The 57,671-nt window shown below is 70.1% G+C and carries 49 protein-coding genes, 1 pseudogene and 1 riboswitch (1 of these 51 cut by a window edge); of the genes and pseudogenes, 27 read left to right on the forward strand and 23 right to left on the reverse strand.

The window, feature by feature from the left end; genetic code table 11:
- The first annotated feature begins 442 nt into the window (after positions 1-442).
- Positions 443-527, forward strand: a riboswitch (ZMP/ZTP riboswitch).
- 12 nt (positions 528-539) lie between these two features.
- The 6 genes from ACZ6TV_RS00405 to ACZ6TV_RS00430 all read left to right on the forward strand — a co-directional run bounded on the left by ACZ6TV_RS00405 (position 540) and on the right by ACZ6TV_RS00430 (position 6,969).
- The gene (locus ACZ6TV_RS00405) at positions 540-1,406 is read left to right on the forward strand and encodes a bifunctional 5,10-methylenetetrahydrofolate dehydrogenase/5,10-methenyltetrahydrofolate cyclohydrolase (protein WP_465293742.1); all 867 of its coding nucleotides are present in this window, start codon (positions 540-542) and stop codon (positions 1,404-1,406) included.
- 152 nt (positions 1,407-1,558) lie between these two features.
- The gene (gene rsmG / locus ACZ6TV_RS00410) at positions 1,559-2,239 is read left to right on the forward strand and encodes a 16S rRNA (guanine(527)-N(7))-methyltransferase RsmG (protein WP_465293744.1); all 681 of its coding nucleotides are present in this window, start codon (positions 1,559-1,561) and stop codon (positions 2,237-2,239) included.
- Between the two features lie 352 nt (positions 2,240-2,591).
- Positions 2,592-3,896 carry a ParA family protein gene (locus ACZ6TV_RS00415; protein WP_465294864.1) on the forward strand — a complete coding sequence of 435 codons (1,305 nt, stop codon included), beginning with the start codon at positions 2,592-2,594 and terminating at the stop codon, positions 3,894-3,896.
- Complete coding sequence (locus ACZ6TV_RS00420; RefSeq protein WP_465293746.1) at positions 3,893-4,945, forward strand: ParB/RepB/Spo0J family partition protein; 1,053 nt, start codon at positions 3,893-3,895, stop codon at positions 4,943-4,945. The genes ACZ6TV_RS00415 and ACZ6TV_RS00420 overlap by 4 nt, the downstream gene beginning before the upstream one ends.
- 489 nt (positions 4,946-5,434) lie before the next feature.
- Positions 5,435-6,154 (forward strand): hypothetical protein, encoded by a 720-nt coding sequence (locus ACZ6TV_RS00425; protein ID WP_465294866.1) that lies wholly within the window; start codon positions 5,435-5,437, stop codon positions 6,152-6,154.
- Positions 6,155-6,291: 137 nt separating this feature from the next.
- Positions 6,292-6,969, forward strand: a complete 678-nt coding sequence (locus ACZ6TV_RS00430) for a GNAT family N-acetyltransferase (RefSeq protein ID WP_465293748.1) — start codon at positions 6,292-6,294, stop codon at positions 6,967-6,969.
- A 49-nt stretch (positions 6,970-7,018) separates the two neighbouring features.
- On the opposite strand, the gene ACZ6TV_RS00435 is transcribed toward ACZ6TV_RS00430, so the two are convergent.
- The 7 genes from ACZ6TV_RS00435 to murJ all read right to left on the reverse strand — a co-directional run bounded on the left by ACZ6TV_RS00435 (position 7,019) and on the right by murJ (position 14,972).
- Positions 7,019-8,173 (reverse strand): N-acetylmuramoyl-L-alanine amidase, encoded by a 1,155-nt coding sequence (locus tag ACZ6TV_RS00435; RefSeq protein WP_465293750.1) that lies wholly within the window; start codon positions 8,171-8,173, stop codon positions 7,019-7,021.
- Positions 8,174-8,309: 136 nt separating this feature from the next.
- Positions 8,310-8,645 carry a thioredoxin gene (gene trxA, locus ACZ6TV_RS00440; RefSeq protein WP_354776975.1) on the reverse strand — a complete coding sequence of 112 codons (336 nt, stop codon included), beginning with the start codon at positions 8,643-8,645 and terminating at the stop codon, positions 8,310-8,312.
- Positions 8,646-8,677: 32 nt separating this feature from the next.
- Positions 8,678-9,604, reverse strand: coding sequence for a thioredoxin-disulfide reductase (gene trxB, locus ACZ6TV_RS00445; RefSeq protein WP_465293753.1), 927 nt, complete (start codon positions 9,602-9,604; stop codon positions 8,678-8,680).
- Between the two features lie 98 nt (positions 9,605-9,702).
- Positions 9,703-10,614: a hypothetical protein gene (locus tag ACZ6TV_RS00450; RefSeq protein ID WP_465293755.1), complete on the reverse strand. Its 912-nt coding sequence runs from the start codon at positions 10,612-10,614 to the stop codon at positions 9,703-9,705.
- On the reverse strand, positions 10,611-11,252 hold the full coding sequence (gene sigM, locus ACZ6TV_RS00455) for an RNA polymerase sigma factor SigM (RefSeq protein ID WP_465293757.1): 642 nt from the start codon (positions 11,250-11,252) through the stop codon (positions 10,611-10,613). The genes ACZ6TV_RS00450 and sigM overlap by 4 nt, the downstream gene beginning before the upstream one ends.
- A 28-nt stretch (positions 11,253-11,280) precedes the next feature.
- Positions 11,281-12,819: a protein kinase family protein gene (locus ACZ6TV_RS00460; protein WP_465293759.1), complete on the reverse strand. Its 1,539-nt coding sequence runs from the start codon at positions 12,817-12,819 to the stop codon at positions 11,281-11,283.
- A gap of 338 nt (positions 12,820-13,157) precedes the next feature.
- On the reverse strand, positions 13,158-14,972 hold the full coding sequence (murJ, locus tag ACZ6TV_RS00465; protein ID WP_465293761.1) for a murein biosynthesis integral membrane protein MurJ: 1,815 nt from the start codon (positions 14,970-14,972) through the stop codon (positions 13,158-13,160).
- 181 nt (positions 14,973-15,153) lie between these two features.
- Between murJ and ACZ6TV_RS00470 the strand changes: the two genes are divergently transcribed.
- Positions 15,154-16,641 (forward strand): CCA tRNA nucleotidyltransferase, encoded by a 1,488-nt coding sequence (locus tag ACZ6TV_RS00470; RefSeq protein ID WP_465293763.1) that lies wholly within the window; start codon positions 15,154-15,156, stop codon positions 16,639-16,641.
- On the opposite strand, the gene ACZ6TV_RS00475 is transcribed toward ACZ6TV_RS00470, so the two are convergent.
- Positions 16,628-17,866, reverse strand: a complete 1,239-nt coding sequence (locus tag ACZ6TV_RS00475) for a peptidylprolyl isomerase (RefSeq protein WP_465293765.1) — start codon at positions 17,864-17,866, stop codon at positions 16,628-16,630. The genes ACZ6TV_RS00470 and ACZ6TV_RS00475 overlap by 14 nt on opposite strands.
- Before the next feature lie 131 nt (positions 17,867-17,997).
- On the reverse strand, positions 17,998-18,933 hold the full coding sequence (locus ACZ6TV_RS00480) for a glycosyltransferase (protein ID WP_465293767.1): 936 nt from the start codon (positions 18,931-18,933) through the stop codon (positions 17,998-18,000).
- 461 nt (positions 18,934-19,394) lie between these two features.
- Here ACZ6TV_RS00480 and ACZ6TV_RS00485 point away from each other — a divergent pair, with 461 nt between their 5' ends.
- Positions 19,395-20,249: a hypothetical protein gene (locus tag ACZ6TV_RS00485; protein WP_465293769.1), complete on the forward strand. Its 855-nt coding sequence runs from the start codon at positions 19,395-19,397 to the stop codon at positions 20,247-20,249.
- Between the two features lie 4 nt (positions 20,250-20,253).
- On the opposite strand, the gene ACZ6TV_RS00490 is transcribed toward ACZ6TV_RS00485, so the two are convergent.
- The 3 genes from ACZ6TV_RS00490 to ACZ6TV_RS00500 all read right to left on the reverse strand — a co-directional run bounded on the left by ACZ6TV_RS00490 (position 20,254) and on the right by ACZ6TV_RS00500 (position 23,725).
- On the reverse strand, positions 20,254-21,621 hold the full coding sequence (locus ACZ6TV_RS00490; protein ID WP_465293771.1) for an MFS transporter: 1,368 nt from the start codon (positions 21,619-21,621) through the stop codon (positions 20,254-20,256).
- A gap of 67 nt (positions 21,622-21,688) precedes the next feature.
- Complete coding sequence (locus tag ACZ6TV_RS00495; protein ID WP_465293773.1) at positions 21,689-23,206, reverse strand: flotillin family protein; 1,518 nt, start codon at positions 23,204-23,206, stop codon at positions 21,689-21,691.
- A 12-nt stretch (positions 23,207-23,218) separates the two neighbouring features.
- Positions 23,219-23,725 (reverse strand): NfeD family protein, encoded by a 507-nt coding sequence (locus tag ACZ6TV_RS00500; protein WP_465293775.1) that lies wholly within the window; start codon positions 23,723-23,725, stop codon positions 23,219-23,221.
- A 131-nt stretch (positions 23,726-23,856) separates the two neighbouring features.
- Here ACZ6TV_RS00500 and ACZ6TV_RS00505 point away from each other — a divergent pair, with 131 nt between their 5' ends.
- Positions 23,857-24,291, forward strand: a complete 435-nt coding sequence (locus ACZ6TV_RS00505; RefSeq protein WP_465293777.1) for a methylated-DNA--[protein]-cysteine S-methyltransferase — start codon at positions 23,857-23,859, stop codon at positions 24,289-24,291.
- A 59-nt stretch (positions 24,292-24,350) separates the two neighbouring features.
- Here the strand turns inward: ACZ6TV_RS00505 and ACZ6TV_RS00510 are convergent, their stop codons facing one another.
- Positions 24,351-25,430, reverse strand: a complete 1,080-nt coding sequence (locus tag ACZ6TV_RS00510) for an inositol-3-phosphate synthase (protein ID WP_465293779.1) — start codon at positions 25,428-25,430, stop codon at positions 24,351-24,353.
- Between the two features lie 22 nt (positions 25,431-25,452).
- Positions 25,453-26,052 (reverse strand): PadR family transcriptional regulator, encoded by a 600-nt coding sequence (locus ACZ6TV_RS00515; RefSeq protein ID WP_465293781.1) that lies wholly within the window; start codon positions 26,050-26,052, stop codon positions 25,453-25,455.
- A 184-nt stretch (positions 26,053-26,236) separates the two neighbouring features.
- Here ACZ6TV_RS00515 and ACZ6TV_RS00520 point away from each other — a divergent pair, with 184 nt between their 5' ends.
- The 4 genes from ACZ6TV_RS00520 (at position 26,237) to ACZ6TV_RS00535 (ending at position 32,422) form a co-directional block, all read left to right on the forward strand.
- Positions 26,237-26,671 carry a DUF5318 domain-containing protein gene (locus ACZ6TV_RS00520; RefSeq protein WP_465294868.1) on the forward strand — a complete coding sequence of 145 codons (435 nt, stop codon included), beginning with the start codon at positions 26,237-26,239 and terminating at the stop codon, positions 26,669-26,671.
- A gap of 434 nt (positions 26,672-27,105) precedes the next feature.
- Positions 27,106-29,688: a transglycosylase domain-containing protein gene (locus tag ACZ6TV_RS00525; RefSeq protein WP_465293783.1), complete on the forward strand. Its 2,583-nt coding sequence runs from the start codon at positions 27,106-27,108 to the stop codon at positions 29,686-29,688.
- Positions 29,689-29,769: 81 nt separating this feature from the next.
- A complete protein-coding gene (locus tag ACZ6TV_RS00530; RefSeq protein WP_465293785.1) occupies positions 29,770-30,963 on the forward strand; it encodes a glycosyltransferase 87 family protein in 1,194 nt (397 codons plus the stop codon).
- A gap of 4 nt (positions 30,964-30,967) precedes the next feature.
- Positions 30,968-32,422, forward strand: coding sequence for a glycosyltransferase family 87 protein (locus ACZ6TV_RS00535; protein WP_465293787.1), 1,455 nt, complete (start codon positions 30,968-30,970; stop codon positions 32,420-32,422).
- A 73-nt stretch (positions 32,423-32,495) separates the two neighbouring features.
- On the opposite strand, the gene ACZ6TV_RS00540 is transcribed toward ACZ6TV_RS00535, so the two are convergent.
- Together ACZ6TV_RS00540 and ACZ6TV_RS00545 are read right to left on the reverse strand one after the other, a co-directional pair.
- On the reverse strand, positions 32,496-34,832 hold the full coding sequence (locus ACZ6TV_RS00540; protein WP_465293789.1) for a hypothetical protein: 2,337 nt from the start codon (positions 34,830-34,832) through the stop codon (positions 32,496-32,498).
- On the reverse strand, positions 34,829-35,602 hold the full coding sequence (locus ACZ6TV_RS00545; RefSeq protein ID WP_465293791.1) for a deoxyribonuclease IV: 774 nt from the start codon (positions 35,600-35,602) through the stop codon (positions 34,829-34,831). The genes ACZ6TV_RS00540 and ACZ6TV_RS00545 overlap by 4 nt, the downstream gene beginning before the upstream one ends.
- Positions 35,603-35,825: 223 nt before the next feature.
- Here ACZ6TV_RS00545 and ACZ6TV_RS00550 point away from each other — a divergent pair, with 223 nt between their 5' ends.
- The 5 genes from ACZ6TV_RS00550 to rplI all read left to right on the forward strand — a co-directional run bounded on the left by ACZ6TV_RS00550 (position 35,826) and on the right by rplI (position 38,485).
- On the forward strand, positions 35,826-36,611 hold the full coding sequence (locus ACZ6TV_RS00550) for a hypothetical protein (RefSeq protein ID WP_465293793.1): 786 nt from the start codon (positions 35,826-35,828) through the stop codon (positions 36,609-36,611).
- 222 nt (positions 36,612-36,833) lie between these two features.
- Positions 36,834-37,124, forward strand: a complete 291-nt coding sequence (gene rpsF / locus ACZ6TV_RS00555; protein ID WP_033359943.1) for a 30S ribosomal protein S6 — start codon at positions 36,834-36,836, stop codon at positions 37,122-37,124.
- A gap of 111 nt (positions 37,125-37,235) precedes the next feature.
- Positions 37,236-37,763 carry a single-stranded DNA-binding protein gene (locus tag ACZ6TV_RS00560; RefSeq protein WP_465293796.1) on the forward strand — a complete coding sequence of 176 codons (528 nt, stop codon included), beginning with the start codon at positions 37,236-37,238 and terminating at the stop codon, positions 37,761-37,763.
- A 20-nt stretch (positions 37,764-37,783) separates the two neighbouring features.
- Positions 37,784-38,023: a 30S ribosomal protein S18 gene (gene rpsR / locus ACZ6TV_RS00565; RefSeq protein ID WP_033359945.1), complete on the forward strand. Its 240-nt coding sequence runs from the start codon at positions 37,784-37,786 to the stop codon at positions 38,021-38,023.
- Positions 38,024-38,035: 12 nt separating this feature from the next.
- Positions 38,036-38,485, forward strand: a complete 450-nt coding sequence (gene rplI, locus ACZ6TV_RS00570) for a 50S ribosomal protein L9 (RefSeq protein ID WP_465293799.1) — start codon at positions 38,036-38,038, stop codon at positions 38,483-38,485.
- Positions 38,486-38,539: 54 nt separating this feature from the next.
- Here rplI and ACZ6TV_RS00575 read toward each other — a convergent pair whose 3' ends face one another.
- Both ACZ6TV_RS00575 and ACZ6TV_RS00580 read right to left on the reverse strand, forming a co-directional pair.
- Positions 38,540-40,045, reverse strand: a complete 1,506-nt coding sequence (locus tag ACZ6TV_RS00575; RefSeq protein ID WP_465293801.1) for a vWA domain-containing protein — start codon at positions 40,043-40,045, stop codon at positions 38,540-38,542.
- A 188-nt stretch (positions 40,046-40,233) separates the two neighbouring features.
- A complete protein-coding gene (locus ACZ6TV_RS00580) occupies positions 40,234-40,641 on the reverse strand; it encodes a hypothetical protein (protein WP_465293803.1) in 408 nt (135 codons plus the stop codon).
- A gap of 368 nt (positions 40,642-41,009) precedes the next feature.
- Here ACZ6TV_RS00580 and ACZ6TV_RS00585 point away from each other — a divergent pair, with 368 nt between their 5' ends.
- Entirely contained in the window at positions 41,010-44,798 is a 3,789-nt protein-coding gene (locus ACZ6TV_RS00585; RefSeq protein ID WP_465293805.1) for a replicative DNA helicase, read from the forward strand.
- A 141-nt stretch (positions 44,799-44,939) separates the two neighbouring features.
- Here the strand turns inward: ACZ6TV_RS00585 and ACZ6TV_RS00590 are convergent, their stop codons facing one another.
- From ACZ6TV_RS00590 to ACZ6TV_RS00600, 3 genes are read right to left on the reverse strand one after another with little or no spacing between them, the layout of a single operon-like run.
- Positions 44,940-45,560, reverse strand: coding sequence for a phosphoribosyltransferase (locus ACZ6TV_RS00590; RefSeq protein ID WP_465293807.1), 621 nt, complete (start codon positions 45,558-45,560; stop codon positions 44,940-44,942).
- Between the two features lie 9 nt (positions 45,561-45,569).
- The gene (locus tag ACZ6TV_RS00595; protein WP_465293809.1) at positions 45,570-46,841 is read right to left on the reverse strand and encodes a glycosyltransferase family 87 protein; all 1,272 of its coding nucleotides are present in this window, start codon (positions 46,839-46,841) and stop codon (positions 45,570-45,572) included.
- Entirely contained in the window at positions 46,829-49,357 is a 2,529-nt protein-coding gene (locus ACZ6TV_RS00600) for a putative bifunctional diguanylate cyclase/phosphodiesterase (protein ID WP_465293811.1), read from the reverse strand. Before ACZ6TV_RS00600 ends, ACZ6TV_RS00595 begins: the two co-directional genes overlap by 13 nt.
- A gap of 355 nt (positions 49,358-49,712) precedes the next feature.
- Between ACZ6TV_RS00600 and moaC the strand changes: the two genes are divergently transcribed.
- Genes moaC through ACZ6TV_RS00620 form a run of 4 tightly spaced genes read left to right on the forward strand, consistent with a single transcriptional unit; the run spans position 49,713 to position 52,292 of the window.
- Entirely contained in the window at positions 49,713-50,189 is a 477-nt protein-coding gene (gene moaC / locus ACZ6TV_RS00605) for a cyclic pyranopterin monophosphate synthase MoaC (RefSeq protein ID WP_465293813.1), read from the forward strand.
- Entirely contained in the window at positions 50,171-50,653 is a 483-nt protein-coding gene (locus ACZ6TV_RS00610; RefSeq protein WP_465293815.1) for a MogA/MoaB family molybdenum cofactor biosynthesis protein, read from the forward strand. Before moaC ends, ACZ6TV_RS00610 begins: the two co-directional genes overlap by 19 nt.
- Before the next feature lie 17 nt (positions 50,654-50,670).
- Positions 50,671-51,873 carry a molybdopterin molybdotransferase MoeA gene (locus ACZ6TV_RS00615; protein ID WP_465293817.1) on the forward strand — a complete coding sequence of 401 codons (1,203 nt, stop codon included), beginning with the start codon at positions 50,671-50,673 and terminating at the stop codon, positions 51,871-51,873.
- Positions 51,870-52,292, forward strand: a complete 423-nt coding sequence (locus ACZ6TV_RS00620) for a molybdenum cofactor biosynthesis protein MoaE (protein ID WP_203848218.1) — start codon at positions 51,870-51,872, stop codon at positions 52,290-52,292. Before ACZ6TV_RS00615 ends, ACZ6TV_RS00620 begins: the two co-directional genes overlap by 4 nt.
- A 4-nt stretch (positions 52,293-52,296) precedes the next feature.
- On the opposite strand, the gene ACZ6TV_RS00625 is transcribed toward ACZ6TV_RS00620, so the two are convergent.
- A complete protein-coding gene (locus ACZ6TV_RS00625; protein ID WP_465293820.1) occupies positions 52,297-52,860 on the reverse strand; it encodes a DoxX family protein in 564 nt (187 codons plus the stop codon).
- Positions 52,861-52,914: 54 nt separating this feature from the next.
- Here ACZ6TV_RS00625 and ACZ6TV_RS00630 point away from each other — a divergent pair, with 54 nt between their 5' ends.
- The 4 genes and pseudogenes from ACZ6TV_RS00630 to ACZ6TV_RS00645 all read left to right on the forward strand — a co-directional run.
- Positions 52,915-54,273, forward strand: coding sequence for an SWIM zinc finger family protein (locus tag ACZ6TV_RS00630; RefSeq protein WP_465293822.1), 1,359 nt, complete (start codon positions 52,915-52,917; stop codon positions 54,271-54,273).
- Between the two features lie 32 nt (positions 54,274-54,305).
- A complete protein-coding gene (locus ACZ6TV_RS00635) occupies positions 54,306-55,826 on the forward strand; it encodes a DUF5691 domain-containing protein (RefSeq protein WP_465293824.1) in 1,521 nt (506 codons plus the stop codon).
- Entirely contained in the window at positions 55,823-56,920 is a 1,098-nt protein-coding gene (locus ACZ6TV_RS00640) for an ATP-binding protein (RefSeq protein WP_465293826.1), read from the forward strand. The genes ACZ6TV_RS00635 and ACZ6TV_RS00640 overlap by 4 nt, the downstream gene beginning before the upstream one ends.
- An 82-nt stretch (positions 56,921-57,002) precedes the next feature.
- A pseudogene (locus ACZ6TV_RS00645) lies at positions 57,003-57,320 on the forward strand (DUF5682 family protein); the annotation flags it as partial.
- A gap of 72 nt (positions 57,321-57,392) precedes the next feature.
- Here ACZ6TV_RS00645 and ACZ6TV_RS00650 read toward each other — a convergent pair.
- Positions 57,393-57,671 carry the end of a hypothetical protein gene (locus ACZ6TV_RS00650; RefSeq protein WP_465294924.1) on the reverse strand. It continues 669 nt past the right edge of the window, so only the last 279 of its 948 coding nucleotides appear in the window; its start codon lies beyond the right edge, outside the window; the stop codon is at positions 57,393-57,395.

Below are 57,671 nucleotides of genomic sequence, written 5' to 3' on the forward strand. Positions count from 1 at the left end.
CTGGGCCTGCGCTTCGCGGTTGGGCCTGCGCTTCGCGGTTGGGCCTGCGCTTCGCGGTTGGGCCTGCGCTTCGCGGTTGGGCCTGCGCTTCGCGGTTGGGCCTGCGCTTCGCGGTTGGGCCTCTGTCGCGTGGCTCGGGTATCCGCCTCCACGCGTCCACGCGTCCTCCGCCGTGCGCCTTGACCCGCGCCATGCTCGTGTCTCTGCTCAGGCCCGGGGCAATGCGTTCACGCCGTCGGCGCTTCTCAAGTACGCCTCATGCCCGTGCTTCCCGGTCGCGTCTGTGGCTCTGTGAGGCGGGCCGCGTCTTCTGTCTTTGTCTCGCGTTGTGCTCCGTCCTCGCGTGGTGCCGGGGGAACCGGTCATTGAGTGCTCGGCTTGTTCCTTGTTCTCCTGGCCTTTGTCCCCGCGTGGGCGGGCGGGGGTGGGATCGGGGACAATGGGTGGTAGATGCGACTGGCGGCACCGGGATGGGACGGACCATCGGGGAGCTCGAGTTGTGAGGGTCGACCGCCTGGGTCCTCACGTCGAGGAGTCGTATGTCCACGACCACTGCTGTGCTCCTGCCCGGAGCCCCCGTCGCCGAGCAGATCCTCGCCGACGTTGCCACCCGTGTCGCGGCGCTGCGGGCGAAGGGTGTCGTGCCCTCCCTCGCCACGATTCTGGTCGGCGATGACGATGCGAGCGCTGGGTACATCCGCATCAAGCAGCGCCAAGCGGCGGAGCTCGGATTCGCGTCGCCACACGAGCACCTGCCCGCCGACACCACGCAGGACGCGCTCCACGCCGTCATCGACCGGTTCAACGAGGACCCCGACGTGCATGGGTTGCTCATTCAGTACCCGACGCCGCAGCACCTCGACTACGATGCCGCGTTGCAGCGGGTCGACCCTGACATGGACGTCGACGGCATGCACCCGCTGAACCTGGGTCGGCTCGCCGCGGGCATGCCCGGGCCGCTCCCCTGCACTCCCGCCGGCATCGAGGCGCTCCTCGCGCATTACGAGATTCCGGTCAGTGGCCGCGAGGTCGTCATCCTGGGTCGCGGCGCGACGCTGGGGCGCCCCCTGGCGATGCTCCTCTCGCAGAAGCGCCCGACCGCCAACGCCGCCGTGACGGTGGTGCATACGGGTGTGGCGGACTGGCCGAGGTACACCCAGCGGGCCGACATTCTGATCGCCGCCGCCGGCGTGCCCGGCATCATCCAGCCGGAGCACGTGAAGCCGGGCGCGGTCGTCATCGGCGGTGGTGTCCGGTACTCCGGCCGCCGCCTCCTGCCGGACGTGGACGAGTCGTGTGCCGAGGTCGCCGGAGCCATCACGCCGCGCGTCGGGGGCGTCGGCCCCACCACGGTCGCCATGCTCTTCCGTAACGCGATTACGGCCGCCGAGCTCAAGTCCGCGTAACCCAGTCACCCGAAGCCGGGCGTCCGCTCCCCCCGTGGAGCGGGCGCCCGGCTTCGTGATGCAGTGATGCGGTGATGCGGGACGGCCGTGTTTCACGTGAAACATGGGTGTTGGGTCGAAGGGCGTGGGATGGGGCGTGATTTGCTTGGCGCATGGATGGTGCTGTTCCGGTCGAGGTGTTGGGTGCCGCTGAGAAGGTGTTCGGGGAGAGGCTGCCGCTGGCGGAGCAATTCGCTCAGTTGCTCGTCACCGATGGGGTCGTCAGAGGGCTGATCGGGCCGCGGGAGGCGCCGCGGATCTGGGAACGGCACATGCTCAACTGCGCGGTCCTCGGCGATCTCATCCAATCGGGCGCCACGGTCGTTGACGTCGGCTCCGGGGCTGGGCTGCCCGGTATGGTGCTGGCAGTGGCTCGTCCCGACCTGGTTGTCACGTTGGTCGAGCCGCTCGCACGACGTACCGCGTTCCTTTCCGAGGCGGTGACGGCGCTCGGCCTCGAGCGGACCACCGTGGTCCGGGCGCGGGCCGAGGAGTGCGTCGGGAAGCTCCCCCTCGCCGATGTCGTCACCGCCAGAGCAGTCGCACCGCTGGACCGGCTCGCCGGTTGGTGTCTCCCCCTCACCGCCGTCGGTGGTCGACTGCTTGCGCTCAAAGGGGCCTCCGCCACGGCCGAGATTGCCGAACACGCGGAGACCTTGAGCCGGCTCGGAGCGGGCACGCCGTCGGTACGCCTCTGCGGGGACACCGTCCTTGCGGAGCCGACGACGGTCGTCGAGATCGTGCGTGAACGGGAAGTCGCGCAGCGCCGTAAGAGCGGCAAGCGCGGGCGGTAAACCGGGGGGCGGGCCGAAAGCGTCCTCCGGTCACGGGGAACGCGGGGGTTCGACGATGGACATCAGAAACTGTGGCAGCGGCTGGCCGGTCGCTCCGGCGAAGCGACTCGGCGGTCTTCTCCGCCGAGTCGACGGCTTTTTGGTCTTTCTGCGGCCGGGTGAGAGTGACAAGGGCGACGACGCGCCGATGAGCCATGGCTCAGGTCGCCTGTGCGCCGTAGGCTGGCCGCGCGCCGTTCTTGCGTTCCCGGCGCCGGCGGTCGCGGCCAAGCAAGAATGCGGCGAGCCGGAGGTGGGCACCGCGTCGCTGACGGCCAGTAGTGCACAGCTTTCCGAGCAGGACAGGACTGACATGGTGCGCGACAGCGGTGATGGCAACTCCTATGTTTCACGTGAAACGGCGACTCCGGCGACCTCTCAAGCGGCGAACGGGCCCGAAGAAGGTCAGGGAATAGAGGGGTGGGGCGTCCGCCCGCCGGCGCGTGCCGTCCCCCAGCCCCGGGCCGAGAACCCCGCCGAAACGACACGCGGCGCCACGGTGGAGTTTCGCCCCAGCGGGCCGATCGATCGCGCGACTACCGGTACTGTTTACGGCCGGGGCGGAAAACCGGTCGTGCCCAGAGCCGATTCACAATCCGCTGCAGACGAAGCGAAAGCCGAGACGAGAGCCGACATGAGGTCCGAGCGACGGAGCACTCCGTCCCCCCGGCCACACCCGTCCGTCGTCACCGCGGATACCGAGGGCGCCATGACAGACGCGTATGTTTCACGTGAAACCGAAGACCCCCCGCTGGCACAGGAGGCAAAGCGCGCCGTGGAGATCCTCAATCCGAGCGGGGAGATCACCATGCCCCGCCCACCACGGCGGCGCACGATGTGTGTGGCGAACCAGAAGGGCGGGGTCGGGAAGACCACCACGGCGGTCAACATCGCCGTCGCCCTGGCGCTCCACGGAAACCGCGTCCTGGTGATCGACCTCGACCCGCAGGGCAACGCCTCCACCGGGCTGAACGTCCCTCACCACTCCGGCGTGCCGGACGTCTACGACTGCCTGATCGACGGTGCGCCGCTCGACGCGGTCACCCAGCAGGTCGAGGGCATCCCGAACCTGTGGGCCGTGCCCGCGACGATCGACCTCGCCGGTGCCGAGATCGAGCTGGTCTCGGTCGTCGCCCGTGAGTCGCGCCTGAAGCGCGCCATCGAGGCCGGCGGGAGCGACTACGACTACATCTTCATCGACTGCCCGCCGTCGCTCGGCCTGCTCACCGTCAACGCGCTCGTTGCCGCAGAGGAGGTCCTGATCCCGATCCAGTGCGAGTACTACGCGCTGGAGGGTGTGCAGGCCCTCACGAACAACATCGAGCTCGTCCGGTCGCACTTGAATCCGAAGCTCGACATCTCGACGGTGCTTCTGACGATGTACGACCGGCGCACCCGTCTCGCGGACCTCGTCGAGCAGGACGTGCGGAACCACTTCGGGGAGAAGTGCCTGAACGCGGTGATCCCCCGCAACGTGCGCGTGTCCGAGGCGCCGAGCTACAGCCAGTCCGTGATGACGTATGACCCGGGCTCCCGCGGTGCGGTGAGCTACTTCGAGGCGGCGCAGGAGATCGCGCTGCGCGGTGCGCATGATGCGCAGGTTGGAGGAGTGGCATGAAGTCCAACCGACGTGGAGGGCTCGGACGAGGGCTCGGTGCCCTCATCCCCACCGCCGCGCCGGCCGAGAGCGCGGCGGGCGGTACCGCCACCGCGCTGGCGACTCCCCCGGCCTCGACCGACGCTACGACGAACGGCGTGCCGGCCGCCGAGCCGATCGAGCAACTCGCCCCGGTCCCCGGTGCGCGCTTCGCCGAGATCTCGGTGACGTCGATCGTCCCGAACCCGAAGCAGCCGCGGCAGGTGTTCGACGACGACGCCATCGAGGAGCTGAAGACCTCGATCCAGGAGGTCGGCTTCCTCCAGCCGATCGTCGTGCGTGAGCTTCCCGAGCCGATCGAGGCCGACGAAGGTGACGACAGCGCGGGCGGCCCGAAGAAGTACGAACTCGTCATGGGCGAGCGTCGCTGGCGTGCGGCACAGGCGCTCGGCAAGGACGCCATCCCGGCGATCGTCCGGGAGACGCGCGACGACGCGATGCTCCGCGATGCGCTCCTCGAGAACATCCACCGCGCGAACCTCAACCCGCTGGAAGAGGCAGCCGCGTACCAGCAGCTCCTCGAGGAGTTCGGCGCGACGCACGAGGAGCTGGCGCGGCGGATCGGGCGGAGCCGGCCGCAGATCTCGAACACGATCCGCCTGCTGAACCTGCCCGCGCAGGTGCAGCGTCGCGTTGCGGCGGGCGTGCTGTCCGCCGGCCACGCCCGGGCGCTCCTCGGCCTCGACAACTCCGAGGAGCAGGAGACGCTCGCACACCGGATCGTCGCCGAGGGACTCTCGGTCCGGGCGACCGAGGAGATGGTCTCGCTCGCGGTGGCGGAGGGGGCGACGGCGAAGAAGGCGGCGCCGCAGCGTCGCGCGAAGCCGCACGCGCCCGCGCTGTCGGATCTCGCGGATCGGCTGTCGGACCGGTTCGACACCCGCGTCAAGGTCGACATCGGTCAGCGCAAGGGACGGATCACGATCGAGTTCGCGACCGTCGACGACCTCGAGCGGATCGTCGGCATCATCGGCGTCGACGAGCGCGCCGCCCAACAGCGAGAGCAGTAGCGGCGGGCCGCCAGCAACGGCAAAGCAAGAGCGACGGCGAACGCAAGAGCGACAGCGAAGCAAGAGCGACGACAAGCAAGGGCGACGGCGCGAGGGCGACGAGAGCGAGCGGCGGAGGAAGCAAGAGCGGCGGGGATGACACTGAGGCCGATGGCAGCGGATGGGCCGGCAAGCCCCGAGCGCCGGCGAAAGCCCTCCCCGAACGACCCCGTCGCTGATGTTGGAGTAGCGCTAGTCGTACCAACGCGAAAAACGGCGATCAGAACGGCCGGACGGCAAAAGTCCGGCCGTTTCGTTTTGCTCTGAGGATGGCTCTGAGCGAACTTTATCCACAGGGGTTATCCACAGGCATCGCGTTTCACGTGAAACCGCGTGGTAGGGGCGTTGGGGGCCTGTGGACGAAGGTCCCGACGGGTGCACTGTCCACAGGGTGCGGACACCGGCGCCGGGGTGGGCTAGGGTCGGCTCGTGTCCGAGACGCCAGAGCAGCTGCCCTCGTTTACCTATTGGCCGACGTTTCCGTTCGAGGGTGACCTCCGGGTGAAGCGTCTGCTCGACCCCGTGCCGATCGAGCCGCCGCGTCACGGTGACAACCCGGCCGAGTGCAGGGCTTGCGGGGCGCCGGACGAGGCATACATTTGGGTGAGTGACCGGTGGCGCGTGCGGAGCCTCGACCGGCCGACCGGGTTGCCGGCCGTGCTGATCCTCGAGTCGCGGTCGCACCTGGACCTCGGCGACCTGCCCAACATGCTGGCGGCCGAGCTCGGCGTCATGACCGTGCGGCTCGAGCGGGCGATCCGCTCGCTCGACGGCGTCGCGCGGGTCCACGTGAACCGGTGGGGCGACGGCGCCGCGCACCTGCATCTGTGGTTCCTGGCCCGGCCGTATGGACGACTGCAGTTGCAGGGCACGTTCCTCGCGCTGTGGGACGACATCCTCCCGCCGATCCCGGAGGGTCAGTGGCGGGAGAATCTGGCGCTGGTCGCCGCATGGCTCGCGGAGTTCGGCGGTCGGCCGCTCGCTGAACCGCCGCGCATCAACTGGACGGCGCCGGCGAGGTTCCGGGAAGAGGCCCGGGCGGACGTCGGCGACGCCGGGATTCACGTGGAACCTCCGGAGCCGGCGGCGCCCGCGGATCCGGCGCAGGAGCAACCGCCGTCGCCGTCGCTCGTGAAGGACACGCCCGAGAAGACGGAAACGGCGCAGTAGGACCTACGGTGACACGAAGGTGAGCAGCGGAGGCGGTGCCGGGTGAGGAACTCTGGCCGGATGACTCCCATGGCCGGTGATGGGTGCGTAGCATCATCACGGTTGACCGTAAGTAAGCAGCGCGCGGAGATGGGCCAATGTCGCGACGTCTCGTGAGTTTGACGCTCGACACCCTCGAGGATCTGCCTCGATCGTGCCGTGCCTGCGTCTTCTGGGAGCTCGACCCGGTTGCTGCCGACCGGGCATGCGCCAACGGAGACCCAGGTCTGGAAAAAGAAGCATGGGTGTCGCAGACCCTGCTGGAGTGGGGCTCCTGCGGCAAGCTCGTCTACGTCGACGGCATGCCGGCCGGGTTCGTGATGTTCGCTCCCCCGGCGTACGTGCCGCGGTCGATGGCGTTCCCGACCTCGCCGGTCTCCCCCGACGCGGTGCTGCTGATGACCGCACACGTGGTGCAGCCGTTCGCCGACGGCGGGCTGGGCCGGATGCTCGTCCAGGGCGTCGCACGCGACCTGACGAAGCGCGGCGTGAAGGCGATCGAGGCGTTCGGCGACGCGAAGTTCGGCGAGGTCGACGAGGCCGGCCGCAACGAGCAGGGCTGCCTGGCCCCGGCGGACTTCTTCACGTCGATCGGCTTCAAGACGGTCCGCCCGCACCCGCGCTATCCGCGGCTACGGCTGGAGCTGCGCACCGCGCTGTCGTGGAAGTCGGATGTGGAGTATGCGCTGGAGAAGCTGCTCGGCTCGATGAGCCCGGAGTCGCTGCTGCGCCCGGTGCTCCCGGTGCGGCCGGCGACCCGCAGCATGCAGTCCTGAGCTACCAAACAAGAAGGGCCCCGGCAGAAGCCGGGGCCCTTCTTGTAAATCAGACCGAGTTGTTGGTCAACGCCCGCAGCAGGCTGACGTCGATCGAGCCGGTCGGCACGTCGACCTCGACCGGCAGATACATCCGCTGCACCGCCGCCATCATCGCCTCGACGACCTTCTCGCGGAACGCCGGGTCGATGAGTCGCTCGCGGTCGGTCGGCGACGTCAGATAGCCCACGTCGACCCGGACGGCGGGCATCCGGCTGAGCCGCAGCAGCTCCCACGTCTTCGCGTGCGTCTGGCAGTCGCGCAGCCCGGTGCGCACGACGATCTCGCGCTGCACGAGCTTCGCCAGGCGCTCGCCGACGATCGAGGTGGGCCCGGAGACGGTGCCGTAGTGGTAGGTGGCGACGCCTTCGGCCTCCGGGTTGCGGTAGCCGTCGAGGTGGATCGAGATGAGGAGGTCGGCGCCGAGCTCGTTGGCCAGCTGCACCCGGTCACGGTCGCTGAGAGCCGCTGTGGGCTGCGGACCCCTGGTGAGGTTCACCCGCATGCCCGCGGCCGCCAGACGGCCCTCCAGACGGGCTGCGAGGTCATACACGAGGTCCGCCTCCGCCCACCGCAGCGGCCCGTCGGGCACGACGTGCCCGGTGTCGGGTCCGCCGTGGCCCGGGTCGATGACGATGCGCTTGCCCAGCAGCGTCGGGCCCGAGTCGCGGAAGGTCTCCGCCTCGCGGAGCAGCTGCGGGCGGCCGCCGATCACCTTGCGGCCGAGGCGGCGCAGCGCACCGACGGTCGCCGGCCCGCACTCGCCGTCGGGCCGCAGCCCGACCTCGCGCTGGAACTGGGCGACGGCGTGCGCGGTGCGGCTGCCATAGATGCCGTCGGCGCGGCCAGGGTTGAAGCCCATCTCCAGCAGGCGCTCCTGGAGCTGGCGGACGTCGTCACCGATATACGGGTCGCCGACGGTGTGGAACAGCGCCCGCTGCCCGAGCCGCCACCGTGCCGCGTCCAGGGACCGCCAGGTCTCGTCGCCGACGACGCCGTCCACGGTGAGGCCGTGGCTCTGCTGGAACGCGCGGACCGCGCGCTCGGTGTCCTCGTCGAACTCGGGATCGGCGGTTGAGACGTCAGCCAGCAGATCCAGCACGACAAGAATGCTGCGGATCTCGGCTACTGCCGCGCCCCGCGCCCCGCGCCGGATTGCCCGCATGTGGTCCTCCTGAAAAAGCCTGCGATTGCACCGCAGCGTACCGCTCACCGCTGAGGGACGCGTCATCACGCGGTGTTTGAAGAAAACGCGCCCCGCCTTCGCTGAAGGCGGGGCGCGTCAATGCTCTCGGTTGGGCTCAGGCGGGCTCGAGCGCCGACTCGATGAGCCGGACCAGCGCACTCTTCGGGCTGGCGCCGACGACCGAGCGGAACGGCTCGCCGTCCTTGAAAACGGTGAGCGTCGGGACGGAGAGCACCTGGTAGGCGCGGGCCGTCTCGGGGTTGCTGTCGATGTCGACCTTGACGATCTTCACCTTGTCGGCGAGGTCACCGACGGCGATCTCGTTGAGCATCGTCTCGATCTTCCGGCACGGCTGGCACCACTCAGCCCAGAAGTCCACCAAAACCGGAATTTCGGATTTGAGGACGTCAGCCTCGAAGGTCTTGTCGCTGACCGGCTGGATGGCTCCCATACGCACTCCCTCTACTTCTCAAGCTTCTTGAACTACAGCGTCGCGATGTAGCGCTCGGCGTCCAGCGCCGCCGCGCAACCGGTGCCGGAGGCGGTGATCGCCTGCCGGTAGGTGTGGTCGACCAGGTCGCCGGCGGCGAACACGCCCTCGACGTTGGTGCGGGTGCTCGGCGCGGCCACCTTCACGTAGCCGGCGTCGTCCAGCTCGACCTGACCGCGGAACAGCTCGCTGCGCGGGTCGTGGCCGATCGCCACGAACACGCCCGCGACCTCGAGGTCGGTCTCCTCACCGGTGTTGACGTCCTGCACGCGGAGACCGCCGACGCGGCCGCCCCGGTCGAGGACCTCGGTGACCACACTGTTCCACCGGACGTTGATCTTCTCGTTGGCGAGAGCCCGCTCCGCCATGATCTTGCTGGCGCGGAACGACTCGCGGCGGTGCACGATGGTCACCGACTTGGCGAAGCGGGTGAGGAACGTCGCCTCCTCCATCGCCGAGTCGCCACCACCGACGACGACGATGTCCTCGTTGCGGAAGAAGAACCCGTCACAGGTGGCACAGGACGACACGCCCCGCCCGAGCAGCTCCTGCTCCCCCGGGACGGAGAGCGGGCGCCAGGCGGACCCGGTGGACAGGATGACGGCGCGGGCACGGTATTCGGTCTCGCCGACCCACACGCTCTTCACGGGGCCTTCCAGGGCCACGCGCGTCGCGTCGTCGGTGACGAACTCCGCCCCGAAGTGCTCGGCCTGCTTGCGCATGTTGTCCATGAGCTCGGGGCCGAGAATGCCGTCCGGGAAGCCGGGGAAATTCTCCACCTCGGTGGTCGTCATCAGCGCGCCACCTGACGTGACGCCTTCGATCACCAGTGGCTTGAGGTTGGCCCGGGCCGCATAGACGGCAGCCGTGTACCCGGCGGGGCCGGACCCCACGATGATCAGGTTGCGGACCTCGTCCACGGTCGACTCCTCGAGTTAAGCCTGTGCCAGCAAAACGTCATCCTACGAACCGATGATTCCCGTTGTGGGGTGACGCGTGTGCCACATCACCACTACCGTCAGGCAGTGCCGCGGTAGAGCTCATCGGCGATCGCGCCGCCGATCCCGCAGTCCGGCCCGACCGCGATGACCAGTCGTTTGCCGGCGCCGACCCGGGTGCCGTCGACGATGACGACGAGCGCCGGCTGACCCTCGAAACGGGCGTAGTCGACCAATGCCACCTGACCACCGTATTCCCTGACGACCGCGCCGAGGCAGGCGGCCCTGGCCACAGGGTCCAGCAGGCGGCGCAGCGGCTCCGGCACGGTGTCTGGCTTCGCGGACTTGCTCAGGTTGGTGCCGTCGCCGCTGCCGTCCTGGACCACCGAGGGGGCCTGTGCGGACGCCTGGAGGACCTGTCCGACCGTGCCCGGCCCGTAGTCCTGCCCGGAGGCCACGACGGCCGCGTCGGCCCGTGTGGACGTCCTGGAGCCGCCGGTGGACCCGGCGGAGCCGTTGGACTCGAGCTGGGGTGCCGCCGCGCCGTTGCCGCCGTCGGCCGAGGAGGTGGCTGTGTCCTTGTTGGTGGCCTGCTCGCTCACGACCAGGGACACGCCGAAACCGCCGCAGATCAGCACCGCGGCCGCCGTCGCCAGGCCGATCGCCCAGCGCTGCCGCCGGTGCCGGCGCGCCTCGCGGGCCCGCGCGAGGTCGTGCACCGCGGCATCCGGCTGAGGAGTGATCACGGCGGCCTGCAGCGCGGCGTTCAGCCGTTGCTCGACATCCGCCGGTACGGCCACCGGCTCGGCGCCCAACGCGGTCAGCTCGTCCCGCACGGCCACCTCAGCGGTGACGAGAGCGGCATACGCCTCTGCCCAGCTCGCGTCCGTGCTGACCCGGCGGCGCACGTCGTCCGCCTCGGGGGTGCCGTCGAGCGCCCCACCGACGAAGTCGGCGAGCAGGTCGAAGTCGGCGTCGGAGAACATCGTCACGAGCCGCCCTCCTTCCTGATCGCCGCGGCCCCGGTCGCCGCCTCTGCGCCGTCCGGTGATGGGACGCCGCCACTGCCGACCGGGTTCCGCAGGTGGCCGAGCATCACAGCGAGGCGGGCGCGGCCACGCGCGCACCTGCTTTTGATGGTGCCCTCCGCGACGCCCAGCATCATCGCCGCCTCGGCCACCGAATACCCCTGGATGTCGACGAGCACGAGCGCCGAGCGCTGGTCGACGGCGAGTTGCTGCAGCGCGTGCTGGACGTCCATCGCGGTGTCGCGGTCGGTGACCGGCGCGGGTGTGACGTCGGTCTCCGGCAGCGGCACGGTCGGCCGCGACTGCCGGCGCCGGATCCTGTCGAGGCACGCGTTGACCACGATGCGGTGCAGCCACGTCGTGACGGCCGATTCGCCCCGGAAGTTGCCCGCGGCACGGAACGCCGACAGCAGCGCGTCCTGGAGGGCGTCAGCGGCCTCCTCGCGGTCGCCGAGGGTCCGCAGCGCGACGGCCCACAGCCGGTCGCGGTGCCGCCGGACGATCTCGGCGAAAGCGTGTGGATCGCCCGCGGCATGGGCATGCAGAAGGGCGGTGTCATCCGGCGTCTGACGCACGCCCGGCTCCGCCTCCACGGCTGGCACCCTATCGACCGCGAGCGACCTGTGGGGACTACTGGACTCGAACGGTTATCTCAGCGATGGAAACCCGGTATTTGCCGCTGCTGTTTTCCTTCGGCAGCTTCGTGATCCACACCAGCAGGTAGCGGGTCGGCTCCGCCGGGCCCACATACAGGGTGTTGGGACCCATCCCGTCCTTGGCGGAGCCCTCGACGACCTTGTACTGGTCGACCGTCTGCTGGTCCTGCGCGGTGCCGCTGCCGAGGTCGGCCGTGCCGGTGCGCAGCTCACCGCTGGCGCCCGGGGTGGCCAGGTCGACCTGCACCGACACGATCTTCTTGGCCTCGCCGAGGTCGATCCAGACGCCCATACCGTCCTTGAGGCCACCGAAGTTGGCCTTGCCGGAATAGCGGTCGGTGCTCCAGGTCGTCGCCGGGTTGCCGTCGACCAGCTTCGCCGCGTCCTTGGAGTTGTCCTGGTCGCCCTTCGGGCTCACGATCCGGACCTTGGAACCGTCGATCGTCAGCACCGTCGGCTGCCCGGCCGGCGGCTTGGCCTGCTGCGGCGCGCCGCTGGTCGTCGCCGACGGCTGGGTCTCGCCGGGCACTGCCGGGTCGCCCAGCACCTTCGCCGCGGCGAGCGTGCCGGCGAGCGCGAGCACCAGCAGGCCGACCACGCCCACGGCCAGCTTCCGGCCGGCGGGCTTCGGCGGCGCGGTGGACTGCGACGCGGAGTCGAAGGCCTCGAAGTCGAGCTGCTCCCCGCCACCACCGTTGCCCGCGTCGGCGAGGTCGCCGTCCTCGAACTGCCCGAACGAGGCGAGCTCGCCGGCGAGGGACTCCGCCGACGGCAGCGGCAGGTCGGGGTTGAGCAGGTCGGTGACCAGCGAGTCGAGGTGCGTCGGCACACCGGCGCGGACCTGCCGCGGCGCGGCGAGCACGCCGGAGCTGTCCCGCACGCCGTCGGGCACCGAATAGGTGCCGGCCTCGCGGTGCGGCCAATAGCCGGTCAACGCGCAATAGAGCACCGCGCCGATGGCCCGGATGTCGGTCTCGGGGGTCGCCAGGTCGTCGGCCCGGGCGTCGGTCAGCACGACCCGCCCGTCGTGCGCGACGAGCACCGTCCCGGGGTGCACGTTGCCGTGCGCCATCCCGGTCCCGTGCAGCGACGCCACGGCGTCCGTGACGGCCCACGCGATCGCCACCGACCGCCCCGCGTCCAGCGGACCCTGCGCGACGATGTCGCGCAGCGCGATCCCGTCGACCCACTCACGGACCACATACGCCCGGGTGCCCTCGTCGATCGCGTCATAGACGCCGACGAGGTGCGGGTGGACGATCCGGCTCGCGGCCACGGCGGCGCCAAGCATCTCCTTGGCGCTCTCCCCACCGGGATAGCGCAGGACGACCGCGACCGGCCGGCGCAGGATCACGTCGATCCCGCGATACAGCTGGCGGCCCAATGAGTCGTTGCCGATGTGCTCTTCGAGCTGGTATCGCTCGGCAAGGATTTCACCGACGGATGGGGTGCCGAAGGTCAGGACCTGCGGAATTCCTCCCGAGGCCTCCAGCCCTTCGTCGAGCTCAGCCACCCGTCCTCCCTTCCGATCCGTGTGCTCACCTATGGCGTCCGTCGTAACGCGAGTCGCAGTCACTAAGCCTAAGCGCTCCGGCGAGGCGTCGAGGTTGACCTTACCGGTCAGCTCTAAGGGTTCCGACACGTCATCTTCTCCGGACCACCCGCGGCGAGGCCAATTGATCACCCATGCCAGGACATAGCGGTCATATACCTTTCACCCATGTTTCACAGGCATGCCCGACTCCGGAACCGTCCGTCCGGCGAAGCGTGAACGCCGCCCGTCCTGCGCTGTCGCACCGTCCGGCCGTCCATCGTCCCACCGGACGTGCGCATGGCCGCTGGTTGACGTGATCATCGGCCGAGCTTGCCCTTGATCAGGCCTGCGAACTGGCGAACCTCCGGCACGCGAAGTGCCATGGCGACCGCCGCGTAGGCGACCAGCAGGACCGCTCCGCCTGTGACGAGTTGCACGAAACTGGTGATCTTGCCGGGGTCGAGCACCTTGCCGACCGCCCACGCGACGGCCAGCGCCAGCACCCCACCGACCGCCGCGGCGGCCGCGAGCCGGCCCAGGGTGTCGGCGACCTTCGCCAGGCCGAGCCGCCCGAGCCGCGCCCGCAGCAGCCAATAGCCCATCAGCAGCGCGGCGACGAAGGACAGCGCCGTGCCCACCATCAGCGAGGCCGTCACGGCCGCGATCGGCAGGATGAAGTAGAACGCCACGTCCAGCAGCAGCCGGACGGCGACACCGCCGATGTTGACCAGTGCCGGGGTGCGGGTGTCCCGCATCGCATAGAACACGCTGGTCTGCATCTGGCTCAGCGCGAACGGCAGCAGGCCCAGGCCCGCCGCGCTCACCACCCAGCCGGTCGCGAGGGCGGTGTCGTAGTCATACTGCCCCCAGTTGAACAGTGTCACCGCGAGCGGCTGGCCCAGCACCAGATAGATCGTGGCGGCGGGGATGAGGATCACCGACGCCAGCCGGGTGCCCTGCGACAGCTGCTCGGTGACGTCGCCGAACCTGCCGTCGGCCGCCGCCGACGAGATCCGCGGCATCAGCGCGGTGATCACGGAGACGGCCACGATGCCGTGGGCCATCATGAAGATCAGGAACGCGTTGTTGAAGATCGCGGGGCCGTCGCCGCCGCGCAGCGAGTTGTTCTTCGCCAGGACCATCACGACCGTGATGCCGATCTGGTTGACCGCGACGTAGAGCAGCATCCAGGCGCCGAGCCGGCCCAGCTCCCCCAGGTTGAGCTTGCCGAAGTCGAAGCGCCACTTCCACTTGAAGCCCGTCTTGCGCATCGCCGGCCAGAGCCCCAGCGACTGGATCACGATGCCGAGCGTGGTGCCGATGCCGAGCACCAGGACCTGCGCCAGCGTGATCGTCTCGGGCGTCGGCAGGTTGGGCCCGGGCAGGATCACGAACACGCCGGCCGTGGCGATGATCACGACGTTGTTGAGGATCGGCGTCCACATCGGCGCGGCGAAGTGGCCCCGCACGTTGAGGATCGCGGCGAAGATGCCTGCCAGCCCGTAGAAGAAGATCTCGGGCAGCAGCAAATACGCCAGCAGCGTGATCAGGTCGCGGTCGGTGGCCGTGACGTTGTCGTTGCCGAGTGTGTAGACCGCGGTCAGCAGCGGCGCCGCCAGGACCACCACCAGCGTCGCCGCGCCGAGCGCGACCACCGCCAGGGTCAGCAGGCGCTGCGCATAGGCCTCGCCACGGTCGGGGTCCTGCTTGCGGGCCCGCACCAGGGTGGGGATCAGCACGCTGGCCAGCACACCGCCGAGCAGCAGCTCATAGATCTGGTTGGGCAGATTGTTGGCCAGCGTGTAGTCGTCGCCGACCGCGAACCCGCCGATCGCCGCCGAGATGGCCGCCGCACGGAGGAAGCCCGTGGCCCGGCTGACCAGGCTGAGGATCGCCATCGTGCTGCTGTTGCGCACGACGGTGCCGGTGCTCTCGTCCTCACCCGGCCCGGGCGGTGGCGCCGACTCCTCCACGACGGGAGCGTCCGCCGTCACCTCGGGCGTGGACGTGATCAGCGGCAGGCTGACCGTGGGCGCATTCGCAGGGTCAGGCGCCCTGTGCGCGCCCTCGCCCACGGGACGCAGCACCGCCGTCGGCTCGTTGCTCCAGCGCCCGTCGTCTGCCGGGTCCATCCGCCACACCCCAACTCGGCCGTGCTTCCGCTCGCAGCACAGACCATAGTGGCACCCCCCGACACTTCTGCCGCCCCACCGACGAGCAGACAAATCGCGCGCACCGACCCCGACACGGCAACTACCCTCGGTGTCCGCTCCTTGCTCACCGCTCATGCCCTCGCGATAGGCTCACCGACCGATGTCCGAAACCACACGCGCCGAGAACGTACGCGCCGAGAACGCACGCGCTGAAGCCCCGCGCGACCTCACCGACGCCCAGCGCCGTGCCGTGCGCGAGCTGATGCGTGTCTCCCCCGTCGCCGACGAGCTCGGTCACCGGTTCGCAGCGGCAGGGCACGAGCTGCACCTCGTCGGCGGCTCGGTGCGCGACGCGCTGCTCGGACGCCTCGGCGACGACCTGGACTTCACCACCGACGCCCGGCCGGAGCAGACGCTGCGGATCATCGACGGCTGGGCCGAGGCGGTGTGGACGACCGGTCAGGAGTTCGGCACGATCGGGCTCGCCCGCCGGGGTCTGCGCATCGAGGTCACCACGTTCCGCGCCGACGCCTACGACCGGGTCAGCCGTAACCCGATCGTGCAGTACGGCGACAATCTCGTCGACGACCTGCGCCGCCGCGACTTCGCGGTCAACGCGATGGCGGTGTCGGTGCCGGGTCACGAGTTCACCGACCCGTATGGCGGCCTCGCCGACCTCGCCGACCGGGTGCTGCGCACGCCGGGCGCGCCCGAGGACTCCTTCGCCGACGATCCGCTGCGGATGTTGCGGGCCGCCCGGTTCGCCGCGCAGCTGCAGTTCACCGTTTCGCCTGATGTACGGGCAGCGATGACCGCCATGTCCGGCGACCTGGCACGGATCACCGCCGAGCGGATCCGCGACGAGTTCGTGAAGCTCATGTGCGGCGCCGACCCGATCACGGGCCTGCGGCTGCTGGTGGACACCGGGCTGGCCGAGACGTTCCTGCCCGAGGTGACCGGCCTGAAGCTGGAGATCGACGAGCACGCCCAGCACAAGGACGTCTACGAGCACACCCTGATCGTGGTCCGCAACGCGATCGGCCACGAGACCGACGGGCCGGACTTCACGCTGCGCATGGCCGCCCTGATGCACGACGTCGGCAAGCCGGCGACCAAGGCGGTCGGGCCGGACGGCGGGGTCAGCTTCCACCACCACGAGGTCGTCGGCGCCCGGCTCACCAAGCAGCGGATGAAGGCGCTCAAGTTCCCCAAGGACGTCATCTCCGACGTGTCCGAGCTGGTCATGCTGCACCTGCGCTTCTACGGGTACGGCCGCGGCGAGTGGACCGACTCGGCGGTGCGCCGTTACGTGACCGACGCCGGCCCGCTGCTGACCCGCCTGCACTTCCTGACGCGCTCCGACGTGACGACCCGCAACCGGCGCAAGGCGGCGCAGCTCGCGGCCGACTACGACGCGCTGGAGGCGCGGATCACGCGGATCGCCGCCGAGGAGGACCTGGCGCGCGTCCGGCCCGACCTCGACGGCAACGCGATCATGGAACTGCTCGGGGTGCCGCCCGGCCCGCTCGTGGGTCGGGCCTGGCGGCACCTCAAAGAGCTGCGGCTGGAGCGCGGCCCGCTCGACCGGGACGAGGCCGAGGCGGAGCTGCTGCGCTGGGCTGCCGCCGAGGGCCTCACGAAACCCTGATCTCCGAGATCTGCACGGACAGCTTCGGCGGGCCGTCGGCACCCCCCGTGGTGGTGCCGGCGGCGGCGATCCGGTCCAGCAGGTCCAGGCCGCTCGTCACCTGGCCGAACACGGAGTAGTCCGGCGGGATGTCGCTGTCCTTGTAGACGATGAAGAACTGGGAGCCGTTCGTGCCCGGGCCGGCGTTCGCCATCGCGAGCGTCCCCCGCGGGTACGGCGGCAGCGTCGTCGGCAGGTTCTCCTCGCCGAACTGGTAGCCCGGCGTGCCGGTCCCGGTGCCGCCCGGGTCGCCGCACTGCAGCACCCACAGCCCCTCGGTGGTCAGCCGGTGGCACGGCGTGTCGCTGTAGAAGTCGTCCCTGGACAGGTGGACGAAGGAGTTGACGGTGCAGGGCGCCCGGTCCGCGTACAGCTGCACGCCGATCGCACCGAGGTTGGTCTCCAGGGTCGCCGTCGGCTTGCCCGACAGCGTGGAGCGCGGCGCCGGCGTCGCCACCAGGCGCGGGTCGCCGCTGCCACGGTCCGCCGACGAGTAGGCACACGGCACGCCCGTGCCGGCCTGCGGCGCTCCACCACCGGTCGGACCGGCCGCGGGACCGCGACTGGTGCCGTCCTCGGCGCCGGGCGGCGCGGCGGGGCCCGTCTCGGCCGTCGACGCCGCCGCCGAGACGACCGGACCGGCGCTGGTGTCGACGGAGTCGTTGGCCCGCATGTACAGCAGCACGGTGCCGGCCCCGCTGAGGATCAGCAGCGCGGCGAGGCCGCCGACGACCGGGAGCACCCACCGCCGCCGCTGACGCTGCTCGGGCAGGTCCGGCGGTGGCGGCGCGCTGGGCACACCACGGGGCATGTTGGATGCGTTGAAGCCGGAACCACCGGGCGCGGGCTCCTCGTGCTGTGCGGCCGCGTGCGCGCCCGCGCTGCGGCCGGAAGCCGGCTCGCCCGGCGGGTGCGCGCCCGCGTTGCGACCGGAAGCCGGCTCGCCCGGTGGGTGGATGTCAGGCACGTCCTCCGCCGGCAACGCCGGCCGCAGCCACGCGGGCAGCGTCGGATCCGGTGCCTGCGGCGGTAGCGGCTCGGCCAGCTCCGGCGGTCGCGGCGCCCCCGGCCGGGGCGGCTCGTAGTCCGGCACGTCACCGCGGGCCGTCAACCCGTAGATGGGTTCGCGGTACTCGTATGCGTCGGGCTGCGGCTCGTCCGCCGGCTCATACGCGCGGGACGGCAACGACGGCCGCGCCGGTGGCCCCGACTCCAGCTCGAACCGGCGAGGTCCGCGGCTGGAATCGGGATCCGGAGACGAAGCAGACAAAGGTGGTGGAGGTGATGACATTATGTGATCATACGATTACATAAAGCTCAAAGTGGTAGTGCCGCCGCCAACGCCTTCGCCCGTTCCGCCCACGAGTGCTGCTCGGCGAACGCCTGCCTGGCCGCGACAAGGTCCGGGTGGTGGGACTCGGCCGCCGCCTCCCGCACCGCCGCGACCATCGCCTTCGGGGTGCTGGCGATCCGCACGAGCGGGGAGTCGAGCCAGTGCACTGCGGGCAGGTCGGTGCTCACCGGCGGCTTCCCCGCGGCGAGGTATTCCAGCGTCTTGAGCGGGAACGACGCCCGGTTGAAGGGCGTGTCCTTGTACGGCGTCACGCCCACGTCGATGTGCCGCAGGAACGTCGGCAGCGCCTCGAACGGCTGCCGGCCGACCCAGACCACGTTGGGCAGCTCGGTCAGCGCCGGGAAGCGCTCCGGCTCCCAGCGCGCGTCGTGCGGCCCGACCAGCAGCAGCGACACGCCGTCGTCGGCCAGGGCGGCGAGCAGCTCGAAATCCGTCCGGTCGGAGAACTGCCCGATGACCCCCGCGACCGGCCCGGCGAGCGGCTTGGGCAGCTCCGCGGGCTCGCCCGGCGTCCGGTACGCCGAGGTCTGCACCCCGTTCGGGATCAGCTCGACCCGCTTGGCGTTCAGGCCGGTCCAGCGCTCCGCCAGTACCGTCGAAACCGCCACGACCAGATCGGCGTTGTCGATCTGGCGCCGCTCGTCCTCGGCGACCCGGGCCGCGTCCTGCCCCATGAGCTCGGCGCCCGCGACATAGTCGTCGGTGCCGTAGAGCACCTTGGTGACCCCGGGTCCCCAGCTGCGCAGCACGTCGACGAGGTTGCAGGCCATGACCGCGGCCGGCCGGCGGTCGAGTTTGCGCAGCGCCCAGCGGGTCTGCGAGCGGATCAGCGCCGCGGTGCTGACCTTGATGTAGGGCCTGGTGTGCAGCGGCAGGACCCGCGGCGTCAGCCGCGTCACACCGTCGGACACCTGACGGATCTGGGGCGCGACGCCGAGACGCGAGGCGCCATAACGATAGCGATCCGGAGTCGCCGCCGAGATCGGCGGATCAACCCAGAGAATGTCAGCATGAGGGGTGAGCGCCGAGGCGAGCAGCCGGTCAGAGCCGGTCACCCCGTCCCACGACGTTCCGGCGAAGACGACGACCAGCGGCTGAGACACGGCACACATTCTTCCGGAGGACGCGTGGCGCGTTCAACGCTGTCGGAACTTTGACCCCCGATGCGTCGTGCATGTGGCGATTCGGTCGGTTCTGCACGTAGACGGGTTCAGCTACCGTCGCTAAGCGATCCCCCTTGACAACCCTGGAGGCAGACATGCAGCCGTGTCCCAACTGCGGCGGCATGGGCATTGATACGAACGGTTACTGCACGCAGTGCCGCACCTATCGAGGCGTCCCGCAGGCGCCGCAACCGCCCGTGAGCGGCTCGCCCTACGGTGGCGACCCGTACAGTGGCGCGCCCTATGCCGGCTATCAAAGCAGCGGACCCTCGTTCCCCGACCAGCAGGTCAGCGGCCCGGGCTACCCGGGTCAGCCCGGCTACCCCGGCCAGGTCAGTGGCCAGCCTGCCTACCCGGGCCAGGTGAGCGGTCCGCCGGCGTTCCCGCCGACCACCTACGGCGGTCAGTACGGCGCGACGCCGACGCCGCCGCGGCGCAACAAGTTCATGATGCCGCTGATCGCGCTGTCCGGCGTGGTCGTGGTCCTCGTGATCGCGATCGTCGCGGTGGTCGCCCTGCGTGGCAACGACGACCCGAAGAACGTCGCCGACCCCGGCAAGAACACCGGCGCGACGACGGGCACGAGCGCCGGCGCGAGCGCCAAGCCGAGCGCGGCGATCGACACCTGCCTGATCGGCAGCTGGACGACCACCAGCTACAGCCAGACGGCGCCGATGGAGAACGTCGAGGGCGGCCTCAAGCTCACGCTCGACAAGAACGGCTCGAAGCTGAAGTTCGAGTCGGACGGCTCCTACACCGAGACCTACGAGAACAGCGTGTACAAGGCCAACCCGACGATCTCCGGCACGACGACGGCGATCACGGTCACGGTCAACGCGACCGTCACCGCGACGGTCCACACCACCAGCGGCAGCATCGTCTACGAGAACGCGAAGGCCACCGGCAAGATGCTGACGACGGCACCGTCGATCGGCTACAGCCAGGAAGATCCGTTCGAGCCCGACGACACGCCGGCCAAGTACACCTGCAACGGCGACACCCTGTCGTTCAACTCCTCGTCGACCCAGGTGAAGGCGAAGAAGAACAGCTAGGCCGTCAGGTCACTGACGTGAGGTGTTTCCCGTCGGGTTGCGCGATGTCGTCGCCGACCCGGCGGGCCCACCGGCCGCCGAGCACCGCATAGCCGGCGGCGGCCAGGACGTAGCAGACCGCGACCACGCTGAGCACCGCCACCGACCGGCCGGTGTAGGGCAGGGTCAGCGCGCCGATGTACATGCCGGCGACCAGCATGATGTTGAACGCGGTGTCGTTGATGCTGAACACCCGCCCCCGGAAGTCGTCCGCGCACTCGTGCTGCAGTGACGTGTCCGTGACGATCTTGATCGCCTGGGCCGCCAGGTTGGTGAAGAACACCGCACCGAGCAGCAGCACCGGGTCGAACGGCAGCCCGAAGCCGAGGATCGCCGCGCCCGTGGCCGCCAGCACCACCGCCACCCACCGCCAGCCGCCCATCCGGCGGGCCACCGGCGGGGTCACGAAGGACGCCAGCAGCATCCCGATGCCGCCCGCGACGAAGGCGTTGGCGATGGTTCCGAACGAGTCGCTGACGTCGGGGCCGGTGTTGAACACGGTGCGGAAGAGCAGCAGGCAGGCCAGCAGCACGACGCCATACAGGAGCCGGAACACGGCCTGGACCAGCACCAGGTAGGCGGCGCCGCGCTTGGCCGCGAGGTGCCGGACCCCGGCGATCGTGCCCCGGTTGACCTCGCCGACCGCCTGCCGGATCGAGCTCCTGGTCTGTTGAGCGGTGTCGGGGCCGAGCTCGTCGGCGGTGAACGACGACCGGCCCAGCAGCGCGGAGACGAGATAGAAGCCGGCGGCGAGCGCGGCGACCGGCGCATAGCCGTGGAACGAGGCGGCCAGCACCGTCTTGATCAGGGCACCGGCGGCGCCGATGCCGACGGAGAAGCTCAGCGAGCCGAGCGTCGCCGAGAACGAGTTGGCGGTCACCAGCATGTGGTCGTCGACCACGTGCGGGGTCGCCGCGGACAGCCCGGCCAGGAAGAACCGGTTCAGCCCGGTCACCACCAGCGCGAGGATGAACGGCACCGGCGAGTCGTGGCCCTGCCAGATGTACAGCGCGATCGGCAGCACCAGCACGGCGCGCAACAGATTGGCGCGGGAGATGATCGTGCGCCGCCGCCACCGGTCGAGGAACACCCCGACATAGGGCCCGATCAGCGAATACGGCAGCAGCAGCACGGCGAAACCGGCCGCGATCGCCATGCCGTCGGCGGCCTGGTCCTGGTTGAACAGCACGGTGCCGGCCAGGGCGCCCTGGAAGAGGCCGTCGCCGATCTGCGCCACCATCCGCACGCCGAGCAGGCGGCGGAAGCCCCGTTGCCGCAGGACCGCCCGCACGAAATGTGACTGCGGATGAGTGGCTGCGGTGACGGTGGACACTGCAAAAGCCTACGACTCGTTCAGGCCCGGTGAAGACTTCTGCCTCCACCGGGCCCGAGATATGCCCCTACGCCTTCGGCGGCTCGACTGCGGCGCGCCCGTTGATCGGCTCGTCAACCGGCATGCCGGTGATCCTGCCCAGCAGCTTCGCCAGGTCGATGCCGGTCAGGTCGTTGCTGAGCTGCAGCCCCTGTGCCACGTTGCCGGCGACCGACTTCGTCAGCGACGACGCCCCGTCGGTGGAGATCACGGTCATCTTGTCGATGTTGGCCATCGGCTCGCTCGCCGCCTTGACCACCTCGGGCATCACCCGCACCAGCAGGTCGAGGATGGCTGCCTCACCGTACGTGGCGAACGCGTCGGCCTTGAGCTTCATCGCCTCCGCCTCGGCCTGGCCGCGGGCCAGGATCGCGGACGCCTCGGCCGAACCCTCACGCTCCAGCGCCTCCGCGATCGCGACGCGCCGGCGCTGCTCGGCCTCGCCTTCCTTGGCCCCCTCGATGGCGTTGGCCTCGGCGAGCGCGGCGCGGCGGGACCGCTCGCCCTCACCGGTGAGGCGGGCCTGCTCGGCCGAGCCCTGCGCGGCGGCGATGACCGACTGCCGCTGCGCCTCCGCCTTGAAGATCGCGGCGTTCTTGGCCGCCTCGGCCTCCTGCTCGACCCGGTAGCGCTCGGCGTCGGCGGGCTTGCGGACCTCGGTGTCGAGCTGGCGCTGCTTGAGCTCGGCGTTGCGCTCGGCCACCTTCTGCTGCTCGGCCAGGATGATCTGCTCCCGCTCGGCCTGGGCGAGGGGACCCGCCGCGGCGGAGCGGGCCTTGGCCGCGTCGATCTCGGCCTGGATGCCGGCCTGCTTGAGCGACAGGTTACGGTTCGCCTCGGCGATGGCCTCCTCCGCCTTGAGCCGCTCCGACTCGGCGGCCTGGCGGGCGTGCGCCTCGGCGATCGCGGCGTCGCGAAGCACCCGGGCGGCCTCCGGACGGCCGAGGTCCTGCAGGTAGGACCCCTCGGCGAAGATGTCCTGCAGCTGGAACGTGTCGAGCACCAGACCCTGGTTGGTCAGCGAGTGCTCGGCCTCCTCGGCGACCGCGCTGGCGAACGCGGTCCGGTCCCGGATGATCTCCTCGATGGTCAGCCGGCCGACGATCGACCGCAGCGCACCGGCCAGCACCTCGCTGGTGAACAGGTCGATGCCCTGCTGCTGGTTGAGGAAGCGCTGCGCGGCGGCGCGGATCGCGTCCTCGGTGCCGCCGACCTTGACGATCGCGACGCCCTGCAGGTTGGCGCGGATGCCCTGCTTGGACACCGCGCCGGTGATCTCGACGTGGATGCGGCGGCTGGACAGGTCGAGGACCTGCAGACGCTGCACGATCGGCACCACGAACACCGAGGCGCCCATGACGACCTTCTGGCCGGACAGGTCGGTCGAGCGCGACCCGTCCAGTGCCTGCACCGACTTGCCCTTGCGGCCGGTGATGATGAACGCCTCGTTGGAGCCGGCGACCTTGATCCGCGACACCACGAACAGCATCAGGAACAGGATCAGCAGGACCGCGCCACCGATTGCGATGAGCAGGACCGTATTCATATGTCCGCCCTTCTATAAAGGGGTTTCTTCGACAATCACACTGGTGGAGCTCGTCGCCTCCACCACAAGAATTCGGGTGCCGAGCGCGATCGGGTGGTCCGCGCGGGCGCTCAGCTTCACCGGCTGTCCGCCGAGGGAGATCCGCACCTCGCCGAAGCCGTTCACGGTGATCGGGGTGACGACGACACCCGTGGTGCCGACCATGTCCCGTTGGGTCGGTGTCGCGTCGGTACGCATATTCATCGCCATCCGGGCGAGTTTGGTCGCCAGCCAGGCGGTCGGCACCGCGGCGACCACGCCACCGATGACCGCGGCGAGCACACCACCGGGGACGCCGACCGCGGAGACGATCGCCGCGCCGAAACCGAACGCGCCGATGAACCCGGCGATGGCCGGCAGGGAGAACACACCGCCGGCGTCGGGGTGGTCGACGTCGAAATGGAGCACATCACCCACGAGCAGCGAAACCGCCAATACGAGCACGCCGATGCCGCCGATTACTAGAAACACGACATCCACGCCCCGGCCCCCTCCCGCTGGTGCCTGGAGGGTATCGATCGGACGCAAATCTGACACTCGGGTTATCGGGCACAATTGCTGGCGTGCGCTGGGCGGAGATGCAAGCACCGATCGATGCGGTCGGAATAGCGGTGGACGACACCGGAGTGTGCGCGGTCCGTTTCGGCGGCGCCGCCGGTCCGCTGACCTCGGGGGATCCGGTCCTGGAGCGCGCCGTCGAGCAGCTGACCGGCTATTTCGCCGGAGCGTCGGGGCCGTTCACGGTGCCGCTGTCGGTGCGCGGGGGCTCCGAGTTCGAGCGGGCGGTCTGGCGGGCGCTGTGGGCGATCCCATACGCGGAGATGCGCACGTACGGGCAGATCGCCGCCGCGGTCGGCGAGCCGGATGGCGCCAGGGCGGTGGGGGTCGCCTGCAACCGCAACCCGCTGCCGATCATCGTGCCGTGCCACCGGGTGGTCGGCGCCGACGGCAAGATGGTCGGCTTCGGCGGTGGCATCTGGCGCAAGAAGGTGCTGCTGGAGCTGGAGGCCAAGGTGCGCATCGAGCGCGAGTTCGGCCTGCTCTGAACACATCTAGGGCCCCTCCCGTCGGAAGGGGCCCTAGATAATAAGGAACAGGAGCGAGGTCAGCGCTCGATCTCGCCCGCGATGAACTGCTCGACCGACGCGTGCGCGTCGTGGTCGTTGTACTGCACCGGCGGGGACTTCATGAAGTAGCTCGACGCGGACAGGATCGGGCCGCCGATGCCGCGGTCCTTGGCGATCTTCGCGGCGCGCAGCGCGTCGATGATGACACCGGCCGAGTTGGGGGAGTCCCAGACCTCGAGCTTGAGCTCCGCGTTGAGCGGGGTGTCGCCGAAGGACTTGCCCTCCAGGCGGATGTAGGCCCACTTGCGGTCGTCCAGCCACGGCACGTGGTCCGACGGACCGATGTGCACGTCGGACTTCGCCATCTCGTGCGGGATCTGCGAGGTCACCGACTGGGTCTTCGAGATCTTCTTCGAGACCAGGCGGGTGCGCTCCAGCATGTTCATGAAGTCCATGTTGCCGCCGAAGTTCAGCTGGTACGTGCGCAGCAGCTCGACGCCGCGGTCCTCGAACAGCTTCGCCAGGGCACGGTGCACGATCGTGGCGCCGACCTGGCTCTTGATGTCGTCACCGACGATCGGCAGCCCGGCGTCGGTGAACTTCTGCGCCCACTCCGGGTTGGAGGCGATGAACACCGGCAGCGCGTTGACGAAGGCGCAGCCCGCGTCGATCGCGGCCTGGGCGTAGAACTTCGCGGCCTGCTCCGAGCCGACCGGCAGGTAGCAGACGAGCACGTCGACCTGCGCGTCGCGCAGCGCGGCCGTCACGTCGACCGGCTGCTCGTCGGACTCGTCGACCATCTCGCGGTAGTACTGGCCCAGACCGTCCAGGGTCGGGCCGCGCTGGACGGTCACGCCGGTGGGCGGCACGTCGGCGAACTGGATGGTGTTGTTCTCGCTGGCGCTGATGGCGGCCGCCAGGTCCTGGCCGACCTTCTTCGCGTCGACGTCGAACGCGGCGACGAACTGCACATCGCCGACGTGGTAGTCGCCGAACTTGACGTGCATGAGACCCGGTACCCGGTCATTCGGGTCGGCGGTGCGGTAATACTCCACGCCCTGGACCAGGGACGAGGCGCAGTTGCCTACACCGACGATGGCAACGCGGACGGAGCCCATCGCGGAGCCTCCTTCTTGTTGTTCACGATGACCGCTCCGGATCTGCCGAAGGCGGCTGAGGGGTGGTGCCATTGCGTTCGTTCGCAATGAGCTCTTCAAGCCAGCGGACCTCGCGCTCGCACGCGTCCAGGCCGTGGCGTTGCAGCTCCAGGGTGTAGGCGTCGAGCCGCTCCGCGGCCCTGCTCAGCACGTCGCGCATGCCCTCGCGGCGCTCCTCGACGCGGCGGCGGCGGCCCTCGAGGATCCGCAGCCTGGTCGCCGGGTCGGTGCGCGCGAAGAACGCGAAGTGGACTCCGAAGCCCGCCTCGCTGTCATAGGTCTCGGGGCCGGCGGCGGTGAGCAGCTCCTGGAAGCGCTCCTTGCCCTCGGCGGTGATCGTGTAGACCACGCGACCGCGCTTGCCGGTCAGCAGTGGGACCTCATCGGGTGAGGCCGGCATGCCCGCCGCCGGCGCACCCTCGGAGATCCAGCCGTCCGTCTGAAGACGGCGCAGTGTGGGATACAGCGAGCCATAGCTGATCGCGGCCCGGAACGCGCCCAGCTTGGTGGTGAGCTGCTTGCGCAACTCGTAACCGTGCATCGGGGACTCGTGGAGAAGACCGAGGATCGCCAGTTCGAGCATTCCCAGCCTCCCTCCGTTTACCCGGCCGATGTATCGGTCCGATACATCGCAACGGTAGGCGCATGACCGAACGGACGCAACGCGCATGACCAAGTGGGCTGGACCACACCGCTGATCGTCTATCCGACGGTTACCGATCGTGACCGATGTCGCCGAGCGGCGCGTGACCGCGTACCCTCGGCGCATGCGTACCCAGCGGCAGGTGGTCGACTTCTCCTTGCGGAGACGCGCCCTGCTGCGCGAGGTGCATTCCGGGCGCGTCGGCACCTATGAGGTGTGCGACGCGTCGCCATACCTGAAGAGCGCAGCGAAATTCCATGGTGAGCCGACGGACGAGCTGTGCCCGGTGTGCCGCCGGGAGAACCTCACCCATGTGCATTACATCTATGGGGATGAGCTGCGGCAGTCGTCCGGTCAAGCCCGCCGCCTGACTGAGCTGTCGCTTCTGGCCATGACGCTGAGTGAGTTTCACGTCTACGTGGTGGAGGTCTGCCGCGACTGCGGCTGGAATCACCTCGTGGAGCAATATCTGCTGGGACGGGACGGCCTTGCGGCCGGACCGGACGATGGAGCCGCTGGTCGGTCGTCGACGCGGGTCCGAGGAGGGGCGGCGGAGTGAACCTGGCCCGCACCATAGCGGGCCGATTTGCATCGATGCCCTGACGGGCGGTGACGAGTGGCGGCCTCACGGCCGTTTGACCGCCGAGACCGCAGACTTGACCCTGACCGACGAGTGCCTCAGCTCACAGACATGGTGGCGACGGAGCATGCGACAACGACGCAACCGGCAAGGTGGGACGAATGAACTACGGTGACCCGACCAACTCCCCCTCGGGCCGGGCGCAGGTTCCTGGATCCTTTCCGGGACCAGACGGTGACGACCCCTTCAGTGGTCCCCCGCTGCCACCGCCGCCTCCCCTGCCGCCGCCGGCCCCCAGCGCAGGCGCTGCCGGCCGGGCGACGGTGGGTCGGGCGAGCGTAGGCGGCCCCACTGACGAGCCGCGGACCGGGCGGGCCTCCGTGCCCGTGCGACCCGTTTCGGGGTCCGCGTCCGTGGGTTCGGCGTCGGTCGGCTCCGCGTCCGTCTCAGGGTCCGCGTCCGTCTCCGGCTCGGCATCCGTGTCCGGCTCCGCGTCGGTGCCCGGGTCCTCCGCCGGCCGGGCCACGGTCGGGAGGGCGACGGTCGGCCGCGCCTCCGTGTCGATGGGCGCCGACGGATTCGGCGACGGCCCGGGCGGGCCCGGCGGCCCTGGGGGTCCTGGCGGCCCGGGTGGCCCCGACGGCCCCGCCGGCAGTGGCTCCGGCCGTGGCAAGTCCAGCGCCAAGGCCAAGCGTCGGCGCCGGCGCAACATCATCATCGCCTCGATCGCCGCGTTCATCATGATCGCCGGCATTGGCATGGTCAGCGGCACGTATTACTTCGACCGGGTCGCGCTCCCCGAGGACCTGGCCATGGAGCAGTCGACGACGATCTTCTACGCCGACGGCGTGACCCCGATGGGCCGCATCGGCGACAAGAACCGCACTGTCATCACGATCGACGACATCCCCGAGGACGTCCGGCACGCCGTCGTCGCGGCCGAGGACAACAGCTTCTACACCAACGACGGCGTCGACTACAAAGGCGTCGTCCGCGCCGCGTGGAACAACGTCACCGGCGGCGACCGGCAGGGTGCCTCGACGATCAGCCAGCAGTATGCACGTCACTGGGCCGACCTCGAGGGCGTCACCTACGCGCGGAAGCTGCGCGAGGCCGTCATCGCATTGAAGCTCAACCAGGAGTTCGACAAGAACAAGATCCTGGAGATGTATCTCAACATCGTCTACTTCGGGCGTGGGGCCTACGGCATCCAGGCTGCTTCCATCGCGTACTTCAACAAGCCCGCGAAGGAACTCACCATGGCCGAGGGCATGGTCCTCGCGGGCATCATCAAGAACCCCGAGGGCACCGGCAAGGGCAGCCCCTTCGACCCCAACATCGACAAGGGGCAGGCGACCGACCGGTTCAACTACATCAAGGGCCAGATGCTGAGCCTGAAGTTCGTGAAGCCCGAAGAGGCGGACACGAAGATGGCGTATCCGGCGAAGGTCATCACGCCGGCCGAGGCCCGGGCCAACGCGATCAAGACGCAGGGCAGCATGGACAAGCCCGAGGGCCTGATCGTGCACCACGTGCTCGACGAGGTCGCATCGCTGACCGACCCGAAGACCGGCGCGCTGCTGTATGAGGGCGTCGACCCCGACGGCAGCAAGAACTTCGACAAGATCGCCAACGGTGGTCTGAAGATCGTTACCACCATCGACCAGAAGATCCAGCAGGCTGCGGTCCAGGAGGCCAGCCGCAACCCGGAGTCGCGGATCAACAAATATCCGCAGAACCTGCAGGCCGCGCTCGTCGCGGTCGAGCCGGGCACCGGCGCGGTCAAGGCCTACTACGGCGGCGACAGCGGCAACGGCGGCGACTTCGCCGGCTACTACAACGACCCCGTGCTCAGCGACGGCTCCGACAGTTGCTGCGGCGGCCACCCGCCGGGCTCGACGATGAAGGTCTACACGCTCGCGACCGGTCTCATGGCCGGCTACACGATCGACTCCTACTGGAACGGCGACTCCCCGCAGCAGTTCCCCGCCAGTGGCCGAACCGCGAAGAACCCGGTCAAGAACGCCGGTGAGGGCAATGTCTCCTCGCCGAAGTGCAAGTCCGGCGACGGCAAGTGGTGCACCTTGGAAGAGGTCACCGTCATGTCGCTCAACGTGCCGTTCTTCGCCCTCGCCGAGAAGGTCGGCCCGGCGAAGGTGATCGACACCGCTCGCGCGGCCGGCATCACCGACATGTGGGCCAACGTCGAGGGCAAGTCCACAAAGATCGACCTGGTCAAGAACAAGGGCTCCGACGTCTTCCCGAAGTACTTCAACACCGAGGTCGCCTTCGGCCAGTATCCGGTGACGGTCCTGGAGCACGCCGGCGGCATCGCCACCTTCGCCGCCCGCGGCGTCGCGGCCAAGACGCACTTCCTCAAGGAGGTGTGGGAGGGCGGCAAGAAGACCTACGGCGAGGTGATCAACCCGAAGCGCATCCCGGGCTTCACCGACCAGATGGCCGACGACCTCAACACCGTCCTGCAGGGCGTGCCGAAGCACTACGGGCTGAAGCTCAAGGACGGCCGCCAGATCGCCGGCAAGACCGGCACCTGGCAGCTCGGCCAGACCACGTCCAACGCGCACGCGTGGTTCGTCGGCTACACCGCCTACGACCCGGGCAAGAAGTCGCCGGGCCTGGCCGCCGCGGTCTGGGTCGGCAACAAGGCCGAGGAACAGAAGATCGTCGACGGCAACGGCAAGGGCATCATCGGCGGTAACCTGCCCGGCCCGATCTGGCAGGACTTCATGGACAAGGCCGAGGCCATCATGAAGCAGCCGAAGATCAACTTTCCGGGTCCGAAGAACGTCGGCAACCTGGAGGTCGGCACCGGCGTCTCGCCGCAGCCGAGCCTCCCGGTCGACCCGAACATCCCGAGCGGCGGCCCCGGCAACGGCAATGGAAACGGCAACGGCGGCCCCGGCAGCCAGAGCCCGGGCCCCGGCGGCAACGGCGGCGGCATCATCCCGACCATCGTGCCGACCCGAAGGCGCTGATCTCGGCAGGCCGAAGATGTGCGGCCACGGTAACGGCGGTATGTTCGCCGGGACCGTGGCCGCTGTCGTTGGGGGTTTGCGTTGGAAGCGGGCAGGCTGAAGGCCGTTCGGTGGGGGCTGCTCGCGCTGTTCGTGGCGCTGGTCGGCTACGCCCACTGGTGGTATGGCATCCGGCACCACTTCTACGACCTCACGATCTACCGGATGGCCATCGACTGGTGGCTCGACGGGCACGACCTCTACACGTTCACCAAGCCCGACGACACGCAGGGCGCGCTCGGCTTCACCTATCCGCCGTTCGGCGCGATGGTGCTGGTCCCGTTCGCGCTGCTGACCAAGAACGCCGCCGTGACCGTCTACGCGGTCATCGCCATCGCGGGTCTGCTCGTCACCAGCTACTGGCTGGTCGCCCCGGTGGCGCGCCGGCACGGCTGGTCGCTGCCATTCATGCTCGTGTTGTCGACCGTCGTGTTCAGCACCCTCGAGCCGATCCGTGAAACGTTCAGCTTCGGGCAGATCAACGTCCTGCTGATCGTGCTCATCCTCGCCGACCTGCTGATCCTGCTGCCGCGGGAGAGCCGGTGGGCGGGCGTGCTGATCGGGCTCGCCGCGGCCATCAAGCTGACCCCGGCGATCTTCATCGTGTATCTGCTGGTCAGCCGGCGGTACAGGGCGGGCATCACGGCGATCGTGAGCGCCGCTGTGGCCACGATGGTCGCCGCCGCGGTCGCGCCCCGCGCCTCGTGGGACTTCTGGAGCGACACGCTGTGGAAGGGCGACGGGATCGGCAACAAGGCCTACATCCCCAACCAGTCATTGCGCGGCCTCCTCGCCCGTTATGACCTGCCCGGCTGGCTGTGGGTGCTGCTGGTCATCGCGGTCGTCGGCGTCGGACTGTGGCGGGCCCGCCGGGCCGCGCTCGCCGGCGACGACCTCGTCGGGCTCACCATCGCCGGTCTCGTCGGGTGCCTGGCCAGCCCGATCACCTGGATCCACCACATCTACTGGTTCGTGCCCGCCATCGTCGTCCTCGTCGACGCCGGGCGGCGGTGGCTGGCCGTATTGATCGCGATCACCGTCGGTATCGGGATGGTGTCGCTGTACGACCAGGGCCTGCCCGTCGACCCGTGGGGCAAGGGCGTCCTCGGCTTCTTCATCGAGAACTGGTACGTGCTGCTCGGCATCGCGCTGCTGTTCGCACTGCCGATCCGGCGCCTCGACGAGCAAACCACGTCGGGTGGTGCACCCGTCTCGGAGGTCGCGACGGTACGGTGATGCGATGCCGCCGACTGTGCGACCCGAGCACCGCCTGAGTGACGAGCCCGCCAACTCCGACCGCTTCGTCGGTGGCCTCTCCGAGTCGATCGGTGGGCCGCTGGGCAGTCACGCTGTGCGGACGTCGAGCCGTTTCTGGACCCCCGCGCGGGTGGTCCTGCTGCTGATCTGCGCCATGCTCAGTTTCTCGTGGATGCAGAAGTCCCCCTGTCGCGACGGCGCGTGGGCGGACATGAAGCAGTACAAGTACTTCTGCTACACCGACGTGCTGGCCCTCTATTACGCCGAGGGACTCAACGAGGGCAAGGTCCCCTACGCCGACCACCAGGTCGAGTATCCGGTCCTGACCGGCGCGTTCATGGGCGTGCTGGGCCTGCCCGTGTATTCCCTCGGCCAGGGCGACCGGATCGACAACCCCGGTCAGACCTTCTACGACCTCAACGCCGTCGTGCTCAGCGCGTTCGGCATCGCCGCGGTCGCCGCCACGATCGCCGTACGCCGGCGAAGGCCCTGGGACGCCGCGATGTTCGCCGCGGCGCCCGCGCTCTTCGTCTCCGCGACGGTCAACTGGGACCTCTTCTGCGTCGGTCTCGCCTCGATCGCGATCGTGTTCTGGGCCCGCCGAAGACCACTGCTCGCCGGTCTCTTCCTCGGCCTGGCGACGGCCGCGAAGTTCTATCCGGTCCTGATCCTCGGCGCCCTGCTGGTCCTGTGCCTGCGCACCGGCAAGTGGAAGGAGGCCCTCGCCACCTTCGGCGTGGGCGCGGGCACGTGGCTCGCGATCAACGTGCCCGTCGCCGTCCTCTACTGGGAGTCCTGGGCCAAGTTCTGGGACTTCAACTCCCAGCGGGGCATCGACTGGGGCACGCTCTGGTACATCGGGGCACACTTCCCACGCGGCTCCGGCCAGTATGGGTTCCCCTTCTTCCAGAACCTCGACACCGACCCTGAGCACTCCACGCTGAACGCGCTGTACCTCGGCCTGTTCCTGCTCAGCTGCGTCGTCATCCTCGTCATCGGCCTCACCGCACCGACCCCGCCGCGTCTCGCGCAGCTCGCGTTCCTGATCGTGGCGGCGTTCCTGCTCACCGGCAAGGTGTGGTCGCAGCAGTACGTGCTGTGGCTGATCCCCCTCGCGGTCCTCGCCCGACCCCGCTGGGGCGCGTTCCTAGCCTGGCAGGTAGCCGAGGTCCTCTACTTCGTGTCGTTCTACGGCGAGCTCATGGGCGCCTCGGGCCGGCAGGTGTTCCCGGAGGGCGTGTTCGTGCTCGCCTCGATCCTGCGGCTGGTCACGCTCGCGGTGCTGGTCGGCTACGTGATCCGCGACATCCGGCACCCGGAGATGGACGTCGTCCGCGAAACGTACGAAGGCGAGGACCCCGACGGCGGCGTCTTCAACCGCGACGACGTCGAACGGCCACTCATCGAACCGCCACCACTGGTCAAAGCGGCTTCATGAAAAAGGGCCGGCGGGGTTCTCCCCCGCCGGCCCTCTTCTTTTGGGCTTGTCAGCTGTCCCCTTTTTGGGCTTGTCAGCTGTCCTCGACCTTGTAGAGCACGACGTCGCCCTGCTCGGTGCGGGTAAGGCCGAGACCGTCGATCGGCGCGTCGATCGCCCGCTCATACGCGCTGCCGAGGGCCTGGCTGCGCACCACGACGACGGTGCGGATGTGCCGCTCCCGCAGCAGCGCCACTGTCTGCGCGTCGGGGAACTGCTGCATCGTCAGCCGCAGCTCCTGCTGGTCCATCGGCGTGAAGCCGCTGCCCCCGTTGACGATCTTCGGGAACCCGTCGGTGCTCCACAGCATGACGTTCATGTCGAACAGCTCATGGCTCGGCAACACCATCAAGGGGCCTTGCACCGAGCTCATCGCTATCGGTGTGGTCGGCACGACCGGGTGCGGCGTCTTGTGCGCGCCCTCGAACAGCACCAGCATCACCGGGATCAGCGTGGCCAGGCGCGGCAGGAACCCGGCCCGGTCGCCCGGATCCGACTGCGTCCGGTCGGCGAACAGCTCCACCGCCCGCTCCGCGAACGCGCTCACCGCCCCCGCCGCGAGCAGCCCCAGGAACAGGGTCGTCCACACCACCAGCCGGCCCGACGTGCGGATGCCGTCGAAGCCGGGCAGCGCACGATACAGCGCCAGGTAGCCGAACTCGCCCTTGCCGGGCCCGTGCGTGCCCATCGCCAGCGCGACCGAGCCGAGGACGCCGACCAGCATCCAGAGCCGGTGCTTGAGCCGCCAGGTCGAGACGAACAGGCCGGCGAAGGCCAGCCCGTAGAGGAAGAAGCCCGGCAGCAGCGCCATCTCCGGAGCCCACGTCAACGTGGCCCGGGCCCCCGCATACGCCTCGTCCCACAGCCACGACTCCGGCGGGGCGATGAAGAACCCCTTCAACGGTGGCGAGAACAGCCCGACGAGCTCCTCGCTGCGCCGCGCATACGGGTGGTCCTTCAGCACCTGCAGATACGGGTATGCCATCAGCGCGCCGACCGCCGCGAAGACCGCCCCGCCGCCGAGGTTGGCGAAGAACAGCTTCCAGCCGAAGGGCCGCGTGACCGCCCACTTCCGCACGTGCCGGTAACCCCACGACACGGCGGTCGCCACCACGATCAGCAGCAGCGCATACACGAACGGGATGCCGATGCCGAAGCCCAGACTGATCTGCCAGGCCGCGACGAGCCACCCGGCGAGGACCCAGCCCCACCGCCGCTTGTCCGGCTGATAGCCGTCCCGCAACGAGAACCCGTGCCCGCGGGCGAGCATCGCCAGCGCGAGCGCGATCCCGCCGATCGACAGCACGTGCAGGTGACCGGCCTGCCCGAGCCGCCACGGCGCGTAAGCGAACGCGGCGCCCGCCACGACCGCCCCCGTCGGCTTCGCCCCCAGCTGCCGGGCCAGCACATACGCCCCGAAGAACGCGAGCGCGAAGATCAGCACGTACATGACGTTGTACCGCACGAGCGCCGCCACCGGCCCGCTGCCGATCATGCCGGCGGGCGCATAACCGAGCAGCGTGTCGGAGAACGCGTAGCTGTACTTCGAGGGGAAGAACGCGTTCGCGTTCCACAACTGTGCCGGGTCGGTCGTGAGGATGTGCCCGCCCCACGACATCTGCCATGCCTGCAGCGTCGGGTCCGCCGTGTCCTGCGGAATCGTCGTCCCGGGATTGCGCAGCGTCGGCCAGGTCATGAACGCGGCGAGCAGCACCGAGCCGATGGCGGCCATCGTCCACTCGTGCCCGAGAAACTTCCCGACAGCGTTGCCGACGCGCGTCGCCACCCTCCGGGACCGGCCGGGCACCTCCTCGGGAACCGGCGCGAACGACCCGAACGGGTCGGCCTTGACCAGGCTGACCCGCTTCTCACCGTCCGCCGCCTTGGCGTCGTCGGCCTTGTTCTTGTCGTCGCCGTTCTTGGCGCTCTTCTTGGTGCTCTTCTTGGCGTGGCGCGCTTTGCCGTCGTTGGTCTTGCCGCTGACCTTGGCGTTGCCGGCAGCCGCGTCGTCCGCCTTCGCGTCGCTGGCGTCGTCGTCGGCCTTCGCGGTGTTGTCTTTCGCGCCGTCGTTCTCGGCGTCGTTCTTGGCGGCGCTGGGCTGGGCATCGCTGCCGTCGGCGCTCTTGTCCTCGGCGCTCTCGTCCTTGGCGCTCTTGTCCTCGGCCGCAGGGCTCGTGGCACCGGCTGTCGCGGGTGCGTCCGTGGCGCGACTCGGGCTGGTGGGCGTGGCGTCCGCAGCACCGCCGGAAGAGGCCGGATCCGAGGCGGCGACTGGCTTGCCGTTGTCGGACGCAGACTCTCCCGAGGTCGGAGCGGGCGGCTCCTCAGGCTCCGCTTCCGGATCCTTCTCGGTCTCGGACACATTGCTCACGCCAGCCGCTCCCGCAGGTAGGTGATGTCGGCGGTCTGCCCGTCGGCGCCGCCTGGCGTCTCGACCAGCGCGGGCGCGCCGGCGGCCCGGATCACCGCGACGATCAGCTCGGGGTCGATCTCGCCGGCCGTGAGGTTGTCATGGCGGTCGCGGCCCGAGTCGAAGCCGTCGCGGGAGTTGTTGGCGTGGATCAGGTCGATCCGGCCGGTGATGGCCTTGACCCGCTCCACGATGTCGAGCAGGTCCTCGCCGCCCGCGTGGGCGTGGCAGGTGTCCAGGCAGAAGCCGACCTCATATTCGCCGACCGCGTCCCACAACCGGGCCAGCGCGTCGAAGCGCCGGGCGCACGCGTTGTCGCCGCCGGCGGTGTTTTCGATCAGGACCGGCGTCGCGAAGCCGCCCTCGTCGGAGGCGAACTTGAACGTCTTGCGCCAGTTGTCGAAGCCGGCGTCGAGGCCGTCGGCCGTCTCGACGTGCCCGCCATGCACGATCAGGCCCTTGGCGCCGACCTTCGCCGCGCCCGCCGCATGCCTGAAGAGCAGCTTGCGGCTGGGGATGCGGATTCTGTTGTTGGACGACGCGACATTGATCCGGTAGGGCGCGTGGATGTAGATGTCGACGTCGGAGGCGATGAGCGCCTCGGCGTCGGGACGGTCTTTGGGATCGGCCCAGGCCTGCGGGTCGGTCAGAAAGAACTGGACCAGGTCAGCGCCGCGTGCCGCTGCCTCGGCCAGTGGCTGAGCGGGGTCGACGTGAGCACCGATTCGCATGCCGCAGAGCCTACGACGTGGCACCGACACTTTGCGCGACCCAGGGCCGGGCCTGGGCGGGAACCCGACCGAAGGGTCCGGAATGCCAGGGTTCCGTCACCGTCCAGTCGGCCGCGTCGTTACGCAACTGGGTCGCCGTGATCGCGCGGCCTCGATGGAACCGCATCTGATCAATCCTCAACCTTGGATGGCTACCTTGTCTGGACACCGACCGGCATTCCGCGTGGCGGCAGCCGCCGCCGCGCTTGTCGCCGCGGCCCTGACCGTGGGCGCCAGCCCCGTGCACGCCGCACCCTCCACCCCGACCGTCGAGTTCAGCGGCGGGAGCGTGTTGAGCCTGCTGGTGTGCAAGTCGGAGCCCAGCGCCGGCAGCGTCTCGGTGCCGGCCGAGTCGCGGGTCAACTTCGTCAACCGGCTCGGCCAGGGCGCGACGCTCAAGGTCGACGGTAAGGCCGTCTCCACGGTGCAGCCCAACCAGGCGGTGCCGGTCGTGTTCAAGAAGGGCCCGGTCGACGTCGCGATGACGTTCTCCTGCGGCGTCGGCGTGGTCGAGCAGTTCAAGCCGGTCTCCGTCGGGGTCACCGCGCCGCCGGCCGCGCCCGCCGCCGGTCAGGCCGGTAAGCCGGCCAGCTCGCAGGGGCCCGCGGGTGCCGCCGCGGCCGCCGCCAACAACGCGATCGCGTCGCCGAGCAGCCGCTCGACCCGCAAGCCGTCGACGAATTCGTCGGCCAGTACCGGCGAGGCGGACGGGACCGGCACCGAGCCGGTCGACCCGTCGCTGCTCGGCCCGGACGCGACCGCGTCGCCCAGCGCGGCAGCCAACGCGAACCCGAGTGCGTCGTCGGACGAGCGGGTATATGTGGAAGAGCCCGTCGCGGCGAGCGGCCCGGCCACGAACGCCCCCACGGGGCTGCTGGCCTTGGTCGCAACCGTCTGCGTGGTGGGCGTGGGAATCGCCGCAATTCGGGCTATTATTGCGCAGCGGTCATCACGCGCTAGCTACGCTTAAGGTACAATTAGGTAGCTCCGCGGGGCGCCGTCATCCAACGCACCGGTGTGGTCGTTCCTCCCCAGGTCCCACCCAGAGAAGCGGATGACGCGCCCCGCGGTCTTTTTGTGCCCGCGCACCGTGTAACCTAGTTCGGTCTGCCGTCCGTCGGAGGGCAGACGACGCACGACCTCCTGCCGCGGATGGACCGCGGCCGCTTAGCCCGTAGGAGGTGAGAACGTCTTGCGTCATTACGAAATCATGGTGATCCTCGATGGAAGTCTCGAGGAGCGCACCGTCGCACCGTCGCTCGACACGTATCTGAACGTGATCCGGACGTCGGGTGGCTCAGTGGAGAAGCTCGACGTGTGGGGCCGCCGGCGCCTCTCGTACGAGATCAACAAGAAGACCGAGGGCATCTACGCCGTCATCGACCTCCAGGCATCGCCGGAGTCGGTGGCAGAGCTGGACCGTCAGCTGCGGCTCAACGAGTCCGTGCTGCGCACCAAGGTCATCCGGCCCGAGGTCCGCTAAGCGGATTCCGGGCGAGATCGACCTGCTTCGCCGGCCACCTGGCAACCGGGGAATTGTCATACCCCTGTGTCATGGTGGGCCATACACCAGTGCGCGAGGAGTTGACTCGATATGGCAGCAGGAGACACCACGATCACGGTCATCGGCAACCTGACCGATGACCCCGAGTTGCGCTTCACTCCCTCGGGGGCGGCCGTGGCCAAGTTCCGGGTGGCTTCCACCCCCCGGTTCCTGGACAAGAACACCAATGAGTGGAAGGACGGCGAGTCGCTGTTCCTTTCCTGCACGGTGTGGCGCCAGGCGGCGGAAAACGTCGCCGAGTCGCTGCAGCGTGGGACCCGCGTGATCGTCTCCGGTCGCCTGAAGCAGCGCAGCTACGAGACTCGCGAGGGCGAGAAGCGCACCGTCATCGAGCTGGAGGTCGACGAGATCGGCCCCTCGCTGCGCAACGCGACTGCCAAGGTGCAGAAGATGCAGCGCTCCGGTGGCAGTGGCGGCTTCGGCTCTGGTGGTGGCGGCGGCAACAGTGGCGGTGGCGGCGGGTTCAGCGATGACCCGTGGGCCAGCGCCGCGCCGGCGAACGCCTCCAGTGGTGGCGGCAGGTCGAATTCATCCTTCGACGACGAGCCCCCGTTCTAATGGCATCAGGAGCAAGAGCAATGGCGAAGGCTGCGGCCCTGCGCAAACCGAAGAAGAAGGTGAACCCTCTCGACAAGGAGGGCATCGCCTACATCGACTACAAGGACACCGCGCTGCTGCGGAAGTTCATCTCCGACCGCGGCAAGATCCGCGCTCGGCGGGTGACGGGCGTGACCGCCCAGCAGCAGCGGCAGATCGCGCGCGCCGTCAAGAACGCGCGCGAGATGGCGCTGCTCCCCTACACCGCGACCGCGCGATAAGGGGAGGCTGACATGAAGATCATCCTGAAGCAGGAGGTCACCGGTCTCGGGACCCCCGGCGACGTGGTTGAGGTCAAGGACGGCTACGGCCGTAACTACCTGCTCCCGCAGGGCTTCGCGATCCGCTGGACCAAGGGCGGCGAGAAGCAGATCGTGACGATCAAGCGGGCCCGTGGGGCCCGTGAGATCCGCGACCTGGGCCACGCCAACGAGGTCAAGGCCCAGCTGGAGAACCTGACCGTCAAGCTGGCCGTCCGTGCCGGCGAAGGCGGCCGGCTCTACGGCTCGGTCACCCCGGCCGAGGTCGCCGAGGCTGTCCAGAAGGCCGGCGGTCCGGCCCTGGACAAGCGCCGCCTCGAGCTGCCGGGCCACGTGAAGTCCGTCGGTGACTACAAGGTGCAGATCAAGCTGCACCCCGAGGTCGCCGCCAGCTTCACGCTGAAGGTCACGGCCGCCAAGTAAGACGCTGCACACGAAAGGGGCCCGTCCGTCGGACGGGCCCCTTTCGCTGTCCCCCTATCGGTAGAGCTTCATCGCCGCCTGAATCGCATCGGCGAGCTCCGCGACCTGCTTGTCCCCCTCCGCCTGGCGTTGCGCGAGCCGCAGCAGATCTTCGAGCCGCACCTCGCCCGCGTGCTGGCCGGCCCGCAGCACCTCGGCGAAGTAGGCAGCCGTGTAGCAGACCTGCACGGGCGGCGTCGCCGACGTGAACTCCCGATCGAGCGACGCCACCGTCACCGACAGGTTCTGCTCGCTCGGCTCACGCGTGCGCGGGTCCTGCCAGCGCACCCGTACATCCGCCAGGTGACCCTCGGCGCCGGAGCGCAGGTGCAGCGCGTACAGCGCCGTCACCGCATGACCGGGGCCGACCTCCCCGCCGTCGACCCGGTCGTTGCGGAACGCCGACGCCGACAGCGTGCGGTTCTCGTAGCCGATCAGCCGGTACGACACGACCGCCGCGGGATCGAACTCCACCTGGGCCTTCGCGTCCAGCGCCCGGACCGCGAGCGTCGCCGGCAGCTGCTCCACGAAGACCTTGTTCGCCTCGGCGGAGTCGCTGACGTACACGACGTAGCCGTCGCCCTTGTCGGCGAGCTCCTCCATGAACTTGTCGCCGTAGTCGCTGCCGACCCCGACACCCATCATCGTGATCTGCTTCGCCGCCGCCTCCTGCACCTCGCGGACCAGGGACGTGGCGTTCGTCGAGCCGACGTTCGGAAGGCCGTCGGAGAGCAGAATGACACGGTTCGTGGCACCCGACCGGAAGCTCTTGCGCGCCGTCTCGTACCCCAGCCGCAGCCCAGCCTGCAGGTTCGTGCTCCCGGCCACGCGCAAGCGGTCGATCGCCCCGTGCAGCGCCGAGCGGTCCCGGACCGGCGTCATCTGCCGCAGCACCTCCGCCTCGTCGGAGTAGGCGATCAAGGCCACCGAGTCCGTGGTGCGCAACTGGTCGACCAACGTGTGCAGCCCGCTCTTGACCAGGTCGAGCTTGCCGGGCTCGGCCATCGAACCGGACACGTCGACGACGAACGTCAACGACGAGTCGAGCCGCTGCCCGTCGGGCTCGTCCCTCGTCTGCAACCCCACCCGCAGCAACCGGGCCGTGTCGCCGCTGTTCTGGTGCGTCTTCGGCAGCCGGGCGCCGTCCGCGGACACCGCGAAACCGTCGCCGGACGGCTGCCGGTACCCCTGCTGGAACGAGTTCACGAACTCCTCGGGGCGGATCGAGCTCGCCGCCGGCCGCTGTCCCGCCATGAGCTGCCGCTTCGCGTAGCCGTACGACGCGGTGTCGACATCGACCGCGAACGTCGACACCGGCTGGCTCGACGCATCCTGCTCGCCGGCGCCCGCCGCCTCGTCCGCGGCCTCGCCGGTCGCGGGCGGACCGGGGCGTCCGCCTTCGGGGTTCATCGTCGGCGCCCGCTCATAGCTGCTCGGGCTGTCCTCGCTCGCTGCGCCACATGCCGCAAGGGTCAACGCCGCGATCACGGCGACGGCGGTGACACGGAACCGACTGACCATGGAAGCCTCCCTGAAAGGTGTTTGGCCAGTCAGACGACGACCCGCCCGTGATCGGCTCCGAGCGTAACCGGACAGAGACCCAAGCGTGAGTATCGGTGATCATCTCGCAAGGATGCTGTGACCCTTCGACGGGAACCGATCCGGTCAGGCCTGCGTCGCAGGTCGGCCCGCATCGTCTTGGGCCGGGGTCAGAGCTGCGTCGCGAGCACCGCGAAGATCACCGTTGCCAGGCCGGCACCTAGTACCGCAGACGCGAACCCGATCGTCCAAGCGCGCCAGCCGGTCGTCGCCCACCCCAGGAACATCGCCACCGAGATGCCCAGCGCCAACGCGACCGCGATCTGCGGCACGCCGTCCATGAGATTGCTGAACGCCTCCGACCGCGGCGCCGGGCACTGCACTCCGAACGCGTTGACACAACCGGCGCGGGGCTCCGACGACAGCGTCGCCGAATAGATCACGTAGCCGATGAGCGGAACCACGTACCAGCAGGCAGTGGCGATGAACGCGCCCGCGTAGTCGGTGGGCTCGTCCTCTTCCTCGTCCTGCCACCGGGCGGGTCGCGCACGTGATCTGTCCCACTCCGGGTAAGTCACGGGCGCAGCGTCACTCCTCGGCGGGACGCCCGCCATCGTCCGTCCAGACGGAAAACATCCGGACTTCACATCACTCGATCGGGCGACTATCTTTCCCACACAGGCTGTGGACGAAGAAGTCCCAGCTCAGTGGTGCTTTGCGGATCCCGGCGGCGAAGTTTTCCACAGGCCTGTGCACAGCTGATCCCCCGATTGTGGACAGTGGTCCACAGGTTGTCCCAAGGGTTGTCCACCGGCCGGTTTTGCCGGACGCCGGTCGCTCCATACGGTTGCGCGGGGCGCTCGACCTTTTTCCGGAGCGCGCCGCGAGTTTTTGTCATACCCGCGAGGTCTACTGGTCCCGTGGGGGTGTGACGTTGGAGGGGCGAGTGTCGATCACCGAAGACAGACAGAACGATTCTTGGGACGACGCGACCCCGGCCGAGCCGCGCCGGAAGCCCTCGAAGGACAATGACCAGGGATCCGAGCGCCCGTCCGGCGGCGCCGAGACCTTCGAGCGCACCCCTCCGCAGGACGTCGCGGCGGAGCAGAGCGTCCTGGGCGGCATGCTGCTGTCCAAGGACGCGGTCGCCGACGTCGTCGAGATCCTCAAGTCCCACGACTTCTACAAGCCCAGCCACACCGTCGTCTATGACGCGATCCTCGACCTCTACGGTCGCGGCGAGCCCGCAGACGCCGTCACCGTCGCGGCGGCCCTGACCGACGCGGGCGAGATCGCCAAGGTCGGCGGCGCGGCATATCTGCACACGCTCATGGCGGCCGTCCCCACCGCCGCCAACGCCTCCTACTACGCCCGCATCGTCGCCGAGCGCGCCGTCCTGCGCCGCGTCATCGAGGCCGGCACCCGCATCGTCCAGCTCGGCTACGGCTCCGCCGGCCCGGGCGGCCGCGACGTCGACGACGTGGTCGACCTCGCCCAGCAGGCCATCTACGACGTCACCGAGAAGCGCGTCAGCGAGGACTTCGCCGTCCTCGCCGAGATGCTCCAGCCCACCCTCGACGAGATCGAAGCCGTCGGCGCCCAGGGCGGCGTCATGACCGGCGTCCCCACCGGCTTCAGCGACCTCGACCGCCTGCTCAACGGCCTGCACCCCGGCCAGCTGGTCATCGTCGCCGGCCGACCCGGTCTCGGAAAGGCGCTCGCGCTCGACACCCCGCTGCCGACACCCGGCGGCTGGACGACGATGGGGCAGGTCAAGGCCGGCGATCAGCTGCTGGGTGCCGACGGCCGGCCCACCACGATCGTCAACGCGTTCGACGTCCTGCACGACCGGCCGTGCTTCGAGGTGGAGTTCTCCGACGGCAGCGTGATCGTCGCCGATGCAGAGCACCTCTGGACGACCACGACGAGGACCGCGCGACGCTCGCTGAAGGCCGGTGCCCAGATGGCGCCGGTCCTGGCGAGTGTGATGGCAGAGGCGCACGGCGATGCGGTTGATCTGGTCGGGGCCCGCTTCCGGCACGTGCCACACGTCGCCGGCGGACACCATCGGGCGTGGCGTGCCCACTCCACCCACGCGTTGGTGGCGACGCTGGGCCAGCGGGTCGACAGGACCAGGCACGACGGGGTGGTCACCACCCAGGACATCGCTGACACCCTCCGGCACCCGATCGACGGCCGCCCCAACCATGCCGTCGAAAACTGCCGGCCGCTGCAGCTTCCCGAGCAGGACCTGCTGGTGCCGCCCTACGCGCTCGGCGCATGGCTCGGGGCGGCAGGTCACGACACCACCGTGGATCCGATGGCGCACGACCTGGGGGTGCTCGGCGTTCTCGACGACAAGCACATCCCGCCGGCCTATCTGCGCGGCTCCGAGCGGCAGCGACGGGCGCTGCTCGCCGGTCTGCTGGACGCCGCCGGCGCCGTGACGCCCGCCGGCGACGCACAGTTCACGTCGACCTCGGCACGGCTCGCCGCCGATGTCCGCGAGCTGGTGGTCAGCCTCGGCTACCGGTGCACGGTGACGACCTCGGCCGGCTCCGTCGCGCACACCTTGAGCTTCACCGCGATCGACGACGTGTTCCGGCTCGAGCCGAAGCGGGCCGCGCACCAGGAGCGCCGGCGGTCCCACGGCACGTCGACCAGGCACATCGTCGACGTCCGGCCCGTCGCGAGCGTTCCGGTCCGGTGCGTCCAGGTCGACCACTACGACCACCTCTACCTGGCCGGTCGTTCGATGATCCCGACCCACAACTCGACCGCTGCGATGGACTTCAGCCGGGCGGCGTCGGTGAAGCACAACATGGCGAGTGCGATCTTCAGCCTGGAAATGTCCAAGGTCGAGATCGTCATGCGACTGCTCTCGGCCGAGGCGCGGGTGCCGCTGCACGTGCTGCGGTCGGGCCAGCTGTCGGACGACGACTGGACCAAGCTGGCCCGGCGGATGGGCGAGATCAGCGAGGCGCCGCTGTTCGTCGACGACACGCCCAACATGAACCTGATGGAGATCCGCGCCAAGGCCCGGCGGCTCAAGCAGCGACACGACCTGAAGCTGATCATCGTCGACTATCTGCAGCTGATGACGAGCCCGAAGCGGACCGAGAGCCGGCAGCAGGAGGTCGCGGACCTGTCACGTGGCCTGAAGCTGCTGGCGAAGGAGGTCGAGTGCCCGGTGGTCGCGGTCAGCCAGCTGAACCGTGGACCTGAGCAGCGCACCGACAAGCGACCGCAGCTCTCCGACCTGCGTGAATCCGGCTGTCTGACGGCGAACACCCGTGTCATGCGGGCAGACACCAACGCAGAGATCACCATCGGCGCCCTGCTGGAATCCGGCGCTCGCGACATCCCTGTGTGGGCGCTGAATGAGAAGCTCCAGCTCACGGCCCAGACGATGACGCATGCCTTCTCAAGCGGTCGCAAAGAGGTGTTCCGGATGCGCCTCGCATCGGGGAAGACGATCGAGGCAACGGGCAATCATCCGTTCCTGGCGTTCGCGGGCTGGACCGCACTCAAGGATCTCCGTGCTGGTGATCGCCTTGCGGTGCCGCGGCACGTGCCGCCGCCATCGCAGCTCACGCCATGGCCCGAAGCCGAGGTCGTGCTGCTGGCGCACCTGCTCGGTGACGGATCATTCGTCAGGCGCCAGCCGATTCGATATGCGAGCCTCGACGAGGCGAACTTGGCGGCGGTCGCCGATGCCGCGACTCACTTCGGTGTGACGGCGGTCCGCGACGACTACGCCGCAGCGTGCGTGACCACCCTTCGTCTGCCCGCCCCGTTCCGGCTTGCGCGAGGCCGCCGCAATCCCATCGCCGAGTGGCTCGACGGCTTGGGGTTGTTCGGTCTTCGCTCGCATGAGAAGTTCCTCCCGGAAGCCTTGTTCAGCCTCCCGAAAGAGCAGGTCAAACTGTTCCTCCGGCATCTGTGGGCGACCGACGGCTCTGTGCCGGTCCGCCTGGACGGCGGCAGCGGTGGCCGGATCTACTTCGCTTCGACGAGTGAAGCGATGCTGCATGGCATTTCGCGCATGCTGCTTCGGTTCGGCATCACATGCAGGATCAGATCCGTCACTCCAGGTGCCTACCGGACGCAGTACACCCTGGACATCTCGGGCAAGGACGACCAGGTCCGGTTCCTTCGAGAGATCGGTGTGCACGGCGACCGCGCGCGTCCGAGCGCGTTGCTGCTGAGCAGGCTTGAGGCGCTGACGGGCAACACCAACGTCGACACCGTTCCGAAGGAGATCTGGGACTCGGTTCGCCAGATTCTGGCCGACAACCACGTTTCGCACCGGCAGTTCGCGATGGCCGTCGGGACGCAGTTCAACGGCAGCGCAATGTGGAAAACCGCGCCGAGCCGGAATCGGTTGGCCAGGATCGCTGCGGTGCTCGACAGCGCTGAGCTGGATCTGCACGCGACCAACGATGTCTTCTGGGACAAGATCGTGTCGATCGAGAGCATCGGCGAGCACGAGGTCTATGACGCGACGGTCGTCGGCAATCACAACTTCGTGGCAAACGGCATCGCTGTGCACAACTCGATCGAGCAGGACGCCGACGTGGTCATCCTGTTGCACCGTGACGACTACTACGACAAGGAGTCCCCGCGAGCGGGCGAGGCCGACTTCATTGTGGCCAAGCACCGAAACGGTCCGACCGACACGATCACGGTCGCGGCGCAGCTGCACCTGTCGCGCTTCGTCGACATGGCCATCTAGGACCACCCCGGCGCGGCTGGGGCCGAGTGGCACTGGGCAGGGTCGGCCTGTGCCGGGTCCTTGGTTCTCGCTGGGCGTGGCCGTCTGATGGCTGCTGCTTTGTGTCGGGGAGCGGGGCGCGGCTCGCATCAGCTTCGACGGTCAGCGGGCGTTCAGGATGCGGGCCACCTCGGTGTCCGAGATCTGGCGGAAGTCGTCGTAATAGCGGCTGACGGAGCCGAACCAGTCGGAGGTCACCGGGCAGACGACCTCGTCGGCGAGGTGGGACAGGCGTTGGACGGCGGGGGTGGCGCCGACGGGGACGGCCAGGACGACGCAGGCGGCGGACAGGGCCCTGGCGACCGCGACCGCAGCACCCGCCGTAGCGCCGGTGGCCAGGCCGTCGTCGATGATGAGCGCGGTCCGGCCGGTGAGGTCGAGCGGGGCGCGGCCGAGGCGGAAGAGGCGGTCGCGGCGGCGGAGCTCGGCGGTCTCGTGGTGGAGGACGGGGGCCATCTCGTGGGGTTCGAGGCTGATCTCCGGGTTGAGGACCTGGATGCCGCCGGGGCCGATGGCGCCGAAGGCGACCTCCGGGGCCCAAGGTACGCCGAGCTTGCGCACGACCAGGACGTCGAGCGGGACGTGGAGCCGGGTGGCGACCTCAGCGGCGACGGGCATGCCGCCGCGGACCAGGCCGAGGGCGATGACGTCGGGCCGGTCGGCGTAGCCGGAGAGGAGCTCGGCGAGCTCGGCGCCGGCTTCTTGGCGGTCCCGGAAGGCCATGACTCCTGTTTACGCCGCTGGTGAGGGGCCTGGCCAGCGACTGCCGGACGAAGCATCCCCGGAGGTGGGCTCACGACCGCCCGCCGAAGGAGCCTGGAAAGCAGAGTCTGACGTGCGCAGTGCCCACCAGAGGGCGGCGAAGGCGGCCGGGTACAGGAGGTATCCGAAACGCGTCGACGGGATCAGCATGATGGCCGCGGTCAGCCCGACGGTGACGACCAGCGCGGCGGCCTGCGTGGACCGTGGGGGACGGCGCAGGAGCCAGACGCCTATGGCGATCCCGGCAAGCATCAGCAGCGACAGGGCGATGGTCCGCCCGGCGCCGGTCGACGAGGCGATGAGCTGCCCCGGCAGCGGCGACTGGGCAGGGCTCGTGACCAACCCGTGGCCGGCGGGGAAGCGCAGGACGTTCTCGACGAAGGCGGACGGTGCGACGGCGAGCGCCGGCAGCATCACGAGCAACGGCAGGCCGAACGCCCCGGCGGCGAAGGCGAGCGTGCGCCGGGAGGCGAAGAAGGCGAGCGCCAGCAGTACCAGCGCAACCGGGAGAGCGAAGAGTTTGAGCGCGCCGGCGATGCCGATGGTGAGGCCGGCGGCGGTCCAGCGGTGGCGTGCGGTGAAGGCCATCGCCAGGAGCGCCAGGCTGACCACGGGCAGGTCGTCGCCGCCGGTCGTGAGGGTGAGGGTGCAGATCGGCAGGACGGCGACGGACTGCGCGACGAGCACGAGGCCGGGTGGGGCGACCACGTCGGCGAGCAGTCGCAGGGTCCAGAGCATCGCGGCGACGGTGGCGACCGCGAACCAGACGCGCGCGTCGGTCCACCAGTAGGAGCCGAACACCGCTCGGGGCAGACCGAAGATCGACATGCCGGGCTGGTACGGCGAGTACCCCAGCAGCCGCTCGGACAAGGGGAGCGCGGCGATGTCCGGGCGGTCGAGGTAGGGCGTGCCGGTGTCGAGGAGGCGCCGGCCCATCTGCTCGACGACGAGGACCTCTTCCTGCGCCCGGTCGGTGCGGCCGCCGGCGCGCTGCACGGCCTGCGTGACGAGGGGCACGAGGGTGACGGCGGCGAAGACGAGGGCGGTGAGCAGCAGGCGCCGGACGACGACCAGCGCGATCAGGAAGGCGGCCGCGTAGCCCCACCAGGCGATCGAGCCCCACGCGCGGTGCGGCGGCAGGGTCGAGGTGAAGGCGGTGACGAGGGCGAAGACGGCGGACAGGCCGTACAGGACGAGATCACTGACACGGGGGCGAGACAGGTAAGCGGCTATGGCACCCATTCTTGCCCGGGCTCCGCGGCGCCGAAACGGCGGGACCTGCGGTTGCGCGGGAGGCGGATCACGGTGTCGGTGTCGTGCAGGGGCGGTGCGAGGCAGCCGGGTCGTCCGTCGTGGCCGCGGTGCAGGGCGGCGAGGAGCCGGTCGGCGGGCATCGCGCGGGCGAAGAGGTGGCCCTGGCCGGCCGGGCAGCCGAGTTCCCAGAGCTGCTGGCGCTGTTCCTCGCGTTCGATGCCTTCGGCGACGACGACCAGGCCGAGGCTGCGCCCGAGGTCGATGGTGGAGCGGACGACGGCGCCGGGGGCGGAGGTGTTCATGGCGGCGACGAAGGTGCGGTCGATCTTCAACTCGTCGACGGCGACGCGGGCGAGGGTGGCCAGGGAGGAGAACCCGGTGCCGAAGTCGTCGAGGGCGAGGCGGATGCCCTGGTCGCGCAGGGCGGCGAGGACGTCGTCGACGACCTCGAGCTTGCTGAGCGTCACGGATTCGGTGAGCTCGATGACGAGCGACGAGGCTGGCACGCCGCGGGCGGTGAGGCGCCTGGCGACGGCGTCGGGGAACGACGGGTCGAGCAGGCTGCGCGGGGAGACGTTGACGGCGACCGGGACGGCGTGACCGGCGTCGGCCCACATCGAGACGGCGATCAGGGCCTGGTCGAGGACGGCGTCGGCGAAGGCGGAGAGCTGGCCGGAGCGTTCGATCGCGGGCAGGAACCGGTCGGGTGCGAGGTCGCCGCGGTCGGGGTGGTGCCAGCGGGTGAGCGCTTCGGCGCCGATGACCTGGCCGGTGGCGAGGTCGACGATCGGCTGGAAGTTGACCACGAACTGGCCTTCGGCGACGGCGCGGGCGAGGTCGCCGCCGAGGGTGAGGGTGCCGATGTCGGCGGTGTCGCGGGCGTGCGCGTAGACGACGACCCGTTGGCCGTCCTGTTTCGCCTGGTACATGGCGACGTCGGCGCGGCGGAGCAGCTCGCCGATCGTGCCGCCGCTGCCGGTCGTGACGCCGCAGCTGGCCTCGACGCTGATGCGCATGTCGTCGAGCTGGATCGGCGGGGCGAGGGCGTCGAGGATCGCGTGGGCGCGCATCTCGGCGAGGGCCGGAGCGCTGAGGTTGGCGAGGATGACGGCGAACTCGTCGCCGCCGAACCGTGCGACGAGGTCGTCTTCCCGTACCGCGGCGCAGAGGCGCTCGCCGACGGTGGTGAGCACGCGGTCGCCGGCGGAGTGCCCGAGGGTGTCGTTGACCTCTTTGAAGTGGTTGAGGTCGATGAGCAGGACGCCGACGATACCGGTGGCGAGGGCCTCGTCGCCGTACTGCTGCAGCTTGCGCCGGTTGGCCAGCTGGGTGAGCGGGTCCTGGGCGGCGGCGCGGGCGTGGCTGTCGGCGAGGCGTTGCGTCTCGGCGAAGGTGGAGGCGTTGCGGATCGCGGTGCACAGCGCGGCGGCGAACGTGTGCAGCGTGTAGCCCTCCCGCTCGGTGAGCTTGACGGGTGCCCGGAAGCGTAGGCGCAGTTCGCCGAGGTCGGCGTCGCCGCGGTAGCTCTCCAGGCCGATCGGGATGACGAATCCGCCGGCCGGGGGTGCCTGGTCGGGGGCGCCGTCGTACAGGATGTCGCGGCCGTTGCTGCGCACGAGGCGGGTCTCGCCGGTCGGGGGGCGGATCTGCACCTCGACCTCGTCGGTGGAGAAGAGGGCGGCGGCCTTGCGGACGGCAGCGTGCAGGACGGCGGTCTGGTCGACGGAGTTGAACTCGTCGGTCGCCTCGGCGAGCCGCTGCCAGGCCTCGTTGCCCTGGCGGGCGCGGATCCGGTTGCCGGAGGCGAGGTGGATGCACCACAGCAGCAGCGGCAGGATGAACAGGAGCCATTGGTTGACGTGGTACAGCACGACGGTGGCGACGGCGATGCCGAGCGTGCCGACGCGCAGGACGGCGAGGATGTTCCAGTCCGCTACCAGGCGCTGCCGGTAGGGCGTGCCGGTGAGCATGGCGAACAGGCCCTGCGAGACGAGTTCGTCGACGACGGTGTACGCGAGGAAGGCGACCACGGTCGCGGAGAGCGCCGAGGTGAGCGGTTCGACGCGGTCGGTGTGCACCAGGAGCGGCTCGAAGCCGGTCACCGCGCAGGCGAAGGCGGCCGCGGCACCGGCGAGGACCTCCTTGCCGATGTTGAAACCGATCTTCACCGGGACGTGCGTGCGATTCAGCGACTGGTCGACGATTTTGCCGATGGCCACCGAAAGGATCACGAACGGCGGCGGCAGGAACACGGCGGTGGCGATGATGACCGCCGATACGGGTGTCGAGCCGGTGTTGGCCGAACGGATGCGGATGCTGATCCGCAGGTAGCGGCAGCCGAGCACGAGCACGGTCGGCAGCGGGAGGAAGAGCGCGAGGCTGCCGTAGTCCGAGATCAGCCAAAGTGCGGCGATGACGGCGATGCCCGCACCGACGACGACGGGACCAACGAGACGCCAGAGGCGCCGGTTGGTCGCGTCGTCGGTACCGATTGGTCGTTGCATCGCGGTCTGTTCATCGTGACGGATGGTCGGGCGTCCCTGTCAAGCCCGGTTTCGATTTCAGAGCCACTCGTGGATACGCATTGCTGCCCCCTTCGAGGTTCGTTCATCGCGGCGAACGGTCCCCGTTACAAGAGATTGATGTTCATCAACCTCTGGCTTGATGAACGAAGCCTAGGGTGCATCTCGTAGGTTGCCTATACGGATTTGTCCGTCGACTCATAGTTTGCGAAGAAGGGCACGGCTTGTCATATTTTGGTAACGTGAAAGTTACTCTCCGTGTAACTGAATCGACGCACCTTCTCACTAGCGTGCATGATCAAATCGAAGTCCACCCGACGATCGATAGGGTGATGTCGTGGCACATGAACTGACCCATGTCGACCGGACCGGTGCGGCCCGGATGGTGGACGTCGCCGGCAAGGAAATCAGCGCGCGGCGTGCGGTTGCCGCTGGTTCCGTACGCACCACCCCCGACGTAATGGCGTTGCTGCACGACGGGGCGTTACCCAAAGGCGACGCTTTGGCCGTCGCGCGGATCGCCGGAATCATGGGTGCCAAACGCACACCCGATCTCATCCCCCTTTGTCATCCGATCGCCCTTCATGGGGTGACGGTGGACTTGACTCTGAGTAACGACACGGTTGACATTGAGGTGACCGCGCGCACCGCCGACCGCACCGGCGTCGAGATGGAGGCGCTCACCGCGGTCGCCGCCGCCGGCCTGGCGCTCATCGACATGATCAAGGCGGTCGACCCGGCCGCCTCGCTCGAAGGGGTCCGCGTGCTGCGCAAAGAAGGCGGCAAGACCGGCCTATGGGAGCGCGCCTCATGAAGGCCGTCGTGATCGTCGCGTCCAACCGGGCCGCCGCCGGCGTCTACGCCGACACCAGCGGCCCACTGCTCGTCGCCGGCCTGCGCGAGCTGGGCTGCGACGTCGGTGACCCGGTCGTCGTCCCGGACGGGCCGCCGGTCGAGGAGGCCCTGCGCGCGGCGGTCGCCGGCGGCGCCGACGTGATCCTGACCAGCGGCGGCACCGGGATCACCCCCACCGACGCCACCCCCGAGATGACCCGGCGGGTCCTCGACTACGAGGTGCCCGGCATCGCCGAGGCCATCCGCGCCGCGGGCGCGGCGAAGGTGCCGACCGCCATCCTGTCCCGAGGGCTCAGCGGGGTCGCCGGGCGCACCCTCATCGTCAACCTGCCCGGCTCGAAGGGTGGCGCGAAGGATGGTCTCGCCGTGCTCAGGCCGGTCCTCGCGCACGCCGTCGACCAGCTCCGCGGCGGCGATCACTGACGGTCTAGGCTCGACGCGTGACGTTACCGATCGCGTGGGCCGACGCCCGCGAGGCCGTGTTCGAGGCCGGCTCGGCGGTCGCGTCGAGCCCCGTGCCCGTCCCCCTCGCCGAGGCCGACGGACTGACGCTCGCCAGGCCGCTGACCACGCTCACCGCGCTGCCCGCGTTTCCGACCTCCAGCGTCGACGGCTGGGCCGTCCGCGGCGCCGCGCCCTGGCGGATCGTCGGCCGGGTCCTCGCCGGCGACGTCGCCCAGCCGCTGACGACCGACGGCACCTGCGTGGAGATCGCGACCGGTGGCATGGTGCCCGAAGGCACCCTGTATGTCATCCGCGTCGAGGACTCCAAGGTCGACGGCGAGCACGTCGTCGCCGGTGAGCCCCGCAAGATCCCCGACTGGCGGCTGATCGGCGAGGAGGCGGCCCTCGGCGAGGAGCTGCTGCCCGCCGGGACCCCGATCACGCCCGGCGTCATCGGTCTCGCCGCCGCCTGCGGGTATGACACCCTCCTCTGCCGGCCGAAGCCGCGCAGCGCGCTGCTGGTCTTCGGCGACGAGCTGCTGACCGCGGGCGTCCCCGGCGCCGGTCGGGTCCGCGACGCGCTCGGCCCGTCGCTGCCCTCATGGCTGCGCCGGGCCGGCACCGACGTCGTGCACCACCGCGCGCCCGTCGCTGACACGCTCGACGACCACGTCGCCGCGCTCCGGACCGCTGTCGACGCCGGGGCGCAGGTCATCTGCACGACCGGCGGCACTATGCACGGACCCGTCGACCACCTGCACCCGGCGCTGGCCGAGCTCGGCGCCACCTACGTCGTCAACACGGTGGCGGTGCGGCCCGGATTCCCGATGCTCGTGGCGCGACTGCCCGGGGGACAGTTCGTCGCGGGCCTGCCCGGCAACCCACAGTCCACCTTCGTTGCTTTGGTTTCGCTGGTACTGCCACTGCTCGCCGGACTGGGCGGCCGCCCGATACCGGGCCATTCGACGGTGAGCCTCGGCGCCGACATCCCGGGCCGGGGCGACTTCACGCATCTCGCGCTGGTCCGCCGCGACGCGTCCGACGGGCTGGCCTATCCCGTCGCGCACGCGGGGTCGTCGATGCTGAGAGGCCTGGCCAACTCGATCGGCTTCGCGATCATCCCGCCCGGAGGGCGCGGTCTCGCGGGGACGCCGGCGCAACTGGTACCACTGCCGATTCTGGATGGGGAGCGCGTGTGACCGACCGAATCACGGTCCTGGTGACCGGCGAGCCGATCGACGTGACGTCGCACGAGCTGGCCGTCTCCGACCGCGCGGCGGGCGCGGTCGTGTCCTTCGCCGGCGTGGTGCGCGACCACGACGGCGGGCGCGGCGTCGTCGAGCTCGAATACGAGGGCCACCCCAGCGCCGGCGACGTGCTCGCCGAGATCGCCGCCGAGATCGCGGCCGAGCCCGCCGTGCACGCGCTCGCCGTGTCGCACCGGGTAGGGCGGCTGGAGATCGGCGACGTGGCGCTCGCGGCGGCGATCTCGACCTCGCACCGGGCCGATGCCTTCCTGCTCTGCGCGCGGCTCGTCGACGAGGTGAAGGCCAGGCTGCCGGTGTGGAAGCGGCAGGTCTTCACCGACGGCGAGGAAGAGTGGGTCAACTGTCCCTGATCGTCTAGGGCAGCCTCCTGGCGAGCCGAGCGATACGCGCGTCGCGCTGCGCGGCGTGCAGGACGTGGCGGGCCTCGCGCCGTGCCGTGCTGGCCGTGTGGCCGGCCTCGCGGCGTGCGATGCGGGCCGTGTTCCGGGCCCGCCAGGCGATGCTGGGGCGGCCCTCGCTGTCCAGCGCCGCGAACAGCAGGCCGCCGATCAGACCGAGGTTCTTGAGGAAGTTGATCCGCTGCTGGTTGCGCTGCGCCGGGTCGTCGACCTCCCAGAACGCGTGGCCCGCGAGCGTCGTGGGCACCAGTGACCCCGCCAGTACCAGCGCGGCAGGCGTCGTCGCGTGCCCGGTCGCGAGCAGCAGGCCACCGGCCACCTGCGCGGCGCCGTTGACCCGCACCAACGTCTCGGCGTCGGTCGGCAGGCTGGGGTGCACCGCCTTCAGCGCCGGCTCCAACCGGTCCGTGACCGGCTGGGCCTTCTCAGCGAGTTTCGCCGGGTCACGGAACGCGGCCCAGCCCTGAATCACGAAGATCGCGGCGAGCATCGAGCGGGCCGCGGTGCGCACGGGTCTCATGCCGGGTTCATACCCAACCACGGAATGTCGTACCCCATCACTACGCTTCGCAGCATGGCCGAAACTTCGACGGAGACGACGGTCTGGACCACCGACCAGGTCATGGCCCTCGCACCCGACGCGTCCGCCCAGCGGGCCGCCCGGGGCATGGCCGGCGACCGCGCCTGGCTGGAGTCCGGGCTCAGCGCCACCGACGAGGTCCCGCCGACGATCTGGGGCCTCTGCCAGGGCAGCGGCAGCACCCCCTATCAGACCGCCGTCGATCTCACCGAGCCCGCGTTCAAGTGCACGTGCCCGAGCCGCAAGTTCCCCTGCAAGCACGCCCTCGCCCTGCTGCTGCGCTGGTCATCGGGGAGCGTCACCGACGCCAGTCCCCCGGGCTGGGTCCAGGAGTGGCAGTCCTCCCGCGCGTCCCGGCGCGCCGCTCCCGCTCCCGCCGATGCCGACGGCTCCGCCGAGGGCGGTGCCGTGCGCGGCGGTGGCGGTCGTGCCGCTCCCGGGGAGAAAGCGCAGGCCCGGCGCGCCGATCGGATCTCCGCCGGGCTCGACGAGCTCGACCGCTGGCTGGCCGACCAAGCCCGCGCCGGGCTGGCGAGCGTCGCCAAGAGCGGCTATGCGCACTGGGACACGATGGCCGCCAGGCTCGTCGACGCCCAGGCCGCGGGCGCGGCCGGCATCCTGCGCCGCACCTCCGCGGTCACCGGCTCGCCCGAGCGGCTCCTGGGCGAGCTCGCCCGGCTCCACCTGCTCGTCGGCGGCTATCGACGCCTGGCCGACCTGCCCGAGGACCTCGCCGCCAGCGTCCGCATGCGCGTCGGCCTGCCGATCGCGACCGAGACCGTCCTCGCCGGTCCCGTCCTGCGCGACCGCTGGCAGATCCACGGCGTCCGCGACGACATCGAGGACCAGCTCACCGTCCGCCGTGCCTGGCTGCGCGGCGCCTCGACGCAGCGCCCCCTGCTGATCCTGTCCTTCGCCGTCGCCGGCCAGTCCCTCCCGGTCGACCTCCTCCCCGGCACCGAGATCGACGCCGACGTCTGCCTCTATCCCGGCGGCCAGCCGGCCCGCGCCCTGATCGCCAAGCGCCACGGTCCGCCCGCCCGCATGCACACCGTCGCGGGAGCCACCGGCATCGAGGCCAACCTGCGCGCCCACGCCGCCGCGCTCGCCGAGGACCCCTGGCTGGACTATTGGCCGATGACCGTCGACGCGGTCTGCCCCACCCGCGACGGTGGCACCTGGCACCTGGTCGACCCCACCGGCCTGGCCCTCCCCCTCGACCCGGCCTCCGGCGACCCGTGGCGCCTGCTCGCCATCACCGGCGGTCACCCGACCACCGTCACCGGCGAGTGGTCCGCCGGCGGCCTCCGCCCTCTCGGCGCCTGGTCCGAAGGCAGGTTGGTGCGCTTATGACCCGCAGCATGACGTTCGAGGGGGGAGGTGTCGTGAGCGGGCTTCCGGAATGGGGCGATGTCCTGGCGACCGCGCTGGTCGGGACGCAGCGACGGCACCTTGCGGCCGGAGACGGTGACCCGGCTGAGGTGCTGCTCGACGCGGCCGCCGCGCTGACGATGTATCGGCGCGCCGGCGTTGCCGCACAGACCGGTGTCGCGGTGCCCGCGGCGGCGCCCGACGACTCCGGGATTCCGCTGGTGCCATGGCCGGCGTCGGCGCGGGCCGCCGACCTGCTGGCGGTCGACGCCGCGGGCTATGGGTCGAGCAACGCCACGCCCGTGCGGGACGCCGACGGGCGACTGGAGCTGCTCGCGGAGTGGCTGGGCGCGGTCGGCGCCCGAAGGGTGCCCGGAGAGCTGCTGCCAGCGTTGCTCGAGATCGGGCGCCGGCATCGGATCCTGCGCACGCTGATCGCCTCGGTGGGCGGCCCGCGGGCGGAGTGGCTGGCGGCGCAGCGGCCCGACTGGGGGTATCTGGTCACGACCACGGTCGACGCGCCCACCGCCGACAGCAGCGCGTGGGAGCTGGGGTCGATCGGGCGGCGGGTCGGGTTCCTGACCGCGTTGCGGCGGCGGGATCCCGACGCGGCGCGGGACCTGCTGCGCGCGGCGTGGCCCACGGAGACGCCCGACGACCGGGCCGCCCTGCTCGGCGCCATGGCCACCGGCCTGTCCGCCGCCGACGAGGCGGTGCTGGAGACCGCGCTCGACGACCGGCGCAAGGAGGTGCGCGCCGCCGCGGTCGAGCTGCTCGCCTTGCTGCCCGACAGCGCATATGCGCGGCGGATGGCGGAGCGCTCGACGGCCTGCGTGCAGATCAGCGGCGGGCGGATCGTGGTGACCCCACCGGCCGCCTGCGACAAGGCGATGCGCCGGGACGGGATCACGCCGCGGCCGCCGGTCGGGGTCGGTGAGCGGGCCTGGTGGCTGGAGGAGCTGCTGACCAGGACGCCACTGCGGGTCTGGGGCGACCCCGACGAGTTCCTGCGGCTGCCGGTGACCGACGAGTGGGCGGCCGTGCTGCGCCGCGGCCTGGCCCGGGCAGCGGCCGGGCAGCGCGACGCGCAGTGGGCGACCGCGTTGACCGGGCAGCTGACCGAGGAGGTCGCGGCCGGTGGGCGGCCCGATGACCGGCTGCTGCTCGAAGCCCTGTATGACGCGCTGCCCTCCGACGCCCTGTCGGCGATCGCGGTCGAGGTCCTGCGCCGCGGGCTCGCCGGCGCGGCCGCCGTCGGCGTCGAGCACGTGCTGGAGCTGTGCCCGCGCCCGTGGCCACCGGCCCTGCTCGAGGCGGTGTTCGCCGCGCTCGACGACCTCGGCGGCCGGCGCTCGGCGGGGTGGCGGCTCGCCGGCCTGTGCGAGCTGGCGGCGCTGCGACTGCCGGCGGACGCCGCGGACCGGGCCGCGAAGCTCGCGTCCGGGCTGGCGTCCGATGATCCGATGTCCTCCATCGTCGGCCGTTTCGCCGACACCCTCCGGTTCCGACAAGACATGCTCGAGGAGCTCGCGTGACCAGCACAGTCGAAGCGCAGGCAGTCCAGCGGCGGCACGCCGAGGACGAGTTCGCCGCCGAGCTGGCCGCGTTGGCCGCCGGGGACGACCGGCCACGCCCGCCAGGGTGGCGGCTGTCCCCCACGGCCGTCGTGACATACCTGCTCGGCGGGGTCGCCGCGGACGGGACCGTGATCGTCCCGAAGTATGTCGGCTCGCGGCGGCTCATGGAGGTGGCCGTCGCGACGCTCGCCACCGACCGGGCGCTGCTGCTGCTCGGCGTGCCCGGCACAGCCAAGACCTGGGTCTCGGAGCACCTGGCGGCCGCCGTCAGCGGCGACTCGACGCTGCTGGTCCAGGGCACCGCGGGCACACCAGAGGAAGCGATCCGCTATGGGTGGAACTACGCCCGCCTCCTGTCCGAAGGGCCCAGCCGGGCCGCGCTCGTGCCCAGTCCGGTGCTGCGGGCCATGGCCGACGGCAGGATCGCGCGGATCGAGGAGCTGACCCGCGTCCCGTCCGACGTGCAGGACAGCCTGATCACGGTCCTGTCGGAGAAGACGCTGCCGGTGCCCGAGCTCGGCGAGGAGGTGCAGGCCCGCAAGGGCTTCAACGTCATCGCCACGGCCAACGACCGGGACCGCGGCGTCAACGAGTTGTCGTCCGCACTCCGCCGCCGGTTCAACACGGTGGTCCTGCCCGTGCCGGGCGGGGTCGAGGAGGAGGTCGACATCGTGTCGCGCCGGGTCGCCGCCCTCGGCAAGGCACTCGAGCTGCCCGAGCTGCCGCCGGCGGTCGACGAGATCCGGCGGGTCGTCACCGTCTTCCGCGAGCTGCGCAACGGCGCGACCGAAGACGGGCGCACGAAGCTGAAGTCGCCCAGCGGCACGCTCTCGACAGCCGAGGCGATCTCCGTGGTCACCAACGGCCTGGCACTCGCCGCGCACTTCGGCGACGGGGTCCTGCGCGCCGGTGACGTCGCGGCGGGCATCCTCGGCGCGGTCGTCAAGGATCCGGTCTCCGACCAGGTCGTGTGGCAGGAATACCTGGAGACCGTCATCCGGGAGCGCGAGGGCTGGCGCGACTTCTACCGGGCGGCCCGTCGCGGTGAGTGATCCGCTGCTGCTCGGCGTGCGCCACCACGGGCCGGGGTCCGCCCGTGCGGTGCGCCGCGCCCTCGCGGCCTTCCGCCCCGACGTGATCCTCATCGAAGGCCCACCCGAGGCCGACGCTCTGGTGCCGTTCGCGGGCGACGAGGACATGCGCGCACCGGTGGCACTGCTCGCCTATCCGGCGGACAACCCCGACCCGAAGCTCCGGGCGTCGTTCTGGCCCTTCGCCGAGTTCTCCCCCGAGTGGCAGGCGATCCGCTGGGCCGTGGCGTGCGAGATCCCGGTCCGGTTTATCGACCTGCCCGCCGCGATCCGTCTCGCCTCGGGCACGCCGTCCGCGCCGACGCCCGCCGATGACGCGGTCCGCGTCGACCCGATCGGCACCCTGGCCGAGGCCGCCGGCTACGACGACCCAGAGCGCTGGTGGGAAGACGTCGTCGAACACCGCCGCGAGCCAATGACGACCACCACAGGCTCAGCTCACACCACCACGGAAACGCGCGGCGGACCTCGCGGCGCGGGGGATCTCGGCGCAGGGGACAGCGACGGGTCTCGTGGCGCGGGCGACGGCCGTGCCGGTCCGCGCAGTGCGCGTGGTCGTGCGGAGGGTCCCGGTGCTGTGGGCGGTCGCGGTGCAGGTGAGACCGGCAGCGGACCTCGCGACGCGGCGGCGAGTCCCGGCGTTGCGGACAGCCGCGGTGCGGGCGACGTCAACGGCGGTCCGCGCAGCGCGGGTGGTCGTGCGGAGAGTCCC

The organism is Dactylosporangium sp. NPDC051087 (genome assembly GCF_055586325.1).

What these genes read in the sequence shown, in the direction of transcription:
- ACZ6TV_RS00610 (WP_465293815.1), top strand. Translation starts at nt 50,171, where the DNA reads ATGGGAGCGCGCCTCATGAAGGCCGTCGTGATCGTCGCGTCCAACCGG.
- ACZ6TV_RS00535 (WP_465293787.1), top strand. Translation starts at nt 30,968, where the DNA reads ATGCCGCCGACTGTGCGACCCGAGCACCGCCTGAGTGACGAGCCCGCC.
- ACZ6TV_RS00625 (WP_465293820.1), bottom strand. Translation starts at nt 52,860, where the DNA reads ATGAGACCCGTGCGCACCGCGGCCCGCTCGATGCTCGCCGCGATCTTC.
- murJ (WP_465293761.1), bottom strand. Translation starts at nt 14,972, where the DNA reads ATGGACCCGGCAGACGACGGGCGCTGGAGCAACGAGCCGACGGCGGTG.
- ACZ6TV_RS00595 (WP_465293809.1), bottom strand. Translation starts at nt 46,841, where the DNA reads ATGGGTGCCATAGCCGCTTACCTGTCTCGCCCCCGTGTCAGTGATCTC.
- ACZ6TV_RS00405 (WP_465293742.1), top strand. Translation starts at nt 540, where the DNA reads ATGTCCACGACCACTGCTGTGCTCCTGCCCGGAGCCCCCGTCGCCGAG.
- ACZ6TV_RS00420 (WP_465293746.1), top strand. Translation starts at nt 3,893, where the DNA reads ATGAAGTCCAACCGACGTGGAGGGCTCGGACGAGGGCTCGGTGCCCTC.
- rsmG (WP_465293744.1), top strand. Translation starts at nt 1,559, where the DNA reads ATGGATGGTGCTGTTCCGGTCGAGGTGTTGGGTGCCGCTGAGAAGGTG.
- ACZ6TV_RS00520 (WP_465294868.1), top strand. Translation starts at nt 26,237, where the DNA reads ATGCGTACCCAGCGGCAGGTGGTCGACTTCTCCTTGCGGAGACGCGCC.
- ACZ6TV_RS00435 (WP_465293750.1), bottom strand. Translation starts at nt 8,173, where the DNA reads ATGCGGGCAATCCGGCGCGGGGCGCGGGGCGCGGCAGTAGCCGAGATC.
- ACZ6TV_RS00430 (WP_465293748.1), top strand. Translation starts at nt 6,292, where the DNA reads ATGTCGCGACGTCTCGTGAGTTTGACGCTCGACACCCTCGAGGATCTG.
- rpsR (WP_033359945.1), top strand. Translation starts at nt 37,784, where the DNA reads ATGGCGAAGGCTGCGGCCCTGCGCAAACCGAAGAAGAAGGTGAACCCT.
- ACZ6TV_RS00510 (WP_465293779.1), bottom strand. Translation starts at nt 25,430, where the DNA reads ATGGGCTCCGTCCGCGTTGCCATCGTCGGTGTAGGCAACTGCGCCTCG.
- ACZ6TV_RS00600 (WP_465293811.1), bottom strand. Translation starts at nt 49,357, where the DNA reads ATGCAACGACCAATCGGTACCGACGACGCGACCAACCGGCGCCTCTGG.
- ACZ6TV_RS00590 (WP_465293807.1), bottom strand. Translation starts at nt 45,560, where the DNA reads ATGGCCTTCCGGGACCGCCAAGAAGCCGGCGCCGAGCTCGCCGAGCTC.
- trxA (WP_354776975.1), bottom strand. Translation starts at nt 8,645, where the DNA reads ATGGGAGCCATCCAGCCGGTCAGCGACAAGACCTTCGAGGCTGACGTC.
- ACZ6TV_RS00495 (WP_465293773.1), bottom strand. Translation starts at nt 23,206, where the DNA reads ATGAATACGGTCCTGCTCATCGCAATCGGTGGCGCGGTCCTGCTGATC.
- ACZ6TV_RS00575 (WP_465293801.1), bottom strand. Translation starts at nt 40,045, where the DNA reads ATGGTCAGTCGGTTCCGTGTCACCGCCGTCGCCGTGATCGCGGCGTTG.
- ACZ6TV_RS00515 (WP_465293781.1), bottom strand. Translation starts at nt 26,052, where the DNA reads ATGCTCGAACTGGCGATCCTCGGTCTTCTCCACGAGTCCCCGATGCAC.
- ACZ6TV_RS00545 (WP_465293791.1), bottom strand. Translation starts at nt 35,602, where the DNA reads ATGCGAATCGGTGCTCACGTCGACCCCGCTCAGCCACTGGCCGAGGCA.
- ACZ6TV_RS00470 (WP_465293763.1), top strand. Translation starts at nt 15,154, where the DNA reads ATGTCCGAAACCACACGCGCCGAGAACGTACGCGCCGAGAACGCACGC.
- ACZ6TV_RS00630 (WP_465293822.1), top strand. Translation starts at nt 52,915, where the DNA reads ATGGCCGAAACTTCGACGGAGACGACGGTCTGGACCACCGACCAGGTC.
- rplI (WP_465293799.1), top strand. Translation starts at nt 38,036, where the DNA reads ATGAAGATCATCCTGAAGCAGGAGGTCACCGGTCTCGGGACCCCCGGC.
- ACZ6TV_RS00415 (WP_465294864.1), top strand. Translation starts at nt 2,592, where the DNA reads ATGGTGCGCGACAGCGGTGATGGCAACTCCTATGTTTCACGTGAAACG.
- ACZ6TV_RS00560 (WP_465293796.1), top strand. Translation starts at nt 37,236, where the DNA reads ATGGCAGCAGGAGACACCACGATCACGGTCATCGGCAACCTGACCGAT.